At 64.3% G+C, this 56,306-nt stretch carries 56 protein-coding genes (1 of these 56 running past the window's edge); 28 read left to right on the top strand and 28 right to left on the bottom strand.

Translation table 11 applies throughout. The features are described from left to right. On the bottom strand, positions 1-15 hold the start of the coding sequence (locus tag KBB36_RS01995; protein WP_290976127.1) for a PaaI family thioesterase. It extends 459 nt beyond the left edge of the window; the window shows 15 of its 474 coding nt (coding positions 1-15); the start codon lies at positions 13-15; its stop codon lies off the left edge, out of view. 179 nt (positions 16-194) lie between these two features. Between KBB36_RS01995 and KBB36_RS01990 the strand changes: the two genes are divergently transcribed. Next, positions 195-668 carry a PAS domain-containing protein gene (locus tag KBB36_RS01990; RefSeq protein ID WP_290976124.1) on the top strand — a complete coding sequence of 158 codons (474 nt, stop codon included), beginning with the start codon at positions 195-197 and terminating at the stop codon, positions 666-668. A gap of 13 nt (positions 669-681) precedes the next feature. Here KBB36_RS01990 and KBB36_RS01985 read toward each other — a convergent pair whose 3' ends face one another. The 7 genes from KBB36_RS01985 to KBB36_RS01955 form a co-directional block, all read right to left on the bottom strand. Further along, positions 682-1,101, bottom strand: coding sequence for a type II toxin-antitoxin system VapC family toxin (locus KBB36_RS01985; RefSeq protein ID WP_290976122.1), 420 nt, complete (start codon positions 1,099-1,101; stop codon positions 682-684). 3 nt (positions 1,102-1,104) lie between these two features. Then, positions 1,105-1,341, bottom strand: a complete 237-nt coding sequence (locus KBB36_RS01980; RefSeq protein WP_290976119.1) for a type II toxin-antitoxin system Phd/YefM family antitoxin — start codon at positions 1,339-1,341, stop codon at positions 1,105-1,107. A gap of 66 nt (positions 1,342-1,407) precedes the next feature. Then, positions 1,408-2,526 carry a molybdenum ABC transporter ATP-binding protein gene (gene modC, locus KBB36_RS01975; protein ID WP_290976117.1) on the bottom strand — a complete coding sequence of 373 codons (1,119 nt, stop codon included), beginning with the start codon at positions 2,524-2,526 and terminating at the stop codon, positions 1,408-1,410. Further along, positions 2,523-3,236 (bottom strand): molybdate ABC transporter permease subunit, encoded by a 714-nt coding sequence (gene modB, locus KBB36_RS01970; RefSeq protein ID WP_290976581.1) that lies wholly within the window; start codon positions 3,234-3,236, stop codon positions 2,523-2,525. Before modB ends, modC begins: the two co-directional genes overlap by 4 nt. Continuing rightward, on the bottom strand, positions 3,232-4,014 hold the full coding sequence (gene modA / locus KBB36_RS01965; protein ID WP_290976115.1) for a molybdate ABC transporter substrate-binding protein: 783 nt from the start codon (positions 4,012-4,014) through the stop codon (positions 3,232-3,234). Before modA ends, modB begins: the two co-directional genes overlap by 5 nt. Before the next feature lie 71 nt (positions 4,015-4,085). After that, a complete protein-coding gene (locus KBB36_RS01960) occupies positions 4,086-4,463 on the bottom strand; it encodes a LysR family transcriptional regulator (protein WP_290976112.1) in 378 nt (125 codons plus the stop codon). Between the two features lie 9 nt (positions 4,464-4,472). Next, positions 4,473-5,396 carry a LysR family transcriptional regulator gene (locus KBB36_RS01955; RefSeq protein WP_290976109.1) on the bottom strand — a complete coding sequence of 308 codons (924 nt, stop codon included), beginning with the start codon at positions 5,394-5,396 and terminating at the stop codon, positions 4,473-4,475. 74 nt (positions 5,397-5,470) lie between these two features. On the opposite strand from KBB36_RS01955, the gene KBB36_RS01950 reads away from it, so the two are divergent. The 6 genes from KBB36_RS01950 (at position 5,471) to KBB36_RS01925 (ending at position 12,862) form a co-directional block, all read left to right on the top strand. Continuing rightward, entirely contained in the window at positions 5,471-6,082 is a 612-nt protein-coding gene (locus tag KBB36_RS01950; protein WP_290976106.1) for a GNAT family N-acetyltransferase, read from the top strand. A gap of 54 nt (positions 6,083-6,136) precedes the next feature. Further along, positions 6,137-7,861: a cation:proton antiporter gene (locus KBB36_RS01945; protein WP_290976104.1), complete on the top strand. Its 1,725-nt coding sequence runs from the start codon at positions 6,137-6,139 to the stop codon at positions 7,859-7,861. Positions 7,862-7,951: 90 nt separating this feature from the next. Beyond that, positions 7,952-10,105 (top strand): methylmalonyl-CoA mutase, encoded by a 2,154-nt coding sequence (scpA, locus tag KBB36_RS01940; protein ID WP_290976101.1) that lies wholly within the window; start codon positions 7,952-7,954, stop codon positions 10,103-10,105. 280 nt (positions 10,106-10,385) lie between these two features. Continuing rightward, positions 10,386-11,378, top strand: a complete 993-nt coding sequence (locus KBB36_RS01935; protein ID WP_290976098.1) for a glycerophosphodiester phosphodiesterase — start codon at positions 10,386-10,388, stop codon at positions 11,376-11,378. 96 nt (positions 11,379-11,474) lie between these two features. Next, positions 11,475-12,473, top strand: a complete 999-nt coding sequence (locus tag KBB36_RS01930) for a magnesium transporter CorA family protein (protein ID WP_290976095.1) — start codon at positions 11,475-11,477, stop codon at positions 12,471-12,473. Beyond that, positions 12,470-12,862 (top strand): DUF983 domain-containing protein, encoded by a 393-nt coding sequence (locus tag KBB36_RS01925; RefSeq protein WP_290976093.1) that lies wholly within the window; start codon positions 12,470-12,472, stop codon positions 12,860-12,862. Before KBB36_RS01930 ends, KBB36_RS01925 begins: the two co-directional genes overlap by 4 nt. Positions 12,863-12,874: 12 nt before the next feature. Here KBB36_RS01925 and KBB36_RS01920 read toward each other — a convergent pair whose 3' ends face one another. Beyond that, positions 12,875-14,782: a sigma 54-interacting transcriptional regulator gene (locus tag KBB36_RS01920; RefSeq protein WP_290976090.1), complete on the bottom strand. Its 1,908-nt coding sequence runs from the start codon at positions 14,780-14,782 to the stop codon at positions 12,875-12,877. Positions 14,783-15,011: 229 nt separating this feature from the next. Here KBB36_RS01920 and KBB36_RS01915 point away from each other — a divergent pair, with 229 nt between their 5' ends. From KBB36_RS01915 to KBB36_RS01875, 9 genes are all read left to right on the top strand, one after another. Further along, positions 15,012-16,409, top strand: a complete 1,398-nt coding sequence (locus KBB36_RS01915; RefSeq protein ID WP_290976087.1) for a CmpA/NrtA family ABC transporter substrate-binding protein — start codon at positions 15,012-15,014, stop codon at positions 16,407-16,409. Positions 16,410-16,411: 2 nt separating this feature from the next. Next, positions 16,412-17,251, top strand: a complete 840-nt coding sequence (gene ntrB, locus KBB36_RS01910; protein ID WP_290976084.1) for a nitrate ABC transporter permease — start codon at positions 16,412-16,414, stop codon at positions 17,249-17,251. 8 nt (positions 17,252-17,259) lie between these two features. Continuing rightward, positions 17,260-18,144 carry an ABC transporter ATP-binding protein gene (locus KBB36_RS01905; protein WP_290976081.1) on the top strand — a complete coding sequence of 295 codons (885 nt, stop codon included), beginning with the start codon at positions 17,260-17,262 and terminating at the stop codon, positions 18,142-18,144. Positions 18,145-18,170: 26 nt separating this feature from the next. Then, entirely contained in the window at positions 18,171-18,620 is a 450-nt protein-coding gene (cynS, locus tag KBB36_RS01900) for a cyanase (protein WP_290976078.1), read from the top strand. 51 nt (positions 18,621-18,671) lie between these two features. After that, positions 18,672-20,795, top strand: coding sequence for a methyl-accepting chemotaxis protein (locus tag KBB36_RS01895; protein ID WP_290976075.1), 2,124 nt, complete (start codon positions 18,672-18,674; stop codon positions 20,793-20,795). Between the two features lie 225 nt (positions 20,796-21,020). Continuing rightward, a complete protein-coding gene (locus KBB36_RS01890; RefSeq protein ID WP_290976071.1) occupies positions 21,021-24,464 on the top strand; it encodes a response regulator in 3,444 nt (1,147 codons plus the stop codon). A 5-nt stretch (positions 24,465-24,469) separates the two neighbouring features. After that, on the top strand, positions 24,470-25,573 hold the full coding sequence (locus KBB36_RS01885) for a two-component system response regulator (RefSeq protein ID WP_290976579.1): 1,104 nt from the start codon (positions 24,470-24,472) through the stop codon (positions 25,571-25,573). A 37-nt stretch (positions 25,574-25,610) separates the two neighbouring features. Continuing rightward, entirely contained in the window at positions 25,611-26,222 is a 612-nt protein-coding gene (locus KBB36_RS01880; RefSeq protein ID WP_290976069.1) for a pyridoxamine 5'-phosphate oxidase family protein, read from the top strand. Positions 26,223-26,253: 31 nt separating this feature from the next. Further along, entirely contained in the window at positions 26,254-27,249 is a 996-nt protein-coding gene (locus KBB36_RS01875) for a hypothetical protein (protein ID WP_290976066.1), read from the top strand. A gap of 24 nt (positions 27,250-27,273) precedes the next feature. Here KBB36_RS01875 and KBB36_RS01870 read toward each other — a convergent pair whose 3' ends face one another. From KBB36_RS01870 to KBB36_RS01860, 3 genes are read right to left on the bottom strand one after another with little or no spacing between them, the layout of a single operon-like run. After that, complete coding sequence (locus tag KBB36_RS01870; protein WP_290976064.1) at positions 27,274-27,708, bottom strand: hypothetical protein; 435 nt, start codon at positions 27,706-27,708, stop codon at positions 27,274-27,276. Continuing rightward, the gene (gene rlmN, locus KBB36_RS01865) at positions 27,708-28,925 is read right to left on the bottom strand and encodes a 23S rRNA (adenine(2503)-C(2))-methyltransferase RlmN (RefSeq protein ID WP_290976062.1); all 1,218 of its coding nucleotides are present in this window, start codon (positions 28,923-28,925) and stop codon (positions 27,708-27,710) included. Before rlmN ends, KBB36_RS01870 begins: the two co-directional genes overlap by 1 nt. Then, positions 28,922-29,539, bottom strand: a complete 618-nt coding sequence (locus tag KBB36_RS01860; RefSeq protein ID WP_290976061.1) for an invasion associated locus B family protein — start codon at positions 29,537-29,539, stop codon at positions 28,922-28,924. Before KBB36_RS01860 ends, rlmN begins: the two co-directional genes overlap by 4 nt. 108 nt (positions 29,540-29,647) lie before the next feature. Between KBB36_RS01860 and KBB36_RS01855 the strand changes: the two genes are divergently transcribed. Next, positions 29,648-30,193, top strand: coding sequence for a sigma-70 family RNA polymerase sigma factor (locus tag KBB36_RS01855; protein WP_290976059.1), 546 nt, complete (start codon positions 29,648-29,650; stop codon positions 30,191-30,193). On the opposite strand, the gene KBB36_RS01850 is transcribed toward KBB36_RS01855, so the two are convergent. From KBB36_RS01850 to KBB36_RS01835, 4 genes are all read right to left on the bottom strand, one after another. Then, complete coding sequence (locus tag KBB36_RS01850; protein WP_290976058.1) at positions 30,190-30,684, bottom strand: MarR family transcriptional regulator; 495 nt, start codon at positions 30,682-30,684, stop codon at positions 30,190-30,192. The two genes, KBB36_RS01855 and KBB36_RS01850, sit on opposite strands and share 4 nt — an antisense overlap. Before the next feature lie 2 nt (positions 30,685-30,686). Then, a complete protein-coding gene (locus KBB36_RS01845; RefSeq protein ID WP_290976056.1) occupies positions 30,687-31,988 on the bottom strand; it encodes a TRAP transporter large permease in 1,302 nt (433 codons plus the stop codon). Then, positions 31,988-32,476 (bottom strand): TRAP transporter small permease, encoded by a 489-nt coding sequence (locus tag KBB36_RS01840; RefSeq protein WP_290976055.1) that lies wholly within the window; start codon positions 32,474-32,476, stop codon positions 31,988-31,990. Before KBB36_RS01840 ends, KBB36_RS01845 begins: the two co-directional genes overlap by 1 nt. A 68-nt stretch (positions 32,477-32,544) precedes the next feature. Next, positions 32,545-33,582 carry a TRAP transporter substrate-binding protein gene (locus KBB36_RS01835; protein WP_290976053.1) on the bottom strand — a complete coding sequence of 346 codons (1,038 nt, stop codon included), beginning with the start codon at positions 33,580-33,582 and terminating at the stop codon, positions 32,545-32,547. A 167-nt stretch (positions 33,583-33,749) separates the two neighbouring features. Between KBB36_RS01835 and KBB36_RS01830 the strand changes: the two genes are divergently transcribed. Genes KBB36_RS01830 through KBB36_RS01820 form a run of 3 tightly spaced genes read left to right on the top strand, consistent with a single transcriptional unit; the run spans position 33,750 to position 37,829 of the window. Then, on the top strand, positions 33,750-35,882 hold the full coding sequence (locus KBB36_RS01830) for an indolepyruvate ferredoxin oxidoreductase subunit alpha (protein ID WP_290976051.1): 2,133 nt from the start codon (positions 33,750-33,752) through the stop codon (positions 35,880-35,882). Continuing rightward, positions 35,879-37,390 (top strand): indolepyruvate oxidoreductase subunit beta family protein, encoded by a 1,512-nt coding sequence (locus tag KBB36_RS01825; protein ID WP_290976050.1) that lies wholly within the window; start codon positions 35,879-35,881, stop codon positions 37,388-37,390. The genes KBB36_RS01830 and KBB36_RS01825 overlap by 4 nt, the downstream gene beginning before the upstream one ends. Then, positions 37,377-37,829, top strand: a complete 453-nt coding sequence (locus tag KBB36_RS01820) for an acyl-CoA thioesterase (RefSeq protein WP_290976048.1) — start codon at positions 37,377-37,379, stop codon at positions 37,827-37,829. The genes KBB36_RS01825 and KBB36_RS01820 overlap by 14 nt, the downstream gene beginning before the upstream one ends. A gap of 149 nt (positions 37,830-37,978) precedes the next feature. Here the strand turns inward: KBB36_RS01820 and KBB36_RS01815 are convergent, their stop codons facing one another. The 8 genes from KBB36_RS01815 to KBB36_RS01780 form a co-directional block, all read right to left on the bottom strand. Continuing rightward, positions 37,979-38,512, bottom strand: coding sequence for a 2,4'-dihydroxyacetophenone dioxygenase family protein (locus tag KBB36_RS01815; RefSeq protein ID WP_290976046.1), 534 nt, complete (start codon positions 38,510-38,512; stop codon positions 37,979-37,981). Positions 38,513-38,548: 36 nt separating this feature from the next. Then, entirely contained in the window at positions 38,549-39,310 is a 762-nt protein-coding gene (locus KBB36_RS01810) for an SDR family NAD(P)-dependent oxidoreductase (protein ID WP_290976044.1), read from the bottom strand. A gap of 8 nt (positions 39,311-39,318) precedes the next feature. Continuing rightward, positions 39,319-40,770 (bottom strand): aldehyde dehydrogenase, encoded by a 1,452-nt coding sequence (locus tag KBB36_RS01805; RefSeq protein WP_290976042.1) that lies wholly within the window; start codon positions 40,768-40,770, stop codon positions 39,319-39,321. 26 nt (positions 40,771-40,796) lie between these two features. Beyond that, positions 40,797-41,507: an ABC transporter ATP-binding protein gene (locus KBB36_RS01800; RefSeq protein ID WP_290976038.1), complete on the bottom strand. Its 711-nt coding sequence runs from the start codon at positions 41,505-41,507 to the stop codon at positions 40,797-40,799. Then, complete coding sequence (locus KBB36_RS01795; protein WP_290976036.1) at positions 41,500-42,228, bottom strand: ABC transporter ATP-binding protein; 729 nt, start codon at positions 42,226-42,228, stop codon at positions 41,500-41,502. Before KBB36_RS01795 ends, KBB36_RS01800 begins: the two co-directional genes overlap by 8 nt. Continuing rightward, positions 42,225-43,160: a branched-chain amino acid ABC transporter permease gene (locus KBB36_RS01790; protein ID WP_290976034.1), complete on the bottom strand. Its 936-nt coding sequence runs from the start codon at positions 43,158-43,160 to the stop codon at positions 42,225-42,227. Before KBB36_RS01790 ends, KBB36_RS01795 begins: the two co-directional genes overlap by 4 nt. After that, complete coding sequence (locus tag KBB36_RS01785) at positions 43,157-44,029, bottom strand: branched-chain amino acid ABC transporter permease (protein WP_290976032.1); 873 nt, start codon at positions 44,027-44,029, stop codon at positions 43,157-43,159. Before KBB36_RS01785 ends, KBB36_RS01790 begins: the two co-directional genes overlap by 4 nt. A gap of 63 nt (positions 44,030-44,092) precedes the next feature. Further along, positions 44,093-45,313 carry an amino acid ABC transporter substrate-binding protein gene (locus KBB36_RS01780; RefSeq protein ID WP_290976029.1) on the bottom strand — a complete coding sequence of 407 codons (1,221 nt, stop codon included), beginning with the start codon at positions 45,311-45,313 and terminating at the stop codon, positions 44,093-44,095. A gap of 237 nt (positions 45,314-45,550) precedes the next feature. On the opposite strand from KBB36_RS01780, the gene KBB36_RS01775 reads away from it, so the two are divergent. The 7 genes from KBB36_RS01775 (at position 45,551) to KBB36_RS01745 (ending at position 53,148) form a co-directional block, all read left to right on the top strand. Continuing rightward, complete coding sequence (locus KBB36_RS01775; RefSeq protein WP_290976026.1) at positions 45,551-46,555, top strand: helix-turn-helix domain-containing protein; 1,005 nt, start codon at positions 45,551-45,553, stop codon at positions 46,553-46,555. 30 nt (positions 46,556-46,585) lie between these two features. Then, the gene (locus KBB36_RS01770) at positions 46,586-47,206 is read left to right on the top strand and encodes a LysE family translocator (RefSeq protein WP_290976023.1); all 621 of its coding nucleotides are present in this window, start codon (positions 46,586-46,588) and stop codon (positions 47,204-47,206) included. Between the two features lie 2 nt (positions 47,207-47,208). Further along, positions 47,209-48,129: a hypothetical protein gene (locus KBB36_RS01765; RefSeq protein WP_290976020.1), complete on the top strand. Its 921-nt coding sequence runs from the start codon at positions 47,209-47,211 to the stop codon at positions 48,127-48,129. 133 nt (positions 48,130-48,262) lie between these two features. After that, a complete protein-coding gene (locus KBB36_RS01760; protein ID WP_290976017.1) occupies positions 48,263-49,429 on the top strand; it encodes an acetyl-CoA acetyltransferase in 1,167 nt (388 codons plus the stop codon). A 7-nt stretch (positions 49,430-49,436) separates the two neighbouring features. Next, positions 49,437-50,438, top strand: a complete 1,002-nt coding sequence (locus KBB36_RS01755) for an MDR family oxidoreductase (protein ID WP_290976014.1) — start codon at positions 49,437-49,439, stop codon at positions 50,436-50,438. Between the two features lie 279 nt (positions 50,439-50,717). After that, a complete protein-coding gene (locus tag KBB36_RS01750) occupies positions 50,718-52,523 on the top strand; it encodes a feruloyl-CoA synthase (protein WP_290976012.1) in 1,806 nt (601 codons plus the stop codon). Positions 52,524-52,632: 109 nt separating this feature from the next. After that, entirely contained in the window at positions 52,633-53,148 is a 516-nt protein-coding gene (locus tag KBB36_RS01745) for a hypothetical protein (RefSeq protein ID WP_290976010.1), read from the top strand. On the opposite strand, the gene KBB36_RS01740 is transcribed toward KBB36_RS01745, so the two are convergent. Genes KBB36_RS01740 through KBB36_RS01730 form a run of 3 tightly spaced genes read right to left on the bottom strand, consistent with a single transcriptional unit; the run spans position 53,145 to position 54,678 of the window. Then, positions 53,145-53,708, bottom strand: coding sequence for a DedA family protein (locus tag KBB36_RS01740; RefSeq protein ID WP_290976007.1), 564 nt, complete (start codon positions 53,706-53,708; stop codon positions 53,145-53,147). The genes KBB36_RS01745 and KBB36_RS01740 overlap by 4 nt on opposite strands. A 4-nt stretch (positions 53,709-53,712) precedes the next feature. Next, entirely contained in the window at positions 53,713-54,492 is a 780-nt protein-coding gene (gene cysQ, locus KBB36_RS01735; protein WP_366933161.1) for a 3'(2'),5'-bisphosphate nucleotidase CysQ, read from the bottom strand. Continuing rightward, entirely contained in the window at positions 54,493-54,678 is a 186-nt protein-coding gene (locus KBB36_RS01730) for a DUF3553 domain-containing protein (protein ID WP_290976003.1), read from the bottom strand. Between the two features lie 95 nt (positions 54,679-54,773). Here KBB36_RS01730 and KBB36_RS01725 point away from each other — a divergent pair, with 95 nt between their 5' ends. Then, on the top strand, positions 54,774-55,391 hold the full coding sequence (locus tag KBB36_RS01725; protein ID WP_290976001.1) for a histidine phosphotransferase family protein: 618 nt from the start codon (positions 54,774-54,776) through the stop codon (positions 55,389-55,391). Positions 55,392-55,400: 9 nt separating this feature from the next. Here the strand turns inward: KBB36_RS01725 and KBB36_RS01720 are convergent. Then, on the bottom strand, positions 55,401-56,306 hold a 906-nt coding region (locus KBB36_RS01720; RefSeq protein WP_290975999.1), incomplete at its 5' end, for a DMT family transporter.

The raw sequence follows: 56,306 nt of genomic DNA, 5'->3' as shown, positions 1-56,306 counted from the left end.
CGGCACGGCGGCCATTTACGCACTCCGGATACGGGCGACCGGCTAAGTGTACGGTTCCGGCGCTGGCTCGGAAAGCCTCGGGGGGTTGCAATCCCTGCGCGCGTAGTGCATTGAAAAAATACGGTTTTCTGGTGGTTTTTCCAAATCGGAAACCGCGCTAGAGTGGCGCCCTCGCCGCCATGGCAAGAATGCCCATGCCTGATGCCACTTTCCTGCTGCCCGAGGATGCACACCCGAAAATCCGGCTGCTGCATGCCTATTGGCGTGAATGCGCGCCGGCTGCCGGCCTGTTACCCGGGCGGCGCCAGATTGATCCGCTGCGGATTCCGAAATTGCTGGAGAATGTCTGGCTGATGGATGTGGTGGATCGGCCGCCGCGTTTTCGCATGCGCCTGGTGGGCGGCGCCATGCGGCGTATGGGCATCCTGGCGGCGCCGGGCGATTTTGTTGAAACTTTCATCGCCGCTGATGCGCCGCCCTTGTTGCAATTGCGCCATCTGGTGGCCGAACGGCAGCCGATCTGGTTTCGTGGCCAGGCTTATTTGCCGCATGAGACGCGGGTGTTTTCGTTGGAACGGCTTTTTTTGCCGCTGGCCGATGATGGTGTGATGGTGGATGTGGTGCTCGGCCTCACCGTGTTCTTCGACTGGCGCGGGCGAGAATTATAGGAGCGTGATGCCATCAATCCGCAATGCTGATGCCGAGGGCCTTGGCGGCGCGCAACAGGCCGCTATCGTAGCTTTTTAATGCCAGATGGCCGCGCTCCACCACGGCAAGATGCAGGGCGTCGCCGGCGCGCAGGCTAACGCCCGGTTGTCCGATCATCGCGGCAGCGCGCTCAAAGTCGATTACTTCCACCGGCAGCAACACGCAGCTATTGCCCAGCCAGTCGTTGAAGCCCGTCAGCGCCGCTGCCGCATGGCTCGGCCTGATCTCGCGCTGGCGCCGCTTGCGGGCCACGGCACTGGCAAATTCGGTCTGTACCCAGGCGCTGGCATAGAGGCTGCCGGCGGCTTTGGCGGCCAGCCAGTCGAGACAGGCTTCCGATTGTGCTTCATGCACAAAAGCCGGGGCGATGAAGCTGGTATCCAGGTAAAACACGGGTCAGCGTGATTTACGCCGCTCTGCCACGATATCCTGCACCATGGAGCGCTTCAATTTCGGCTGGCGCGCCAGAGCCGTGCGCAGCGCGGCGATATCCACCGGTGCGCGGTGCTCGGCCGGCAGCAATCGCACTGCCGGCTTGCCGTGGCGCGTAATCACCACCTCTTCGCCGCGCAGGCTGCGTTCGATCAGGTCGCTCAATTGGGCTTTTGCATCGGCCACGCCATAAACACCCATCACAGGCTCCAGAAATATGACCATAATTCTGACCATAATATCCGGATCGGCCATCCTGTACAGAGATTATAACGCTGGCGGCCCCAGCCCGGTGATGCCGCGGCGATCCATCGCCACGGTCTTGATTGCGGCATAAAGCTGCATGCCCGGCGCCAGGCGCAGCCGCTCGGCCGATAAGGCCGTGATGCGGGCGATGAGGACGGCGCCGGGGCTGTTCTGATCCGTGCCGCAATCCAGTTTCACATCCACCGCCGCGCCGTCGCGCCGGGCGATTTCGCTCACCCGGCCGCGCAACACATTCAAGGCACTGCTGCCTTCGGGCGGGGCCAGAAACAGCGTCACGTCGCGGGCGCGGATGCGGATATTCAGCCGGGCGCCGGGCGGCAGATCAAGCTGCGGCACCAGCAGCCGGCCGGCCGGGCTGTGTAATTCGCTCAAACCATGCGCAGCATCATGCGCCAGCAATTCAGCAGCCAGCACGGCACCGGCTTCGTAACGCCCGGTCAGCGGATAAAGATCCAGCCGCGCCGCCAGTTCGGCCACGCTCCCCACTGCTTCCACCCGGCCCTGCGAGAGCAGCACCACATGGGTGGCCAGCCGCGTCACTTCCGGCAAGGCGTGGCTCACATGCACAATCGGGATATGCAATTCATCGCGCAGCCGTTCCAGATAGGGCAGGATTTCCTCCTTGCGCGCCGCATCCAGCGAAGCCAGCGGTTCATCCAGCAACAGCAGGCTGGGGCGGGCCAGCAGGGCGCGGCCGATGGCAACACGCTGTTTCTCGCCGCCGGATAATGTGCCGGGCCGGCGCTGCAACAAATCCTCCAGCCCGAGCAACGCCACGGTATGCGCAAAGCCATCATTGCCGCCGCCATTCAGCCAGCGGCCATAGAGCAGGTTGCGCCGTACATCGAGATGCGGCAGCAGCCGCGCCTCCTGAAACACATAGCCGATGCGGCGTTTATGCGGCGGCAGGAAAATCCGTTTCTCGCTATCCACCAGCACACGGCCATCTACCACGATGCGGCCCTGCTGCGGTCGCAAAAGCCCGGCGATCAGATTCACCAGCGTGGTCTTGCCAGCGCCGGAACGGCCAAATAGCGCGGTAACGCCCGGGCCGCATTGAAATTGCGCTTCCAGGGTGAAATCGCCCTGCTGGTGGCGGATATCGACATCCAGGCTCATTGCCCGCTCACCAGTTTTGCGGCGCGGCGCGACAGGATTTCGCTGGTTATCAAGGCGGCAAAGGCCAGCAAAATCGAAATCACCACCAGCCTGATTGCCGCCGCATCGCCATCAGGCTGTTGCAGGAATACGTGAATCGCTACCGGCAGGGTCTGGGTCTCGCCCGGAATATTCGAGACAAAAGTGATCGTGGCGCCGAATTCGCCAACCGCGCGCGCATAGGACAAAACGATGCCGGCCAGCAGACCGGGCAGCATCAGCGGCAGGGTGACGGTGACAAAAACCACCACCGGGCTGGCGCCCAAGGTGCTGGCGGCCTGTTCCAGCTTGCGGTCAACCGAGAGCAAGGCCAGCCGGAAAGCCTGCACCATCAGCGGAAACCCCATCACGGCGCAGGCCAGGGCCGCGCCGGTCCAGCGGAAAGCAAACACGATGCCCAGATTTTCCGCCAGCCAGGCGCCCAGCGGTCCCCTGCGGCCAAAGAGCAGCAGGAGCAGATAGCCGGTCACCACCGGCGGCAGGATCAGCGGCAGATGGATCAGCGCGTCCAGCAGAGCCTTGCCGGCAAATTGTTTGCGCGCCAGCAGCCAGGCCGCCAGCAGGCCAAACGGAATGCTGGCCAGGGTGGCAAGGCCGGCCACCCGCAGGCTGAGCAGCAGCGCGGTGGTTTCTTCCGGCGTCAATGCCAGGTTGGCGAAGCTCACGTCAATTGATCTTGGCGTCGGCTGGCAGCAGCGCAAAGCCAAACTTGGTCAGGATCGCCGCCGCCGACGGTTCACGTAGCCGGGCCAGATAGGCCGCTGCCTGCGGATGTTTTGATGTGGCCACCACCGCAGCCGGATAGATGATCGGCGGATGGCTGTTTTCCGGAAAGTCGGCCAGCACACGCAGCTTCGCATCGTTGGCCGCATCGGTGCGGTAGACAATGCCGAGCGGCGCCTCGCCACGCGCCACCAGGGCCAGCGCGGCACGCACATTTTCGGCCTGGGCGATGCGGCCGGAAAGCTGCGGCCAGATATTCAATGCCTGCAACGCCGCCTTGCCGTATTTGCCGGCCGGCACGGCGTTCACGTCGCCCATCGCCAGCCGGCCATCCTTGCCCAATAATGCTGCCAGATCGGCGCCGGGCTGCAAATGGATGGTGGCCTTGCTGTCGACCGGGGCCACCAGCGACAGGCGATTGCCCAGCAGGTTGCTGCGGCTGCCCGGGCGCAGCAGGTTGCGCTGCTGCACATAATCCATCCAGTCCAGGTCGGCCGAGATGAAAATATCCGCCGGGGCGCCGGCTTCGATCTGCCGCGCCAGTGCCGAGGAAGCGGCATAGGCGACCTTGATCGCCAGACCTTGGGGCTGGCCGGCATGAATTTCATCCAGCGCGGTTTTCAGCGAGGCAGCGGCGAAGACCAGCAGATCCTGGGCGCGGGCGCTGGCGCCAAAGCCGGTGCAGAGCAGGAACAGGCAGCAAAACAGCTGAAGCGCGCGGCGCATGATGGCCTCCGTTATGTCTGTATGACCATAACGTAGCCTGGCGGCATTGCACAAGCGTTATAGTCATTCAGCTATTTCGGGGCTTTGCCGCGCCATTTGCGCAAGGCGGCGATATCGGCTGCACAGGCCGCTTCGCAGGCCGTTGCCATGCGGCGATAGCGCGCCAGCACGTCCGCGCCCAGTTTGGTCAGCTGCGCCCCGCCGCCGGCCTTGCCGCCGGTGGCGGCCAGCACCAAGGGTTCATGGAAATAGCCGTTCAGGGTTTCCACCAATAGCCAGGCGCGTTTGTAGCTCATGCCGAGGCGGCGGCCGGCAGCCGAGATCGAGCCGGTTTCGGCGATGCCTTGCAACAGGTCTGCCTTGCCCGGGCCGAGGAAAACCTCGGGCGCCAGCACCACGCGCAGGCGTAGGGCCGGTATTGTAGGCGGCGGAGAGTTTTTGCGCGTCATGGCCAAAATCTAAGCCAGCCGCCGCAATGCCGCCACTGTCTCACGCAGGCCACGCTGCAACGGCTTGTCGCGCCGCAGAACCAGCGCCAGGCGCCGGCTCAGGCGTGGCGCCAGCGAATGCTGGCTCAGATTGCCGTCCTTATCCGGCAACGCCATGCTGGGCAGGATGGTGAGGCCAAGGCCGGCGCCTACCAGTTGTTTGATCGCCTCCACGCTGCCCAGTTCCATCGCCGGGCGCGGCGCCAGGCCGGCGGCACCGAACCAGGCATCCACCAGGCCGCGGGTATTGGCGCCGCTTTCGTATAGCACCAGCGGCTGGCCGGCGAGCCATTGCGGCGTCACGGCCTTGGGCCAGGCAAGGGCGGCCTTGCCGCCCGCATCAGCCGGAACAAAGGGGCCAACGGCCACAAACTCATCGCTTAGCAAGGGCTCAACCACAAAGGCGCGGCCCAGCTTGGTCACCCCGGCCCGCCCGGGCGGCAACGTCACCAGCGCCAGGTCAAGCCGGTTTTCGGCCACGGCGCGCAGCATGTCGTCGGTATTGCCGGTATTCACCGTCAGCTCCAGGCCCGGGAAACGCTGGCGCAATTCACGCAACAAAGGCGGCAGCAGATAAATGCAGGCGGTGGCGCCCGAGCCGATCCGCACCCGGCCGATCACCTTGCTGGCATGCTGCGCCAGATCCGCCAGCGCGGCATCCACCACCGCCTCGATGCGGCCGGCATGCTGCAACAGGGTCTGGCCGGCCTGGGTCGGCATGGCGCGCTTGCCCACCCGCTCAATCAGCCGCACGCCGAGGCGGTTTTCCAGTTGCCGCAATTGCAGGCTGATCGCCGGCTGCGTCAGGTTGCGGCGCGCTGCCGCAGCCGAAAAACTGCCCAGGGCAACAATGTCGGCGAAGGCTTGCAGATGGTCCAGGTTGAGGCCGCGCATGGCAAAGAATTTCTCATGCTTTGCATAAGGAAGCAAAATTTTATTTATGAATTGAATCCAGCCATGCTGGCCCCATGTCAAACACCGCCCCCCGCCTTGAACCCGTGAACGATCACCGCAGCCCGCCTCTGAACAGCCCCCTCCTGAAAAGCCCGGTGCATCTGCGCCAGGCCAGCCCCGCCGACTTGCCGCTGGTGCAGGCAATCTATGCGCATCATGTGCAGCATGGCCTGGCCAGTTTTGAGGAGGAAGCGCCCGACCTGGCCGAGATGCAGCGCCGCCATGCCGCCGTGCTGGCGGCCGGTTTGCCCTATATCGTTGCCTGCACTGAGGCCGGCAGCGGCGCTGCCGTGCTGGGTTATGCCTATGCCACCAGCTACCGGCCGCGTTCGGCCTATCGCTTCACGGTGGAGAATTCGGTCTATGTCGCCCCCGGCCTGGCCGGCTGCGGCATCGGCAGCGCCTTGCTCAACGAGCTGATCCGGCTTTGCGAAGCCGGACCGTGGCGCCAGATGATAGCCATCATCGGCAACGGCCTGGGTAATACTGCCTCGCTGGCACTGCATCATCGCTGCGGCTTCCGCCTGGTCGGCAACCTGGAAGGTGTCGGCCTCAAGCAGGGCGGCTGGCGCGATACCCTGCTGATGCAGCGTAGTCTCGGCAGCGGCACCGACAGCCTGCCGTAAGTTGCCAGCCGCCTGCATCTTGCTCCGTGAGCGGCGCTTCGCCATGCTCGCGGCATGGAACATGCCGCCATTCTTTCCCATCTGCGCGAGCCGATTGTTTTCCTGGCCACCGCCGGGATCGTGGTGCCGCTATTTCATCGCTGGCGGGTCAGCCCGGTGCTGGGTTTCCTGTTCGCCGGCATCCTGATCGGGCCGCAGGGTTTTGGCCGGCTGGCGGAAACCTGGCCCTGGCTGCTGCATATCAGCATCACGGATCACGCCGCCGTGCAGGGCCTGGCCGAATTCGGCGTGATTTTCCTGCTCTTTGTCATCGGCCTGGAATTGTCGCTGGGCCGGCTCTGGGCGATGCGGCGGTTGGTCTTCGGCCTGGGCTTGGCGCAGGTGCTGCTCACTGCCGGGGCCATCGGCGCGGTTGCCTGGGGTTTCGGCAACCCGCCCGGCGTGGCGGTTTTGCTCGGCGCCTGCCTGGCCTTGTCCTCCACCGCCATCGGCATGCAATTGCTGGCCGAAAGCCGGCGTCAGGCCACGCCGCTGGGCCGCGCCGCCTTTGCCATCCTGCTGTTTCAGGATCTTGCTGTGGTGCCGATCCTGCTGCTGCTTGGTGTGCTGGGCGGCGGCGTGGCGCAGGGCGAATTGCCCTGGCTGATCCTGCTCACCCTGGCCAAGGCGGCCGGCACCTTGGCGCTGATTGCGCTGGCCGGGCGTTTCCTGCTGCGGCCGCTGTTCCATCGCGCCGGCGCCGCCAAGCTGCCGGAATTGTTCATGGCGATGATCCTGCTCACCGTGCTGGGCGCGGCGCTGATCACCGGCGCCGCCGGCCTGTCGATGGCGCTGGGTGCCTTCCTGGCCGGGCTGATGCTGGCCGAAACCGAATACCGCCATGCCATCGAGGACAGTATCGAGCCATTCAAGGGCCTGCTGCTCGGGCTGTTTTTCCTCTCGGTGGGCATGAGCATCGATCTGGCCGTGCTGGCCGACCAAGCCGCGCTGCTGCTGGCATCGGTGCTGGGCCTGTTTGTGCTCAAGGGGGCGCTGATTGGTCTGCTGGCGCTGCTATTCCGGCTTGGCCGGGCGGTGGCGGCGGAACTGGCTTTGCTGCTCGGCCAGGCCGGCGAATTCGCCTTTGTGGTGGTGGCGCTGGCACAGAGTTTTGGTCTGATGCCGCCGGATGTGGCGCAATTCATGCTGCTGGTCACCGGCCTGTCGATGATGGCGACACCGTTGCTGGCCGCCCTGGGGCGCCGCCTGGCGCGCCGGCTGGAAGGTGTTCAGGCCCGGCGCCAGGGCGCCGCGGGTCTGGCTGGCTTGACCGGTTCGGAAGGCCATATCATCCTCGCCGGCTATGGCCGGGTTGGGCAGAGCCTGGGGCATCTGCTGGATGCCGAGGGCTTGGCCTATATCGCGCTCGACATGAACCCGGATGTGGTGGCGCAGTTCCGCCAGGCCGGGCAGCCGGTATTTTTTGGCAATGCGGCGCGGCCGGAATTGCTGCACCGGATCGGCCTGCACCGCGCCCAGGCCCTGGTGGTGACACTGGACGACCCGGCGGCGGCCGAGCGGATCGTGGCGGCGGCGCGGCTGGCCTGCCCGGAATTGCCGATTCAGGCCCGCGCCCGCGATGCCGCCCATGCCGAACGGCTGGCCCGGCTCGGCGCCGCCGAAGTGGTGGTGGAGACAGTGGAGGCCAGCCTGCAACTGGGTGCCCGCCTGCTGCACCGCATCGGCCTGCCGGATGATGCGGTGGCGCATCGTATCAGCCGCGCCCGCGAGGGGCTGTAGTATATGCTAAATCTAACGCGCATTTGACAGCCGCCTAAAGCCGGTCATACTGCGGCGTTGCAGTGCAATATAAATCGGGTGGGGCCGATCATGACCGAGAAGACCGTGAACTTTCCTGAAGCCTGGAGCAAGCTGGCCGCCAAGGAGCTGGGCGACAAGCCGCTATCCGATCTGGTCTGGGACACGCCGGAAGGTATCAAGGTCAAGCCGCTCTACACGGCCGCCGATCTGGAGGGCCTGGAAATCGACACCCTGCCCGGCCTGGCGCCGTTCACCCGCGGCGTGCGCGCCACCATGTATGCCAACCGGCCCTGGACCATCCGGCAATATGCCGGCTTCTCCACCGCCGAGGAATCCAACGCCTTCTATCGCAAGAATCTCGCCGCCGGCCAGCAGGGTGTCAGTGTTGCCTTCGATCTCGCCACCCATCGCGGCTATGACAGCGACCATCCGCGCGTGGTTGGCGATGTCGGCAAGGCCGGCGTGGCGATCGATAGCGTGGAAGATACCAAGATCCTGTTTGACGGCATCCCGCTCGACAAGATGAGCGTGTCGATGACCATGAACGGCGCCGTGCTGCCGGTGCTGGCCTGCTATATCGTGGCCGCCGAGGAACAGGGCGTGCCGCCGGAAAAGCTCTCCGGCACGATCCAGAATGACATCCTCAAAGAATTCATGGTGCGCAACACCTATATCTACCCGCCGGCGCCGAGCATGCGCATCATTGCCGATATCATCGGCTATACGGCGAAGAATATGCCGAAATTCAACTCGATCTCGATTTCCGGCTACCATATGCAGGAAGCCGGCGCCACGGCCGTGCAGGAACTGGCCTTCACGCTGGCCGATGGCAAGGAATATGTGCGCACTGCCATTGCCAGCGGCATGAATGTGGATGAATTCGCCGGCCGGCTCAGCTTCTTCTTCGCCATCGGCATGAATTTCTTCATGGAAGTGGCCAAGCTGCGTGCCGCGCGCCTGCTCTGGCACCGCATCATGAAGGAATTCGAGCCGAAAAAGCCCGGCAGCCTGATGCTGCGCACGCATTGTCAAACCTCCGGCGTCTCGCTCACGGAACAGGATCCCTACAACAACGTGGTGCGCACGGCGGTGGAAGCCCTGGCGGCCGTTCTCGGGGGAACGCAGTCGCTGCATACCAATGCGCTGGATGAGGCCATCGCGCTGCCGACCGAATTCTCCGCCCGAATTGCGCGCAACACCCAGCTTATCATCCAGGAGGAAACCGGCGTCACCAACGTGGTCGATCCGCTGGCCGGTTCCTATTATGTCGAAGCCCTGACCCATAGCCTGGCTGAACATGCCTGGGCGCTGATTCAGGAAGTGGAAGAACTCGGCGGCATGACCAAGGCGGTGGAAAGCGGCATGCCCAAGCTGCGCATCGAGGAAGCTGCGGCGCGGCGCCAGGCGCGTATCGATCGCGGCCAGGATGTCATCGTCGGCGTCAACAAATATCGCCCGAGCAGCGACGAGAAGCCGGAAACCCTGGAAGTGGATAATACCCGCGTGCGCGAATCCCAGGTGGCGCGGCTCAACACCATCCGCAACACGCGCAACAAGGCGGCTGCCGAAGCCGCCATCCAGGAACTGGAAGCCGGCGCACGCGGCAATGCCAATCTGCTTGATCTCTGCGTCAAGGCGGCGCGGGCGCGGGTCACGGTGGGTGAAATGTCGGATGCCATGGAGCGGGTGTTCACCCGGCATCAGGCCGTGGTGCGCTCGATTGCCGGGGTTTATGGCGCCGCCTATGAGGGCGATGCCGGCTTTGTGCAGATCCAGAAAGACATCGCCGCTTTTGCCGCCGAGGAAGGCCGCCGGCCGCGTATGCTGGTGGTCAAGCTGGGCCAGGATGGCCATGATCGCGGCGCCAAGGTGATCGCCACCGCCTTTGCCGATCTTGGCTTCGATGTCGATGTCGGGCCGCTGTTCCAGACCCCGGAAGAAGCCGCCAAGGATGCCATCGACAACGACGTGCATGTGGTGGGCATTTCCAGCCAGGCCGCCGGCCACAAGACGCTTGTACCGCAATTGATCAAGGCTCTGCGTGACCAGGGTGCCGGTGATATCCTGGTGGTTACCGGCGGCGTGATCCCGCCGCAGGATTACGATTTCCTGCGCCAGGCCGGCGTGGCGGCCATCTTCGGCCCCGGCACCAATATCCCGGCCGCCGCCGCTGAAATCCTCGGCCTGATCCGCGCCCAGGCGCAGCATCAGGCGGCCGAATAAGGCCGGGTGTCCAGCCCCCCCCCCTCGTCGTCATCCCCGGGCTTGACCCGGGGATCTCTCTCCAGTTGGAAAAATGCTTGGAGAACAGGCGAAAATGGGATGCCCGGGTCAAGCCCGGGCATGACGAAAAGAGACTGAGCCGGGCATGACGAAAAGAGTGTGAGAGAGAGTGTGTGGTCCAGCCTGATCTGCATCCACGCGGATGTTACCTTTTCATGCACCTGGCTTGCGGCCGGGCCTAAGCCGGCGTTTAGTGAAGCCTCTGTAACGGGAGGATACCATGCGCCTCGTTTTGTTTGCCGTCACCGCCACGCTGCTGCTGGCCCAGCCGGTTCAGGCCTTTGATCTGCAAGGCCATCGCGGCGCGCGCGGTCTGGCGCCGGAAAACACCCTGCCGGCTTTCGCCAAGGCATTGTCGCTGGGTGTGACAACGCTGGAACTGGATATCAACCTGACGGCGGATAATGCCGTGCTGGTGGGCCATGATCCGGTTCTGCTGCCCACCGTGACCCGTAAACCCGATGGCAGTTTCCTGACCGAGCCCGGCCCGGCGATCCGCAGCCTGCCCCTGGCCGAGTTGCGGCGCTACGATGTTGGCCGGCTCAATCCGGAGCACCGTTACGGCAAGACCTATCCCGAACAGCAGCCGGTGGATGGCACGCCCATGCCGCTTCTGGCCGAGGTTTTTGCCCTGGCGGCGAAAGCCGGCAACCAGACCGTGCGGTTCAATATCGAAACCAAGCTCTCGCCGCTGAAGCCGCAGGATAGCGCCAGCCCGGAAGCGCTGGCCGAAGCGCTGGTGACGGAAATCCGCAAGGCCGGCCTGGCCGGGCGCAGCACGATTCAAAGCTTCGATTGGCGCAGCCTGCGCCATGCCGGCAAAATCGCGCCGGAAATCAGCCTGGCCATGCTGAGTATCGAAAGCCCGACTTTCGACACGCTGGAACGCGGCAAGCCCGGCCCCAGCCCATGGCTCGGCGGGCTGGACCTGGATGATTTCGGCGGTTCGGTGCCGCGCCTGGTGTTGGCGGCGGGCGGCCGCATCTGGTCGCCGTTCTGGCGCAATGTGACAGCGGAAAACCTGGCCGAAGCGCAGAAACTGGGTTTGCAGGTGATCCCATGGACGGTGAACGAGCCGGCCGAGATGGCGCGGCTGATTGATCTCGGCGTGGATGGCATCATCTCGGATTACCCGGATCGGCTGCGCCGCGTGCTGGCCGACAAGGGCAAGCCGCTGCCGGCGCCCAGCCCTGTAAATCCTGGGCGGCAGTAACAATTCGCCGCAGGGCAATTTTCAGGGTTCCCCTCGGCGCTTAACGGGTCTACAAGGCGGGCGGCTTCCTCCCCCTTCACATTCCGGATTCCGGCCATGATCACAGCCTACCTGCCGCAAGGCACGCTGCTGCAAAGGATCGAACTCGGCCCCGCCGATACTCTGGCGGAGGCCCTGCCCGAAGGTGTGGTCTGGCTTGACCTGATGGAGCCGACACCGGCCGAGGAAAAGGCTGTGGAAGCCCTGCTCGGCCTGGAAATGCCGACCCGCGAGGAGATGCAGGAGATTGAAATCTCCAGCCGGCTCTACCGCGAGGCCGATGTCAGCTACATGACCGCCAATGTGCTGTTCCATGCCGAAACGCCGCTGCCGCAAACCACGCCGATCACCTTCATCCGCTCGCATCGTGCGCTGGTGACATTGCGTTATGCCGATCCGCAGGCCTTCCGGTCTTTCATCGGCCGCGCCATGCGCACGCCGTCGCTCTGCGCCACGCCGGATGCCACGCTTTGCGGCCTGCTCGATGCCATCATCGACCGCGCCGCCGACGTGCTGGAATGGGCAGCGCGTGACCTCGATCAATTGTCGCGCTCGATCTTCGGCTATCGCGCCGATGGTGCGCGCGAGGAACCGGATGATGCCGATCTTGAGGAAGCGGTGCGTAATCTTGGCCGCATCGAGGATCTCAACAGCCGCATCCGCGACAGCCTGATGAATCTCAACCGCCTGGTGGCTTTTCTCAACCTGGCGCTGACCGAGCAGCGCGGCACCAAGGAAAGCCGGCAATGGCTCAAGACCCTGGCGCGCGACGTGCAGTCGCTTTCCGAGCAATCCGGCTTCCTGGCGCATAAGGGCAATTTCCTGCTCGATGCCACTTTAGGCCTGATCAACATCCAGCAGACCAAGATCATCAAGATTTTCTCGGTGGCGGCCACAGTATTCCTGCCGCCCACCCTGATTGCCAGTATCTACGGCATGAATTTCCACACCATGCCGGAACTGGACTGGACCTTCGGCTATCCGATGGCGATCCTGATCATGATCGGCTCTGCGGTGCTGCCCTATTGGTGGTTCAAGCGTAAGGGATGGTTATGAGCATGGCAGAGGGTTTGCAGGTGCCGCGCGATACCCAGCTTTCGCTATGGCGCGGCTGGCGCGGGCGCTGCCCGGAATGTGGCCAGGGCCGCATCTTCGGCGGCTTTCTCAAGGTGCAGGAAAGCTGCCCGCAATGCGGCCTGCGGCTGGATGGTCATCGCGCCGATGATGCGCCGCCCTATTTCACCATCCTGCTGGTGGGCCATATCATCGTGCCGCTGATGCTGCTGCTGGAACAGAAGGCGCAGCCGCCGGAATGGCTGCATATGGTGCTGTGGCTGCCGCTCACCCTGATCCTGTCACTCTGGCTGCTGCCCAAATTCAAGGGCGCGCTGATCGGCCTGCAATTTGCCCGCCGCATGCACGGCTTCGGCAGCGAGCCGCAATAGGGCTTGTGGCGCCTAGATTGATGCGCTGCGCCTGCCGGCTTTGATGCCTAGTGCCTTGAGGCGTGACGCCAGCGTGGTGGGTTTCACATCCAGCCGTTCGGCGGCGCCGCCAGGGCCGAATATCCGGCCGTTGCTGGCTTCCAGCGCGGCCAGGATATTGCGCCGGTCGCGGGCGCGGCGGTCGCTTTCGGTCAGTACTTCCCCGGTTGGCACCTGCTCAGCAATGGGTGCCGCCGCCGGACGCGCATCGGGCGGCGTGGTATCGGGCAGGTCCAGCCGCAGCCGGCCCTGGCGCGCCAGGATGGTGCCGCGCTCGATCACGTTTTCCAGTTCGCGCACATTGCCGGGCCAGTCGTAGCGCGTCAGGCGGCGCATGTCGCCTTCGGTCAGGCGCAGGTCGCTGGTTTTCAGCTTGCGGCTGGCGCCGCGCAGGAAATGCGTTGCCAGCAGCGCGATATCCTCGCGCCGTTCACGCAACGGCACGGATTCAATCGGCACCACATTAAGGCGGAAATAAAGGTCCTCGCGGAAACGGCCCAGGCGCACTTCCTGTTTCAGGTCGCGGTTGGTGGCGGCAATGACGCGCACATCCACTTGCCGCGTGCGCTCCTCGCCCACCCGCTCAAAATGCCCCTCTTGCAACACGCGCAGCAACTTGCCCTGCAATTCGAGCGGAATTTCGCCTACTTCATCCAGGAACAGGCTGCCGCCATCGGCCAGTTCAAACCGCCCGACACGATCCCGCAACGCGCCGGTGAAGGCGCCTTTGACATGGCCGAAAAACTCGCTCTCGAATAATTCGCGCGGGATGGCAGCGCAATTGACCCGGATCAGCGGCCGGTCGCAGCGTTTGCTGGCATCATGGATGGCGCGGGCAATCAACTCCTTGCCGGTGCCGCTTTCGCCAGTCACCAGGACGGTGGCATCGGTCGGCGCCACCAGGTCGATCTGGCGCAGGATATTCTGGATCGCCGCCGATTGGCCGATAATGCCGCGATGATTGCCCTCCAGGCGGATTTCCTCCTGCAGATAGGCATTCTCCAGTTCCAGCCGCTGGCGCAGGCTGTCAACCTCAGCCAGGGCGGCGCGCAGCTTTTCCTCGGCCTCGCGGCGATGGCCGATATCGCGGAACACGATCACCGCGCCCACCACCACGCCACGGTCGCGGATCGGCGTGGAGGTATATTCCACCCAGACCGGGCGGCCCGAGCGGTGCCAGAACACTTCGTTATCCACCTGATGCACCGCGCCGTCACGGAAGGCGGCATAGATCGGGCAGGCCTCATGCGGGTAATGCGCGCCGTCATGCCGCGTATGGTGCACGATGGTGTGCATGTCCTTGCCCACCAGCTCCTCGGCCGGCCAGCCCAGCATGCGCTCGGCGGCGGGATTGACAAAGGTGGTCTTGCCCTCGGCATTCACGCCATAGATGCCTTCGCCGGCAGCGCGCAGGATCAGCTGGTTCTCACGCTCCATATCGCGGAAAAAACGCTCAACGCGCTGCCATTCGTTCAGGCCGCTGCGTACATAGCCTGCCGCTGCTTCATCCACCTGGCGGCGCCGGCGCGCTTCCAGGTCGCCGAGCGTGAGCAGCAGGCGCGGCGGCTGATCCTGATCGACCAGCACGGCGCCGGCATATTCCATCTTCAGCTCACGCCCGGCGGCATGGCGCGGCCGCAGCTCGCTGCTCCAATACTGGCCCTTGGTCAGCACCGCCTCGCTGAACACCATCAGGGCGGGTATCTGCCCGGGATGCAATGCAGCCATGGAGATGCCGCGCAAAGCGGCACGATCATAGCCCAGCAGGCGGCAGGCAGCCGGATTGGCATCCAGCACCGTGCCGCCATAGGGATCGGCCACCAGCATCGCATCCGGGTTCTGTTCAAAGGCCGCGCCATAGCCCGCGCCGGATTCACTCATGCTGATCGCCCAATTATGATAATTCGTAGTATGGACTACGGATTATCATAATATACGAATATTCGTAATCGCTTCCAAGCATAATCGGCGCTAAGTGATTGGCGGAATCCCGGCTTTCCCGCTCTAGGTGGTAAACATGGCATGAAGCTTGCTGCTGTGTGTGCAGTTGTTTCGGGCAAACAATGTTTTGCCCGGAATTTAGGCAACACGAGAGACGGAGGCCACCGCCATGTCGCTGTTCCAAGATCCCTTCGACGCCAATACCCGGCTGGATGCCTGCCCCTGCGGCCAGCATCACAGCCTGTCGGCGCATAACGCCGATGTGGCGGAATGGCAGCGGCAGACCCAGCTTCGCCTGACCACCGCCGCCGATGAGGAAAAGCGCCTGACCAGCGCCGTGGACCAGGCGGTGATCCGCGCCCTGATCCCGAATGACGTGACCCGTCGCCGCGTGCTGCATGCCGTGGGTGCCGGCACGCTGCTTTCGGCGGTGGAGCAGTTCTTCCCGCTCGCCACCGCGCGCGAGGTGTTCGCCCAGGACAAGGCGCCGCTGGAAAAGAAGGACCTCAAGGTTGGCTTCATCGCCATCACCTGCGCCACGCCGATCATCATGGCGCATCCGATGGGTTTCTATTCCAAGCATGGCCTGAATGTGGAAGTGGTGAAAACTGCCGGCTGGGCGGTGATCCGCGACAAGACCATCAACAAGGAATACGACGCCGCGCATATGCTGTCGCCGATGCCGCTGGCGATCACCACCGGCAGCGGCTCAAACCCGATCCCCTACACCATGCCGGCGGTGGAGAATATCAACGGCCAGGCCATCACCCTGGCGATGAAGCACAAGGACAAGCGCGACCCGAAGCAGTGGAAGGGCTTCAAGCTCGCGGTGCCGTTCGATTATTCGATGCACAATTACCTGCTGCGCTATTACCTGGCCGAACATGGCATCGACCCGGATACCGATGTGCAGATCCGCTCGGTGCCGCCGCCAGAGATGGTGGCCAATCTGCGCGCCGACAATATCGACGGCTTCCTGGCGCCGGATCCGGTGAACCAGCGTGCGGTCTATGACGGCGTCGGCTTCATCCATCTGCTGACCAAGGAAATCTGGGACGGCCATCCCTGCTGCGCCTTTGCCGCCAGCCAGGAATTTGTCACCAGCCAGCCCAACACCTATCGCGCCCTGCTGCGCGCCATCATCGAAGCCACCGCCTATGCCACCAAGGCGGAGAACCGCAAACAGATCGCCGAGGCGATTGCGCCGGCGGCCTATCTCAACCAGCCGGTGACGGTGGTTGAACAGGTGCTGACCGGCACATTCGCCGATGGCCTGGGCAATGTGAAGAAGGTGCCGGATCGCATCGATTTTGCGCCTTTCCCATGGCAGAGCTTTGGCATCTGGATTCTGACCCAGATGAAGCGCTGGGGCCAGCTCAAGGGTGATGTGGATTACCAGAAGGTGGCCGAGCAGGTTTTCCTCGCCACCGACACGGCCAAGCTGATGCAGGATGTTGGTCTCACGGCGCCCTCCAGCCCGTACAAGACCTTCTCGGTGATGGGCAAGGCTTTCGACCCTTCGAAGCCGGCTGAATACATCAACTCGTTCAAGATCAAGCGAGCCTGACCATGAAGGTATCCTTTCGCCTGCGTGCCGCCGCAGTATCGGTTGCCCTGCTCATTGCGCTGCTTGCCGCCTGGCAGATCGGCACCATGGGCACCGGCGCCACGCAGGCGATGGATCCTGAATATGCCAAGCTTATGGGTCTCACGGCCACGCAGGGCAAATCGGCCATGCCGGGGCCGTGGGATGTCGCCAAGGTGCTGGGCGCGCATCTTGCTGACCCGTTTTATATCAAAGGCCCCAATGACCAGGGCATCGGCATCCAGCTGGTCTATTCGATCGGCCGCGTTGCGCTCGGTTTTGGCCTGGCAGTGATCGTGGCGGTGCCGCTGGGTTTCCTGATCGGCCTGTCGCCGCTCTTCCGCCAGGCGCTTGATCCGTTCATTCAGGTGATGCGGCCGGTCTCGCCGCTGGCCTGGATGCCGCTGGCGCTCTACACGATCAAGGATAGCGGCATCTCGTCGATCTTCGTCATCTTCATCTGCTCGGTCTGGCCGATGCTGACCAACACCGCCTTCGCCGTGGCGAATGTGCGGAAAGAATGGCTCAACGTGGCGCTCACTTTGGAAGTTGGCACTTTCCGCCGCATCTTCCGCGTCATCCTGCCGGCAGCGGCGCCCACCATCCTCACCGGCATGCGCATCTCGATCTCGATTGCCTGGCTGGTGATCGTCGCAGCCGAGATGCTCGTGGGCGGTACCGGCATCGGTTATTTCGTCTGGAACGAGTGGAACAATCTTTCCATCGCCAACGTGATCAACGCCATCCTGTTCATCGGCGTGGTCGGCATGCTGCTTGATCAACTGCTCGGCATTGCCGTGCGCCTTGTCACTTATCCCGAGTAAGGCCCGCCATGACCCAGCCTTTCATCCAAGTGCAAGACCTGGCGCGCCGCTTCGCCAATCCGGCGGGCGGCAGCACCACGGTGTTTGAACATGCCTGGCTCAATATCGAACAGGGTGAGTTTGTCTGCATCATCGGCCATTCCGGCTGCGGCAAGACCACGGTGCTCAATATCCTGGCTGGCCTCGACAAGCCATCCGAGGGCGCCATCCTGCTGGAAGGCAAGGAAGTGGATGGCCCCAGCCTGGATCGCGCCGTGGTGTTCCAGAGCCATGCGCTGATGCCGTGGATGAGTGTTGAGCAGAATGTCGGCTTCGCGGTGGCCTCGCGCTGGCCGAAATGGAGCAAGGAAAAGGTGCGCGAACAGGCGCGCAAATTCATCGCCATGGTTGGCCTGGCCGGCGCCGAGGCGAAAAAGCCGTCACAGCTTTCCGGCGGCATGAAGCAGCGTGTCGGCATTGCCCGCGCGCTCTCGATTGAGCCGAAGATGCTGCTGATGGACGAGCCCTTCTCGGCTCTCGATGCCCTGACCCGTGGCACCTTGCAGGACGAGGTTTTGCGCATCCGGGCCGCCACCGGGCTTACCGTGTTCATGATCACGCATGATGTGGATGAGGCGATCCTGCTCGCCGACCGCATTGTGCTGATGACCAACGGGCCACAGGCGCGGATTGCCGAAGTGCTGGTCAACACGCTGCCGAAGGATCGCCAGCGTGAAACCCTGCACCAGCAGCCGGAATATTACCCGATCCGCAACCACCTGCTGGATTTCCTGGTGCGGCGTTCCAAGAACTTCGTGCCGCCAGCAGATTACGATCCGCGCAAGCCGCCGCATGTCTATGCCAGTGCGACGACGCCGGCGCGTGAAGCCGGCCTGCATGATGCAGCCGATTGATTAGGTAAGGACCAAGGAGAAAAAAAGTGCAGCGCAGCGAAGTGACCGAGAAGATCCTGGATGCCAAGCGCCTCAAGGGCTGGACCTGGAAAGACATCACCAAGAAGATCGATCCCAAGGAATCGACCATCTACCTCACCTGCGGCCTGCTCGGCCAGATGAAGCTGCTGCCGGAGCAGGCCAAGAAGGCGGCCAAGCTGTTTGGCCTCAGCAAGCTGGAAGAGACTTTGCTGACCGAAGTGCCGTATCGCGGCTCGCTGCCGCCGGGGCCGCCGACCGATCCGACGATCTATCGCTTCTACGAGCTGGTGCAGGTTTACGGCACTACCTGGAAGGAATTGATCCACGAGGAATTCGGCGACGGCATCATGTCGGCGATTGATTTCAACATGACGATGGAACGCCTGCCCGATCCCAAGGGTGATCGCGTCAAGATCGTGATGACCGGCAAGTTCCTCGATTACAAGCGTTACTAAGAAAAACAAAAAAAGCCAGCCAAGCCCCCCCGGAATGGAGTGTCCTGCTGATTGCCCGACCCAATAGAACTGCTTGATTTCATCGCCTATGCCGCCAAGCGCCTGGCCCAGCGCCAGCGTCTGGCGGCCCAGGCCCAGGAAGCCCGTGCCGCCATCGGCTATGCCATCGCGGTCAGCGACGTGCTGCATTGCCTGCAAGGCGAACGTGGCTCAAGCGCACTTTACATCGGCAGCAAGGGGCAGCAATTCAAGCCGGAATTGGCCAAGGCGCGGCAGGCACTGAATGAACGGATAGCGGCCCGGCAGGTGGCGCTTGAAGCCTGCCGGGCCTTTGCTTTGCTGAAGCCGCTGGTGGCGGCAGCCGATGCCGCCACGGCCGGGCTGGATCGCGCCCGCGCTGCCCGGCCGGCGATCGATGCGCTGCAATTCAATGCGCCACAATCGTTCCAGAACTGGACCCAGGCGGTACGCAGCGAACTCGAAACCCTGTTGCAGATCGGCCTGGCGCTGGAGCATCCGCGCCTGATCCGCATGCTGGATGCCTTCATTGCGCTGCTGGAAGGTTTGGAGAAATCCGCTCAGGAACGCGCCACCGGCTCGGCTGCGCTGGCGGCGGGACGGTTCGAACTGCCGGTCTATCAGCGCTACATGGCGCTGGCCTATATGCAGGAAGCCGATTTCGCCGCCTTCGCCGCCCGCGCTACGCCGGAACAGGCAGCGATGCTGCAACAGGCGCGCCAGGATGTGGCCTGGACCGATCTGCTGGCTTTGCGCAGCAAAGTGTATGAAGGTTTTGCGCTCGGCCATGTCGGCGGTGTGGCGGCGCCGCATTGGTTCGATCAAGCCACAAGGCGCATTGCCGTGGTCAATCAGGTGCGTGACCGCGTGGCGGCCGATCTGCGCGCTCTGGCCGGTGTGGAGATGGATGCCGCCGAACGCCGCCTGGTGCAGCTTTTTGCCCGCGGCATGCGTTTCGGCCTCGCCATTGTTGGCGGCGGCAATGGTGCGCTGGCGGAATTGCGTGGCCGCCATGCCGCTGCGCAGGAAGGCGCCGCGCAGCGTCTGCTGGAAGCGCGCCGGGCCCAGGCGCGTCAGGAAGCCGAGGCCCAGGCCCGCGCCGCAGCCCAGGCGCGCGAGAAAGTGGCGGCCGGCGAGGTGGCGGATTTTGTCGCCCGCGTGGTGGCCGGCGACCTTTCCAGCCGGGTGGCGCCCGATGGCAAGGAAGGTTTTTTCCTGCAATTGAGCCAGCAGCTCAATCACCTCACCAGCATGTTGCAGAACATGACCAGCGAGTTGGCCAGTGTCACCGAAGCTTTGGGCCATGGTGATCTGAGCCTGGAAGTGCAGGGTGATTATGGCGGCATCTTTGGCGAATTGAAGCAGAGCGCCAATCGCATGGCCGCCTTGCTGCGCGATTTCTCCGGCCGGCTAGCGCAGAGCGCGGAAACGGTGCAGGGCGCGTCTGAGGAAATCTCCCAGGGCAGCCTGGACCTGGCGCAGCGCAGCGAAAGCCAGGCTGCTGCGCTGGAAGAAACCGCCGCCACCATGCAGCAGATTGCCCAGACCGTGCGGCAGAATGCCGGGAATGCCATCGAGGCCGATGCGATGGCGCGCCAGGCGCGTGACAAGGCGGGGGCCGGCGGCGCGCTGGCGCAGGATTTGATCCAGTCGATGCGCCAGGTTGAGGAATCCGCCGACAAGATCGGCGAGATTGTCAGCCTGATGAACGAGATTGCGTTTCAGACCAATCTGCTGGCGCTGAATGCTTCTGTGGAAGCGGCGCGGGCTGGTGAAGCCGGCAAGGGCTTTGCCGTGGTGGCGCAGGAAGTGCGCAGCCTGGCCGGACGTTCGGCGGCGGCCTCGAAGCAGATCCGCCAGCTTGTTGATGCCTCGGGCGGCCATATCCGCAATGGCGTCGGCATGGCCAACCGCGCCGGCAGCGCGCTCACCGAAGTCAGCGGCGCGATCCAGACCGTCAGTGCGCTGATTGCTGAAATCGCTACCGCCAGTCGCGAACAGGCCGCCGGCATCGAGCAGGTCAGCAAGGCGGCCAGCGACATGGATGCGATGACCCAGCGCAATGCCGCCCTGGTGGAAGAAACCAGCGCCGCCGCCCAGGCCCTGACCAGCCAGGCCGCCGAACTTTCCGGCTTGGTGCGCTTTTTCAAGAAATAGCTGTGATCCAGCCGCCCATTGGCTTCGTATCATATGTAGCCGTGATCCCCTCTCACAGCCACGGCAGCGCCGCACCTCACCGGGAAGGCGTCGGGCGATGGCTCCCCCCAGCCATCGCCCGTTTCATTTTGTCGCATTCCCGCAAGCCGTGTATCCGTCGCCATTGTTGCGACTCGATATTAATCAGTTGCCCAACTTTGCGGCTGGCGGTACATCATTCCCAGCATGCTGCAACTGGATAGTTACTTCCGCCCGATCCGGGACTTCAGCGCCGACTCGCTGCCATTACTCGGTTCCTATGAACCGGAACTGGTGGCGTTGTCGGTGTTCATTGCCGTGCTCGCCGCTTTCATTGCCTTGTCGCTGTCGAACCGCGTGGCGGCGGCGCGCACACCCGGCGCGCGTTTTGCCTGGATTGCCGGCGGCGGTGTCAGCATGGGCGGCGGCATCTGGTCGATGCATTTCATCGGCATGCTGGCTTTTGGCCTGCCTTGCGCCATTGCCTATGATCCCTGGGTAACACTGCTCTCCATGCTGCCCGGCGTGCTGGCCAGTGCGGTGGCGCTGGTAGTGATCGCCGATCCGCGCGGCTTCTCCTGGCTGCGGCTGCTGCTTGGCGCCGTGTTGATGGGCGGCGGCATCGGCGCCATGCATTACACCGGCATGGCGGCGATGCGGCTGGATGCGCTGCTGCGTTATGATATTCCGCTGGTGGCGCTGTCGGTCGGCGTGGCCGTGCTGTTGGCCTTCATTGCGCTGGGAGTGCGTTTCCTGCTGCAATTGCAGCCTTTGCTCGCCACCTATTCCACGCCGCTGGCCGCCGCGATCATGGGCTGCGCCGTGCCGGGCATGCATTACACGGCGATGGCGGCGGCGCGGTTTTATCCCACAGCGGCCCCCACCCAGATCACGGCGGCGCTGGAACCCACCACGATGGCGCTGCTGATTGCGGCTTTCACCTTCTGTGTTGCCGCCATTGCTTTGGCGGCCGGTTTTGCCGGCCGGCAGTTTGAAACCGCGATCAGGCTGGCGGCGGAAATTGAGCGGCGTGGCGGGCTGGAGCGTGAATTGCGCGCCGACCGCACCCGGCTGCAAGCGATTTTTGATGGCGCCAATGACGGGATCGTCACCGCCAATGCCCAGGGCCAGGTGCAGCATTGGAGCCGTGGCGCGGAACGCATTTTTGGCTATAGCGCCGAGGAAGCGCGCGAGCTGAATGTCGCAACCTTGCTGCCCGGCCTGGCGTCGAGCGACTTCGGCAAACAATTGCGCCGCCGGGCACGCGGCGAACTGGCGCAGCTTACCGCCACCGAATACGAGACCGAAGCGTTATGCAAGGATGGTGCGCTGGTGCCGGTGGAATTGTCGGTCAGCGAAGCCAGCATAGACGGCGAATTGCTGCTCACCGGCATCCTGCGCGATATTACCGAGCGGCGCCGGGCGCAGCAGGAACTGGAGACGGCACGTCAGGGCGCCGAAGCGGCCAACCAGGCCAAATCCATGTTCCTGGCCAATATGAGCCATGAAATCCGCACGCCGCTCAATGCCGTGATCGGCATGGCGCATCTGCTGCTCAAGACCGAATTGGGGCCGCGCCAGCGCGATTATGTGCGCAAGATCCAGCAATCCGGCCGGCATCTGCTCGGCATCGTCAACGACGTGCTGGATTTCTCCAAGATCGAGGCCGATCAGCTGGTGCTGGAGCGGGTCGAGTTTGATCTTGAAGGTGTGCTGGTGGGCGTGTCCGACGTGGTGGCGGAACGCGCCAATGCCAAGGGCCTGGAACTGATCTTTGATCTGCCGTCCGATCTGCCCACCGATCTGGTGGGCGATCCGCTGCGGCTTGGCCAGGTGCTGATCAATTATGCCACCAATGCGGTGAAGTTCACCGAAGCCGGCGAAGTGGTGATCCAGGTGCGCCAGGAAGTGGTGGATGGCGACAGTGTGCGGCTGCGCTTTACCGTGCGGGATACCGGCATCGGCATCGCCGAGGATGAATTGCCGCGCCTGTTCCAGTCTTTCCAGCAGGCCGATGCCTCCACCACGCGGCGCTATGGCGGCACAGGGCTGGGCCTGGCGATTTCGCGTCGCCTGGCCGAGATGATGGGCGGCAGCGCCGGGGTCAGCAGCCAGCTTGGCCAGGGCAGCGAATTCTGGTTCACCGCCTGGCTCGGCAAGGGCCGCAACCAGCCCGGCCAGCGCCATGCCGAGCCGGCGCTGAATGGCCGCACCGCTTTGCTGGTGGATGACAATGCCAGCGCGCGGGCCACCATCGCCGACATGCTGGAAGCGATGCAGTTCCGCGTGGTGCAGGCGGCCAGCGGTGCCGAGGCATTGCGCCTGGCCGAAACCGAAAGCTACGACATCGCTTTTGTTGACTGGCGCATGCCGGAAATGGATGGCCTGGAAACCGTGCGCCGGCTGCGCGCCACGCGGCCGCAAGCGGCGGGTGTGGCGCATGTGCTGGTCACCGCCTATGGCCGCGAGGATGTGTTGCGCCAGGCCGAGGCGGCCGGGCTGGATGATATCCTGGTCAAGCCGGTGAACGGCTCGCTGTTGTTTGATTGTGCCGTGCGCATGTTGTTGGGCAGCGCTCCGCAACATGATGCCGCGCCATTCAGTGAATTGTCGCCGGATCAATCCGGCCTGCTGCGTGGCCGCCGCGTGCTGCTGGTGGAGGATAACGAACTCAATCGCGATGTGGCCTGCGATCTGCTGCGCGCCGTGGGCATCCAGGTGGCAGCGGCGCATGATGGCCGCGAGGCGCTGCACCGGCTGGACCATGAACAATATGATCTGGTGCTGATGGACATGCAGATGCCGGTGATGGATGGCCTGGCCGCCACCCGCGCCATCCGCGCCCAGAGCCAGTTCGCGGCATTGCCGATCATCGCCATGACCGCCAATGCCATGGCGCAGGACCGCGCTGCCTGCCTGGCTGCCGGCATGAATGATCATCTGGCCAAGCCGATTAATCCTGATCTGCTGTATGACACGCTGGCGCGCTGGCTGGCACCGGCGGCGAGCCTGGCCATGCCGCAGAGCACGCCGATCACCGTGCCGGCAATCTTCGCGCCGCTGGCCCTGTTGCTGGATGTGCCGGCCGGGCTGCGCCGGGTGCTGAACCAGCAGGATCGGTATCTCGCCATGTTGGGCAAATATGCCGCCGGCCAGCGCCAGGTGATCCAGCGTGTGCAGGCGGCGCTGGCTGTGGAGGATTGCACTGCTGCTGAGCGCGAGGCGCATACCGCGCGCGGCCTGGCCGGCAATATTGGCGCCGAAGCCGTGGCCGCCGCCGCCGCCCGGCTGGAAGCGGCAATCAAGCAGGGCTGCCCAGGCGCCGCCCTGGCCGATGAACTGGAACAGCTTGATGCCGCCTTGCAGCATGTGCTGGATGCCATCGATGCGTTGCTGGTGCGGATGCTGCCGGCAGAGACCGCACAAGCCGCACAGGCTGCGCCGCTGGAAAATGCCGCGTTGCAGCGCTTGCAGACCCTGCTGGCCGATGACGATCCGGCGGCGCGGGATTTCTTCGATGACCATGCTGCCGCGCTCGGCGCCCGCTTTGGTGCCTCGGCCCAGGCCGGGCTGGCGGCCGCTCTGGGGGATTATGACCTGCCGGCAGCGGCACAATTGCTTGCCCAGGCGGTGGCGGCAGAGACGACGTGATGAGCATGAATGATGATATTCCGGCGCCGGTGCGCCCCACTGTGCTGGCGGTGGATGACACGCCCGATAACCTTGCCCTGCTGCACGGCCTGCTGAAAGACCGCTATCGCGTCAAGGTGGCGAATAGCGGCGCCGCCGCCTTGCGCATCGCCACGGCCGTGCCGGCGCCGGATCTTATCCTGCTCGATGTGATGATGCCGGAGATGGATGGCTACGAAGTCTGCCGCCGGCTCAAGGCCGATCCGGCGACGCGCGATATCCCGGTGGTGTTCCTCACCGCCAAGGTGGATGTTGAGGATGAACGCTTCGGCCTTGATCTGGGCGCAGTGGATTACATCGCCAAGCCGATCAGCCCGCCGATTGTGCTGGCCCGCGTGCGCAACCATCTGCGGCTCAAGGATGCGGCGGATTTCCTCAAGGACAAGAACAGCTATCTGGAAAGTGAAGTGCAGCGCCGCACCCGCAGCCTGCGCGCCATCCAGGATGCGGTGATCATGGCGCTGGCCTCGCTGGCCGAGACGCGCGACAACGAAACCGGCAACCATATCCGCCGCACGCAGAATTATGTCCGCCGGCTGGCCGAAGCCTTGCGCGATCTGCCGGCTTTTGCCGCCCAGCTGGATGCCGAAACCATCAGTCTGCTGTACAAATCCGCTCCCTTGCATGATATCGGCAAGGTCGGCATTCCTGATGCCATCCTGCTCAAGCCGGGTAGGCTGACGGCGGATGAATTCGGCATCATGAAGCGCCATGCGCAATTGGGCCGCGATGCGATCGAGGCGGCATTGCAGGATCTGGAGGAAGGTGATCGCGCCTTCCTGCGCCATGCCTGCGATATCGCCGCCACGCATCATGAGAAATGGGATGGCAGCGGCTATCCGGCCGGCCTGGCCGGCGAGGCGATCCCGCTTTCCGGCCGCCTGATGGCGCTGGCCGATGTGTATGACGCCTTGATCAGCAAGCGTATCTACAAGCCGGCTTTCCCGCATGAGGAAGCCGTGCGGCTGATCCAGGAAGGCCGTGGCAGCCATTTTGATCCGCGCATCGTGGATGCCTTCCTGGCGATCCAGGCGGATTTCCACGCCATCGCCCAGCAATTCGCGGATTGAGGCTTCATTTTGGCGCCACCCGCCCTATCCTGGCGCCATGAACGATCCGCTGGATATTGCCTATACCGAGGCCGTGAAACAGGCGCAGCTGGCGCGCGGCAGCCGCCGGGCAGCGGCGGGCCGCATCGGTGCCGGCTGGTTTGATACCGCCAATGCCGATCTCGCTGCCTTCCTGGCCGAGCGCGATCATTTTTTCCTCGGCAGCGCCAGTGCTGCCGGTCAGCCTTATATCCAGCATCGCGGCGGCCCGCCGGGCTTCCTCAAAGTGCTGGATGAAAAGACACTCGGTTTCGCCGATTTCCGCGGTAACCGGCAATATATCAGCTTGGGCAATCTGAGCGAAAATCCGCAGGCCTTCATCTTTGTGGTGGATTACGCCCTGCAACGCCGCATCAAGTTGTGGGGTCGCGCCGAGGTGGTGGAAGGCGATGCCGTGCTGCTGCAAAAGCTGGCCGATCCGGACTATCAGGCGCGGCCGGAACGCGCCATCCTGTTCCATCTTGATCTCTGGGCGATCAATTGCCCGCAGCATATCACGCAGCGGGTTTCCGCCGCCGATATCGCCCCGGTGCTGGCGCGCTACGAAAACCGCATTGCGGAACTGGAAGCCGAGTTGAAACTCCTTAAAGCGGCCCAACCGGCGCCGTAATGCCGCCTGAATCGGCGGCGATACAGGCAGCATGCCCCGCTTGCCCCGCCTCATCCTGCTGCTGCTCGCCTTCTGCCTGGCGCCGAATACACCGGTCAGCGATGTGGCCGGTGCGCAACCTGCCTTGGCGCCAGCCGACTGGCAGCGCCTGGAATGGGACCGGCCCTATGGCGATTACCGCCTGGTGCTGACCAGCAAACTCGGCCTGCCGCCGGCCGAGGTGGCGGCGCAGGAACGTGCCGGGCGCCAGCCCGCCATCATCGAGCAGGTGTTTGAACTGCGCCGCGATGGCGCAACCCTGCTCACCATCAAGGATCACTGGCTCGATCCGGCACTCACCGGCCATGAAGGCCGGCTGCCGCCCTTGGGCAGCGACATCGCCGGCACCGGCCGGCCGCAATTCGCCCTCGTCGGCTGGTCGGGTGGGGCGCGCTGCTGCTACACGTTGCACCTGATCGAATTGGGGCCTATGCCGCGCCAGCTCGCCACAATCCCGGGCGGTGACGGCCTGCCGCGTTTCCAGCAGCGTGATGCCGAGGCCGGTCTGGAGATTGTGCTGGAAGATGACGCCTATGTGTTCTGGCGCGCCGCCTATTCGCAATCGGCCATGCCGCGTGTGGTGCTGAAATTTGATCCCGCTGCCGGGCAATACCGGCTGGCGCCGCAGCTGATGCGCCGCGCTGTGCCCAATCCGGCGCGGCTGGAAGCCGAGGCGCGGCAATTGCGCCTGGCGGAAATCTGGACCAGCGGCGAGGGCAGTTTTCTCGGCGGGCCGCCGCGTGGTGTGCCGCCCCGGCTGTTCCGCACCACGCTCGATCTGATCTATGGCGGGCAGTATGAACTGGCCTTGCGGTTTCTCGATGCTGCCTGGAATGACACGCATGCGGAAAGCAAGGCCGAGTTCCGCCGCGACCTGCTGGAATGCCGGCTGCGCGCCAGCCAATGGTGGCCGGATATCGCCGCGCTCAATGGCCTCAAGCCAGAGCCGCGCCCCAGCACCGGCTGCCGTGACCCGGACGGGTTTTAGCGCACCACGCCTAGCGCACCACGCCTAGCGCACCACGTTGGGCAGCACGTCGAGCACCAGGCCGTCGCCACGCAGCAGCACCACATCCTGGGCGATCACCAGCCGTTCGATGCCGCCGGGCAGAGCCGGCAGGTCGCGCAGCAGCGCGCTGGGCAGCAGCTCGCGCACGAAGTTCATCGGCAGCATAGCGCCTTTGGCCGGGCGCTGGCTCAGGCCGGCAGGCAGGTCGCGCGGCATGTTCTTGCGGCTGGCCTTGGCGCGGTGCTGGTCGTCGCGCAGGCGCTGGTAATAGCGCGGAATGATCCATTGATCCGGCCCGGCAAAGCCCGCCACCTGGTTGGCATCGGCGGCATAGGCGGCCGGCCCGGTGCCGATGAACTCGCCGGCCTGGCCACGTGTATCGGCGCCGGCCAGGCCGGGCAGCAGCATAAACACCAGCAAGGCCGCCGCGCCGCGCATCAGCCGGCCTCGGCCTGCACCACCGCCGGCATTGGGGCGGCGGCGGCTTCCTTGGCCTGCTGCTCGCGCAGGATATCGGCCTTGGAGCGTTTCACGCTGTCGGATTTCAACTGGCCGCAGGCGGCCATGATGTCGCGGCCACGTGGCGTGCGCACCGGCGAGGAATAACCGGCATTAAACACAATCTCGCTGAACTGGCTGATCGTGTTGTTGCTGCTGCATTCATAGGGCGCGCCGGGCCAGGGGTTGAACGGGATCAGGTTCACCTTGGCCGGAATGCCCTTCAGCAGCCGCACCAATTCGCGCGCATCGGCCGAGCTGTCGTTGATGCCTTTCAGCATCACATATTCAAAAGTGATGCGGCGCGCATTGCTCAGGCCGGGATAATCGGCGCAGGCCTGCAACAAGTCCTTGATCGGGTATTTCTTGTTGATCGGCACCAGCACATCGCGGATATCGTCGCGCACCGCATGCAGTGAAATCGCCAGGTTGACATCCAGCTCGGCGCCGCAGCGGCCGATCATCGGCACCACGCCGGCAGTGCTCAGCGTGATGCGGCGCTTGGAGATCGAGATACCCTCGTTATCCATCACGATGCGCAGCGCCTTGGCCACATTGTCGAAATTATACAGCGGCTCGCCCATGCCCATCATCACGATGTTGGACAGCATGCGGCCATCCTTGGGCGAGGGCCATTCCTCCAGGCAGTCGCGCGCCAGCATCACCTGGCCAACAATCTCGGCCGGGCTGAGATTACGCACCAGCTTCATCGTGCCGGTATGGCAGAAGCGGCAGGTGAGTGTGCAGCCGACCTGGCTGGAAACACACAGCGCGCCGCGATCCTCTTCCGGGATATGCACTGCCTCGGCTTCCTCGCCATCGGCAAAGCGCAGCAGCCACTTGCGTGTGCCGTCGGTGCTTTTGAGGTCACGGCTGGCGCCCGGGCGGCCAACCTGGAAACGCTGCGCCAGGCGCTCGCGCAAATCCTTGGCCAGCGTGGTCATGGTGCTGAAATCGCGCGCGCCGCGATAATAGATCCAATGCCAGAGCTGATTGGCGCGCATCTTGGCGGCCTTCTCGGCCTCGCCGGCCTCGACCAGCGCGGCGGCGATCTCGGCCCGGGTCAGGCCGAGCAATTCCACCGGCGCGTTGCCGGCCAGAGGCGCGGTGGCGGCGGCCGGGCGGGCCTGGATGTCGGGCACAAGGGCGGCGCTCATGAACCGGCTCCCGCCAGCGGACAGGCTTTGTCGATGGCTTTCAGGGCATCGCCAAAGCCGTTCAGGTCATAGGTATCGGTGGTGCTGGTGCCGCGCGCCGATTGGCCCTGCACCACCAACTGGCGGCCCTTTTTCAGCGCATCCACCAGTTTGGCATCGGTGCTGGCATCCGGCGCCCAGGCCGCCTCGCCATGGGTGAACATGGCCAGGTTATCCTTGCCGATGCTGACCTTGGCCGGGCTTTCCGGCTTCAGCGGATAGCCGAACACGATACTGACCTCGTTGCGGGTTTTGCTGGCCGGCTTATGCGTTACCAGCAGGTAGATTTCGCCGCGTTTGGCAGTGGCCGGTTCCTGCTTCTGCGGCAGGCCATGCAGATAGCAGGTGCGGCCATCCTTGCCGTCAAGCTGATAGGCCTGCCAGCCATGAAAACTGCCGATACGCTTGGTTTCCGGCCGTTTCGCCTTGCCTGGCTCGGCCTGCGGCGCAGCAGCGCTTTTGCCTGGCTGGCTCTGGCCTTGATTCTGTGCCTGGGCCGGTGCTGCCATGGCAGCAAAGCCGCAGGCCGACGCCAGGGCCAGCGCCAGAACCGAAATGGAGAGACGGGTGATCATTGCGGGGAACATAGCGATGCGGCGGCGGGTTTTCCACCCCCTTTCGCAACACGCTCTAAGCCATTGGCCCGCCTTGCATAGTGGCGCGGCATCAAGCACCATGCGGGCATGGACCGGGAGCATCAGGCCGAACTTCTGCACCGTGTGGCGCAAGCAGCCGACCGCGCCGCCTTTGCCGAATTGTTTGCGCATTTTGCGCCACGGGTGAAAGGCTACATGCTGCGCCAGGGCGCGCCCGAGGATGTGGCCGAGGAACTGGCGCAGGAAAGTCTGGTCACATTGTGGCGCAAGGCGGCCAGTTTTGATCCGGCCCAGGCTTCGGTGGCAACCTGGATTTTCACCATTGCGCGCAACAAGCGCATCGACCGGCTGCGGCGCGAGCGGCGGCCGGAATTTGACCCGGAAGACCCCGCCCTGCTGCCCGACCCGCCGCCTGAGCCGGGCGCTGCCATGGATCAGGCCCAGGCCGAAACCCGGCTGCGCGCCGCGTTGGCCGAATTGCCGCCGGAACAGCGCCGGCTGCTTGATCTGGCCTTCTTCGGGGATATCTCACATCGCGATATCGCCGAGCGCGAAAAACTGCCGCTCGGCACCGTGAAGGGCCGTATCCGCCTGGCCCTGGCCAAGCTGCGCGGCCGGCTAGAACAGGATTAGCCCCGTTCTTTCAAACCCTGGGTGATGCGTTTGAGCAGGGTGATGAACTGCCTGCGCTCGGCCGGGCTGAGCAGGGCGGCCACATTGGCTTCATGCCGTTCCACGCCTTCGGTCAGCCGGGTCAGCAGGGCATGGCCTTTGGCGCTGAGCGACAGGGCATAGGAGCGTTTGTCGCTGGCCGCCTTGCGCCGCAGCACTAGGCCCTTGCGCACCAGTTGATCCAGCGCCGGGGTCAGAGTGGATTTGTCCAGGCCCACCGCCTGGCTCAGCGCGCTCTGGGTGATGCCGGGATTATGCGCCAGCAGGGTGAGCAGGCTGAAGCGCCCGGGCGAGACCGCATCCGGCCCGGCCTCGCGGGCAAAGTCGGCGTAATCGGCCAATTGCGCCATACGCAGGTGATAGCCGTAATAATCCGGCAGGCGGCCAAAATCCAGGCCGTGGCCGCTGGCTGCGGGCTTCGGTTTGGCGGCTGATTTGCGTGGTGCTGCCATGGTCAGTTCATATGCCCCGGCAGATACAACGCCAGGGCCGGAAACAGCACCAGCAAAGCCAGCCGCACAAGATCCATCAGCACAAACGGCATCACGCCCATATAAATCCGCCCCAGGCTGACATCGCGGGCGATTGAATTAATCACAAAAACATTGATCCCCACCGGTGGCAGCACCATGCCCAGCGACGTCACCATCACGATGATGACCCCGAACCAGATCGGATCGAAGCCGAGTTGCTGCATCACCGGATAGATGATCGGCACGGTCACCAGGATGATCGCCAGTTCGTCCATCAGCGCGCCGAGCACCAGATACATGATCAGGATCAGCACCAGCACGCCATAAGGCCCAACCGGCAGGCCGGTGAGGAATTCACTTACCTTCTGCGGTGTCTGCGTGATCACCAGGAAATAGCCGAACAGGAAGGCGCCTACCACGATGGTGAAGATTGACCCGCCGGTACGCACCGCTTCCACCAGGCTGGCCTTGATCTCGGTCCAGCCGAGCCGGCCGCGTGCGATGCCGATCAGCAGCGCACCACAGGCGCCGCAGCCGGCAGCCTCGGTGGCGGTGAAGATGCCGCCATACATGCCGCCGACAATGCCGATGAATAACAGCCCGGTGGCCCAGATATCGCGCAGGGCGGCCAGGCGTTCGCGCCAGGCGGTGCGCGGGCCGCGTGGCAGCCAATCGGGCCGCCACCAGCCGACGAGCTGGATCGTCAGCAGGTAAAACGCCACACCCAGCAGGCCCGGGATGATGCCGGCGATGAACAGCTTGCCGATATCCTGCTCGGTCAGGATGCCGTATAGCGCAAAGATCACCGAGGGCGGGATCATGATGCCCAGCGTGCCGCCGGCGGCGATCACGCCGGTGGAGAAGCCGGGATGATAGCCGGCACGGCGCATTTCCGGCAAAGCCACATTGGTCATGGTGGCGGCGGTGGCCACCGACGAGCCGTTGATGGCGGCAAAGCCGGCGCAGGCCGCCACCGTGGCCATGGCCTGGCCGCCGCGGCGATGGCCGAACCAGGCTTCGCCGGCGCGGAACAACTCGCGGCTCATGCCGGCGGCGGAAGCGAAGCAGCCCATCAGGATGAACATCGGGATCACCGCCAGATCGTAATCGGTGGCGACCCGGATCGGCGATTGCGCCAGCAGGTTCAGCGCCGGCTTGGTGGTAGCCAACAGGCCGAAACCGCCCACGCCGACAATGCCCATCGCCACACCCACCGGCACGCGCAGCAGCATCAGCACAAACAGCAGCACAAAGCCGACAACGGCCACAATATCCTGATCCACTAGAAAACCTCGTCGCTGCGGGTATCCACCCGCTTGCCGGCCAGCAGCCGCGCCAGGCGCAGCAACAGCAGCATTGCCGCCAGCAGCACGCCCAATGCCGCCAGGGCATGAAACGGCCAGACCGGCAGGCGCAGGTCAAATGTCTGCTCATGGCTGTAAAGCGTGCTCAGCACCTTGTCCTTCACCATCCAGGCGAAGAGTGCCATGAAGGCCAGAGTGATGGCGGTGGCAAAAATATCGATCAGGCGGCGGCCCCAGCGTGGCGCCATTTCCCAGAAACCATCCACCTGGATATGGCGGTTATGAAAACCGGCCAGGGCGATGCCCCAGAACATCGCGGTGCCAAGCAGCAGGCGCGAGAAATCAAACGAATCCGGCAGGCCGAAGCTGAACAGCCAGCGCAGCAGCACGGTAATGAAGGTAAGCAGGGCAACCAAGCCAAGCAGCAGGCCGGCAATCAGCTCGACCCTGTCGATGAAGCGATTCATCCTGGCTCCCCCGCCAAGCAATATAACAATGGCGGGGCGCCCGGCCCCGCCATCGCAAAATCAAAACCTCAGAAAGCCGCGCTGTCACGCTTCTTCAATTCGGCCTTCAGATCGGCCAGCGCTTTCTCGCCATCCACGCCAACCTTCTTCACGTCATCATACCAGATCTTGGTCATCTCGTCGCCAATCTTGCGCCAGGCTGCCATGTCGGCGTCGCTTGGCTTGACGAATTCATGATCCGGCATGGCGCGCAGCTTGGTGCGGCCGGCCGATTCCACATCGGCCCATGGCCCGGCCAGCGCCAAAGCAGCGTCGGTGTTGCAATTGGCATCCACCGCCTTCTTCTGGTTGTCAGACAGCTTGGCATAGCTGGCCTTGTTCATCACCAGCACAAAGTTGCTGACATAGAGCGGCGCATCCATATGCAGTTTCGCCACCTTGTCGATGCCGAACACAAACAGGCTGTCCCACGGGAAGGTGATGGCATCGGCGGTGCCACGCTCCAGCGATTCACGCGCTTCCGGCGCCGCCACCTGCACATTCACGCCGCCGGCCATGGTCACCAGGCGGGCCATGGTGGCATTGCCCGGGCGAATCTTCTTGCCCTTCAGGTCGTCGGGCTTGCTGATGCGAACCTTGCCGTGAAACGTCGCCGCGTCATGCGCCCAGGTCAGGCAGAGTTTCACATCGCTCATTTCCTTCTGGCCATAAGGGCGATACCAGGAGTCGAGTGCGGCCGAACCCTGTTTGGCATTGGCGAGCAGGAAGGGCAGTTCGCTGCCGGCAATCACCGGAAAGCGGCCCGGCGTGTAGCCCGGATTGACATAGGTGAGATCGGCCACGCCGTCACGCGCCATGTCGTAATGATCCTTGGCAGCGCCAAGCTGCTGCGCCGGGAAAATCTGCGTTTTCACCGTGCCGCCGGAGGCTTTCTCCACTGCCGCGCCCCAGGCGGTGAAACCGGCCTGCAACGGGTGCTGCGCCGGCAGCCAATGGCCGAGCCGCAAGGTCACCGGCTTGTCCTGCGCCTGGGCAGGCAGCAGGGCGGCCGGTGCGGCAACGGCAAACAACGCGGCAGATAAAAAGAGACTGGCCTTGATCGACATAAGCTGGTTTCCTCCGGTTTGCGGCCCGCTCGCCCCGTTGCCGGGATAGCGGCGGCGCCGTCATTGTTGGTGCGCCAGATTAGGCCGGAAATTAGTTTGAGATCAAACTGTTTCTTGACCGGCAGCGGGCTTCCATGCCACCTTGCCCAGCAAGGGAGAAAACACGCATGGAACGCTCATTCGCCAAGGAAATTCAGGCTTTGCGCCTGGGGCAGGGCGAGGTTTTTCACGGCGAGGGCATCCTCGCCGTCACCAAGGCATTGCTGCAATCCGGCGTTTCCTATGTTGGCGGCTATCAGGGCGCGCCGGTATCACATCTGATCGATGTATTAGTGCAGGCGCAGGATATCCTGGATGAACTCGGCATCCATCTTGAAACCTGCACCAATGAAGCCTCGGCAGCGGCGTTGCTCGGCGCCTCGATCAATTATCCGGCGCGTGGCGCCGTCACCTGGAAATCCATCGTCGGCACCAATGTGGCTTCCGATGCGTTGTCGAATCTTGCCTCGCCGGGTGTGATCGGCGGCGCGCTGATTGTGATCGGCGAAGATTATGGCGAAGGCGCCAGTGTGATCCAGGAACGCAGCCATGCCTATGCGCTGAAATCGTCGATGTGGCTGCTTGATCCGCGGCCCGAACTGGCCAGCATTGTGCGCTGTGTTGAAAAAGGCTTTGAACTGTCGGAAGCCAGCAACACGCCGGTGATGCTGGAATTGCGCATTCGCGCCTGCCATGTCACCGGCAGTTTCGCCGCTGCCGATAATCTGCCGGCCAATGTGTCGCGCAATGCCCGGGTCGGGCCGGCAGCATTTAATTACGAGCACCTGGCGCATCCGCCCGCCACGTTTCGCCAGGAAAAACTGAAATTTGAACAACGCCTGCCGGCGGCGCAGCGCTTCATCCTGGAGCATGGCCTGAATGAAGTGATGCCGGGAGAGCTAGCTGATTGCGGCATCATCGTGCAGGGCGGCATCTATAACGCGCTGCTGCGTGCCTTGGGCAATCTTGGCCTGGCCGATGCTTTCGGCAAATCGCGGCTGCCGTTGCTGGTGCTGAATGTCACGCATCCACTGGCGCCAAGCCAGATCACCGATTTCTGCGCCGACAAAAGCCATCTGCTGGTGGTTGAGGAAGGTGGCCCGGATTATCTCGAACAGGCGATCGGCAGCATCCTTCGCCGCGCCGATCTGAACTTGCGCCTGGCCGGCAAGGATGTGTTGCCGATGGCCGGTGAATATACCATCGAGGTGCTGACCCGTGGCCTGCTGGCCTGGCTGCCCAAGGCGCAGCCGGCGCTTGATCTGGCAGCGCCCAGCGAAGCCTTTGCCCGCGTCCAGGCGCAGCGCGCCCATGCCGCCGAATTGATCGGCCCGGACTTGCCGCTGCGGCCGCCGACTTTCTGCACCGGCTGCCCGGAACGCCCGGTTTTCACCGCAATCAAGCTGGTGGAGCGGGAAACCGGGCCGGTGCATGTGGCGGCCGATATCGGCTGCCATGCGCTGGCCACCTTTGCGCCTTTCTCGGTCGGCAATTCGATCCTCGGCTATGGCATGAGCCTGGCTTCGGCCGCCGGCGTCGGACCGATCTCGCGCCGCCGCCCGGTGGCGATCATGGGCGATGGCGGCTTCTGGCATAATGGCCTGATCACCGGCGTCGCCTCATCGCTGTTCAATCGCGGCGATGGTGTGCTGATCGTGCTGCAAAACGGCTATACCTCGGCCACCGGCGTGCAATACCTGCCGTCCTCGCTCGGCAACCGCCATGATGCCAGCCAGGGCGGCGGCGCCGATATCGAAACCACATTGAAGGCGCTGGGTGTAAAATGGGTGCGCCGGCTGCGCTCCTATGGCCTGGCCGGCATGACCGGCGCGCTGAAAGAGGCGCTCAGCACGGCGCAGCAGGGCCTCAAGGTGATTATCGCCGAGGGCGAATGCCAGTTGGCGCGCCAGCGCCGCATCAAGGGCGAGGAAGCCAAGGCCCTGGCTGCCGGCGAGCGGGTGTTGCGCACCCGCTTCGGTATCGATGATGCGGTCTGCACCGGCGATCATTCCTGCATCCGGCTATCGGGCTGCCCGTCGCTCACCATCAAGCCCAATCCCGATCCGTTGCGCAGCGATCCGGTGGCGCATGTCAATCAGGGCTGTGTTGGCTGCGGCCATTGCGGCGAAGTGGCGCATGCCGCTGTGCTCTGCCCGTCCTTTTACAAAACCGAGATCGTGCATAACCCAAACTGGTGGGACAAACTGAGCCATCGCCTGCATGGCGCTGTAATCACCTGGCTCGGCGGGGCGCGGGTATGAGCCAGCTTAAACCGATCACGCTGTTGGTTGCGGCTTTGGGCGGCGAAGGCGGCGGTGTGCTGACCGACTGGATCAGCGGCGCAGCCCAGCGCGCCGGCCATCCGGTGCAGGCCACCTCCATCCCGGGCGTGGCGCAGCGCACCGGCGCGACGACTTATTATATCGAAATCTGGCCGGAAGTTTCTGCGGCCCGCCCGGTGATGTGCCTCAATCCCGGTTTGGGCCAGGTTGATGTGATGATCGCCAGCGAATTTGTTGAAGCCGGCCGCGCCATGCTGCACGGCTATGTCACGCCGGATCGCACATTGCTGATCGCTTCCACGCATCGCATCTTCGCCGTGGCGGAAAAAAGCGGCATGGGCGATGGCCGCTACGATACTTCGCGGCTGTTCCGCGCCGCCCGCGAATGCGCCCGTGCCGCCATCCTGTTTGACATGGACGCGGCCGCGAAAGAGTCCGGTTCGATCCTCAATGCCGTGCTGCTTGGCGCCCTGGCCGGCAGCGGCGCGCTGCCGCTGGCGCCGGAATTATTTGAGGCCGGCATCCGTGATGAAGGCAAGGCGGTGGAGAGCAACCTGGCCGGCTTCCGCTTTGGCCTGGCGCATGCCCGCGGCGAGATCGCGGCGGCCCAGGCCCGGGCTGCGCAAGCCACAGACAAGGCCGTGTTGCCGCTGGCCGATCTGGCGCAGCGCGTGGATGCCCTGCCCGAGGCGGCGCAGGTTTTTGCTGCTGAAGGCGTGAAGCGCCTGATCGATTACCAGGATGCCGCCTATGCCGCGCTCTATCTGGATCGCCTGCAAAGCCTGGCGCCGCTGGATGGTGATGGCCGGCTGCGGCGCGAGGTGGCGCGGCATCTGGCGGTGCGCATGAGCAGCGAGGATGTGATCCGCGTGGCGCAGCTCAAGCTCAAGCCGGAACGCTTCAAGGCGATTGAGCGCGAAACCCGCATCCAGGCTGGACAGCCTTATCGGGTGGCGGATTTCCTCAAGCCCGGCATCGAGGAACTGGCTGGTTTGCTGCCATCGCGTCTGGCGGTGCCGCTGCTGCGTTTGAGCGAACGGCGCGGCTGGCTTGGCAAATGGCATCTCGCCATGACCCTGCCGAGCAATCGGCTGGGCGGTTATCTGCGCTTCCGTCTGCTGGCCGGGTTGAAGCCCTGGCGCCGCCGCAGCCATCGTTTTGCCGAGGAGCAGGCGCGGATTGAAGACTGGCTCGACCTGATCCGGCGCGGCGCGGCACTGGATCCGCTTTTGGGCCTGGAAATCGCTGAATGCGCCCGGCTGATCAAGGGTTATGGCGATACCTTCCAGCGCGGCGTGCAGAATTACCAACGTATCCGGCAATACCTGATCCTGCCGGCCCTGGCCGGTGCCATGGCGCCGGGCCTGGCTGCCGAAGCCTTGATGCAGGCGCGCATCGCAGCGCTGAAAGACCCTGAAGGCGAAACCCTGGGCCGCACCCTGGCCGCCATTGCCGACAAGCTGGAGCCGCGCCATGCCGCCGAGTGAAACCGTTGCACTGAAGCCGCATGTTTCAGTGGTGCCGCTGGAAGTGCAATGGGGCGATTGCGACCCGGCCGATATCGTATTCTATCCGAATTACCTGGCCTGGTTCGATAGCGGCACCTGGCGCCTGCTCGCCGATGCCGGCTATGACCTGGCCGCCTTGCGCCGCATCGGCTCGATTGGTTTTCCCATCGTCAATGTGGAAGCCAAATTCCTTGCCCCGGCAGCGGCGCAGGATCGCATCGCGGTGCATAGCCAGATCGCCGCCTGGGGCAATGCCTCATTCCAGGTGCTGCATCGGATCCGGCGCCAGGACGGCACTCTGCTGGTGGAAGGCCGCGAAAAGCGCGTGCTGGCCCAGGCCGATCCGGCCCAGCCCGGCAAGCTCAAGGGCCTGCCGGTGCCAGCCGACATGATCCAGCGCCTGGGTTGTGGCGAGTAAGCGGCGGGGTGTACCTGCCCCCATAATCGTCATGCCCGCGAAAGCGGGCATCCCATTTTTTCCAAATATGTCTGAATTCCTGGGAAAATGGGATGCCCGGGTCAAGCCCGGGCATGACGACGGTGGGAGTGATGAAAGGGCGTCGCGCCTCAGCGATACAGCGATGTGATGTAATCGGCGCCGAGGCCGATCTTCTCGTAATGCGCCTTGCACAATCCGATATAGTCATGCACGTCGAAATGCCCGGCGGAATTGCCGTTTTCATCGAGCCAGATCAGCGGCCCGGTGACGATGAAAAACACTTTCATCGGCTGTTCATGCTCATAGGCCACCAGGGTATGGCCCTCGCCCGGCGTCTCATACACAAAGTCGCCCGCCGTGGCGGTCCAGTCATGCTCCAGATAGCCCCATTTGCCGGAGATGGTATAGGCAAACACCTCATGCGGATGGTAATGCCGGTTCACCAGCCCGGCCGCCTTGGCCATCAGGATGTCGCACCACTTGTTCTGTGCCGGCGAAATCCACAAGGGCCGCGACGATACGGTTTCGGTGAACGGCACATAAAGTTTTTCGTCATCGCTCGGCGCATTGCGGATATAGGCTTCCGGCAGCGCATCCGGCTTGAAAACTGGGCTGATCGGCTTGAGGTCGCGCCAGAATTCGGCTTTCGGGGCTTCGGGCATGGGGCTTGCTCCTGGTTGCTTGGCTGGTGGAAGGGTTCAGATATGCATGCCGCCATCGGCCATCAGCACGCTGCCGGTGGTGAAGCTGCTGGCGTCACTGGCCAGGAACAGCACGGCTTCGGCGATTTCCTCCGGCAAACCATGGCGGCCCAACGGAATGATGCCATCCAGGAAGGCGCCGGCTTCCTGGCCGATGGCCTGGCTCAAGCCGGCCTCCACATGGCGCTGAAAGCCATTGTCGATCGGCCCCGGCGCCAGCACATTGACGCGGATGCGGCGCGGTGCAGCTTCCTTGGCCACGGTGCGCATCAGGCCGATCAGGCCATGTTTGGAGGCGGCATAGGCGCAGATGCCGGGATCGCTGGTCACGCCCACCACGCTGGCAGTCATCACGATGCTGCCGCCATCGCGCAGGCGCGGCAGGCCGTATTTGCAGGCCAGGAAGGCGGCGCGCAGGTTAACCGCCAGCACGCGGTCCCACACGTCCTCGGGGTATTCCGTCACCGGGCGGATCACGCCGCTGATGCCGGCATTGCAGAACAGCACGTCGATGCCGCCCCAGCGTTCGCTGGCGGCTTCCAGATAAGCCTGGCAATCGCCGCTATCGGCCACATCGGCGGCACAAACCGCCACCTGCCCGGGCGCCGCAAGCGCGCGTTCGGCGGCATCCAGTTTTTCCGCATCACGATCCACCAGCAGCAGGCTGGCGCCCTCGGCCAGCAGGCGGCGTGCCGCTGCCAGCCCCAGGCTGCCGGCGGCGCCGGTGATCACGCAGCTCTTGCCCGCAAGTTTGCCCATTGCCGGCTTCAGATCGGATAATGGCCGGGCTGGGTTTCCAGCGTGATCCAGCGCAGTTCGGTGAATTGCTCAATGCCGGCCTTGCCGCCGAAGCGGCCATAGCCGGAAGCCTTCACGCCGCCAAACGGCATCTGGGCTTCATCATGCACAGTCGGGCCGTTGATATGGCAGATGCCGCTTTCAATGCGCCGTGCCACGCCCAGCGCGCGCGGGATATTGCGGCTGAACACGGCGGCGGAAAGGCCGTATTCGGTGTCGTTGGCCGTTGCCACCGCCGCCTCGTCGCCATTCACCCGCACCACACAGGCCACCGGGCCGAAACTTTCCTCATGATAGATGCGCATGGCCGGCGTCACATGATCCAGCACGGTGGCGGCCATCACAGCGCCATCGCGTGTGCCGCCGGCCACCAGTTTGGCGCCCTGGCGCACCGCTTCATCCACCAGGGTAAGGATGCGGTCGACGGCTTCCGGGTTGACCAATCCGCCCAAAGCCACGTTACCCTGGCGCGGATCGCCGGCCGGCATGGATGTGGCCTTGGCGGCAAAACGTCGCACAAAATCATCGCCCACGGCGTTATCCACCACAATACGCTCGGTCGACATGCAGATCTGGCCCTGATTCATGAAGGCGCCGAAGGCGGCCGCCTTCACCGCTTCATCCAGATCGGCATCGTCCAGCACCAGCAAAGGCGCCTTGCCGCCCAGTTCCAGCAGCACCGGCTTAAGCTGGCGTGCCGCCAGTTCAGCCACCACGCGGCCAACCCGGGTCGAGCCGGTGAAATTCACCCGCCGCACCGCCTTATGCGCAATCAGTGCCGCCACCACCTCGGGCGCATCGGCCGGCGCATTACTCACCACGTTGATCACGCCGGGCGGCAGGCCGGCTTCCTGGATGGCCGTGGCGATCAGGCGATGGGTGGCAGGGCAGAGTTCGGAGGCTTTCAGTACCACGCTGTTGCCGCAGGCCAGCGGCATCGCCACGGCGCGGGTGCCCAGGATCACCGGGGCATTCCATGGCGCGATGCCCAGCACCACACCCACCGGCTCGCGCGTCGCCATGGCCAGGCAGCCCGGCTTGTCAGACGGGATCACCTCGCCGCCGATCTGCGTTGTCATCGACGCCGCCTCGCGCAGCATGCCTGATGCCAGATGCACATTGAAGCCGGCCCAGGCGGCGGTGGCGCCGATTTCGGCCTGCATGGTGGCGCGGAAATCCGCCGCCCGCGCCGCCAGCGCATCGGCGGCTTTCAGCAACAGGGCGCGGCGCGCATTCGGCCCCAGCGCCGCCCAGGCCGGATAGGCGGCGGCGGCGGCATCGGCGGCGGCATTGGCATCGGCCACGCTGGCGGCAGCGGCGCGGGTTGCCACCTGGCCACTCAGCGGGTCGATGCGGTCAAAACTCTTGCCGGCAGCCGCCGGCCGATCCGCGCCGCCGATCAGCAACTGGGTCTCGAACATGGTTTGCTCTCCTTATTGAAATGAGATCAGTGTGCGCCGAGATAGGCGCGCTGCACCGCCGGATCGTCGCGCAAGGCGGCGGCGCTGCCGGCGCCGACAATGCGGCCCTGCTCGATCAGATAGCCGCGATCAGCAATCGCCAGGCTGCGTTTGGCATTCTGTTCCACCAGCAAAACGCCGATACCGCTGCTGCGGATACGGCCCAGCGCGTCAAACAGCTCGCCGCAGATCAGCGGCGACAGGCCGAGCGAGGGCTCATCCAGCAGCAATATGTCGGGCGCCGACATCAGCGCGCGGCCAATCGCCACCATCTGCTGCTCGCCGCCGCTCATGGTGCGCGCCGCCTGCGCCAGCCTTTCGCCCAGGCGCGGAAACAGCGCCAGCACGCGGGCCAGGTTCTGCGCTTCCTGGGCGCGGGCGCGGCGCGGATAGGCGCCCAGCAGCAGGTTTTCGCGCACGCTCAAATCACCGAAGATGCCGCGCCCCTCGGGCACCAGGGCCAGCCCGGCCTCCACCACGGCATGGGCCGGCAAGGCGCCGATATCCTGTCCAGCCAGATGGATCGTGGCGTCGCGGCCACGCGGCAGCAGGCCGGCCACGGCTTTCAGCAACGAAGTCTTGCCGGCGCCATTGGCGCCCAGGATCACCACGATCTCGGCTTTGGCGACGCTGAGCGCCAGATTATCCACGGCGCGGTGGCGGCCATAGGCGATGCTGAGCCGGGCCACCTCAAGCATTGTCGTCTCCCAGATAGGCGCGCACCACTTCCGGGTCGCTCAACACCTCGGCCGGGCCGCCCAGCGCAATGCGCCGCCCGGCATTCATCACCACGCAGCGGTCGCACAGGCTGCGGATCGCATCCATCACATGCTCCACCATCAGGATGGCGATGCCGTCATGCCGCAGGCCGGCCACCAGATTGATCGCCTCGCGCAATTCGGTCGGATTAAGCCCGGCCAGCCATTCATCCAGCAGCAGCAGGCGTGGCCGCAAAGCCAGGGCGCGCGCCAGTTCCAGGCGTTTCTGGTCGATATAGGTCAGTTCGCCGGGCAAGGCCGCACCACGCCCGCCCAGGCCAACCCGGGTCAGTAACTGCTCAACTTCCGTGGCCGCTTCGCGGCCCCAGCGCCGCTCGGCACCGAAGGCGATGCCGGCCAGCACATTGTCGCGGCAATCCAGCGAGGCCAGTGGGCGCACCAGCTGAAACGTGCGTGCCAGGCCGGCGCGGGCGATGCGATGCGCCGGTAGATTGTGAATCGCGCGGCCCTCGAACAACACCGTGCCGGCATCCGGCGCCAGCGCGCCGGACAGCAGGTTCATCACCGTGGTCTTGCCCGAGCCATTCGGCCCCAGCAGGCCCATGATCTCGCCCGGCTGCACGTCGAAGGCCACGTCATCCACCGCCACCAGGCCGCCGAAACGCCGGGTCAGGCCGGCCACGCTGAGCAGGGCTTTCATGGCCGGTCACCCTGCTTGTTCAGCCGCTGACGCAGGCTTTCCAGCAAGCCCACCACGCCCTGCGGGATGGCATAAACAATCAGCATGAAGGCCAGGCCGATCAGGATGCTGAAATGGTTCGGGAAACGCGCCAGCAGATATTCAAACAGCAATGTCAGCGGGATGACGCCGAAAAGCGGGCCATACAGCCGGTGCACGCCGCCCAGCAACGCCATGATCAGCACCTGGAAAGACAGCACCGGATTGAAGGCGATGGCCGGGTCGATATAGGTCCAGCGCGGCGCCATCACGGCGCCGGCCAGGGTCATGAAACTGGCCGAAAAGGCAAACAGCAGCACCTTGGCCCAGGTGGTGTCGATGCCGACATGGCGCGCCACGGTCTCGTCATCGCCGATCACGCGCAGGGCCAGGCCCAGGCGTGAGCGCCGGATCAGGAAGCCGGCCAGGAAAACCAGCGCCGCCAGGGCCAGCAATTGCCAGTAAATCTGCTCGGTGGTGATATCCACAAACACATAACGCCCGAGCGTGCGGGTCTTGTTGACCTCGAACCAGGTGACAAGCTGGCGGATCAGTTCAGCCAGGCCGAAGGTGAAGATGACAAAATAGACGCCGCTGAGCCTGAGGGTGGCGAGGCCCACCAGCAGCGCAACGCAAAGCCCGATGCCGAGCGCGATCAGCAGAACCAGGCTCCAGGGCAACAGCTCGCCCAGCACCGCCACGCTATAGGCGCCGATGCCGAAGAAGGCCACGGTGGCCAGAGAGACATAGCGCGTCGGGCCGGAAAACAGTGCCCAGGCAGTGGCCAGCACGGTGTAATTCAGGATGCCGATGGCCAGCGACAGGCCATAACCATCCAGCCAGCGCGGTAGCAAAACCAGCAGACCGAGGCCAACAACGGCGGCAATAACGGCAAGCACAAGCCTGGTATTCATCGCTTGGCGCCCCCGAACAGGCCCTGCGGTCGCACCAGCAGGATCAGCAGGAACAGCGTATAGGTGGCGGCCAGGGTGAGGCCGGGATCAACCAGGGTGGCCACAAAGGTTTCGGTCAGGCCCAGGATCAGCCCGGCCACCAGGCAGCCCATCAGGTTGCCGACGCCGCCCATGATCACCACGATCAGCGCCTTCATGGTGAACACCACGCCGATATTGGCATTGAAGGTGAGGAACATCGAAGTCAGCACACCGCCCGAGGCAACCAGCGCGCCACCGAGCGCAAAGGCCGCTGCCGCCATGGCGCGCACATCAATCGCCACCAATTGCGCCGCCACCGGGTCCACCGCCACGGCGCGCAACGCAGTGCCGGTGCGGGTGCGGGTCAGGCCGAGCCACAGGCCAAGGCCGATCAGCAGGGCGAAGCCCAGCGCCAGCAGCCGGTTGGCGGCGATGGTGGCGCCAAATACCTGCACCGGCACGGCCAGGAAGGAATAGCTGAAATAGGCACCGCCAAAGAGCGCCAGCATGATGCCTTGCAGCACAAACAGCAGGCCGAAGGTGGCCAGGATGCTATCCACTTCCAGCGCGTCGCGGCTTTTGGCGCGCCGCACCAGCGGGGTGAGCAGGAAACGATAGATCAGCCAGTTCAGCAAAGCCGCCGCCGGCACCACCAGCAGCAGACCCAGCAGCGGATTGATCTGGCTGCCGGTATAGAGCCAAAGGGCAGCAAAAGAGGCGGCCACCAGGCTTTCGCCATAGGAAAGATTCATGATGCGGGCCACGCCATATTGCAGCGTCAGGCCCATGGCCACCAGCGCATACATGCCGCCGAGCGTTATGCCGGTGATGAGCGCATCAAAGAGCATTACTGAACTACCTTCATGTCGGGAAAAGCGGCCGCCGCAATGTTGAGCGGCGGCCGGTATACGTCACTGCTGCCAGGCGGCTTTCGGCGTCTTGACCGCGCCGATGCCCGGGCGCTGCGGCGCCACGCCGGTGAAGAAGCCGCCCTGCCACTGGCCGATATAGGCGAAGGCATCCTTGGGCATGTTGTCCACCAGCTTGATCTTGCCGATCACGGTGTCGAATGTGCCGCTCTGCAACTCCTTGATGATCGCCGCGCGGTCGAGCTTGCCGACACGCTCAATCGCCTGCTCCAGCATCTGCAAGGAGGAATAACCGACCTGGCTGCCCCAGTAATCCGGGTCGCGGTTATGCATCGCCAGATGCTTCTTGCGGTATTCCGCTGTGGCGGCATTGTTCGGGTCCCAGCCGCCAAGCGACAGGATACCCTCCGCATTGGCGCCGAAACGCTGCGGATAGAGCGGGAAGCCCACACCCACGCCCATGAACATCACCTTGGCGGTGTAATTGGCGATCTTGGCCTGATCGGTCAGCGCCATGGTATCCGGCGGATAGCTGAAAGCCACAAAGGTATCAGCGCCGGAACGCTGCGCCTCGCTCACCAGCGGCGCCATATCCTGGGTGCCGATCGGATAGCTCTTGTCGTAGACCAGCTTGAGGCCAGCCTTCTCAAAGCCTTCGCGTGCCGCCTTCGACAGGTCGATGCCAAAACCATCGGCAATCGAGACCATGGCGACATTGCCGTTGATCTTGCCTTCGGCCTTGGTCTTGACCAGCAATTCTACCAGTGCATCAACATATTGTTTGCTGGTACCGAGGAACCAGAAGCTGTTCGGCCAGCGCTTGACCAGCTCCGGCGCGCGGTCGGTCACCGCCGAAAAGGCCAGTTGCGGATAGCCGTATTTGTTGAAGACCGGGCCAACCGCCAGGTTGAGGCCGGTGCCCCAGGGCGGAAACAGCAGATCCACCTTGTCCTGGGTGATCAGGCGTTCCACGGCGCGCACGGCTTCTTCCGAATTCGAGCGGTCGTCATATTCGATCACCTCGATGGGCAGGCGCTTGCCGCCCACCATCAGGCCGCCCTTGTCATTCACTTCCTTCACCCAAAGCTGATAATTCGGGATCTGGGTGATATTGGCGCCGCCGGCATTGGGGCCGGTCTTGGAAATCGCATAGCCGATTTTGACTTTGTCCTGCGCCGTTGCCGCCGGCGCGGCCAGGCCCAGGCTCAAGCCCAGGGCGCCCGCCAGCGCCAGGCCGCTAAGGCCCTTCACGATGGATCGCATTATAGTTTCCTCCTTGAAGCGCCGCCGGTCGGTTATCGTGCCGGTGGTTCTGCTGCCGGCCAGATTAGGCTTGGGCAGCACAGGCTTCTTGCCTCAGAGTGAACTGAAAAAGCTTCGTATGCCTACGATTCTGCGTTGTTGCGTCGCAGCAAGAAATTAGGGTCCGGACCCTAATCCGTTGGATATCAAACTATTCTTCGGCCCCGCCGCCTGCTAGAATGCGGCCAGGGAGAAACAATGGCGATCCGTGCGCATAGCATAGCCTTCGAGGCCGAGACCGGGGTGAGCGACCGGCTGGAGCGCTGGGGCGATTTTGTGCGTGAACATATCGGCTGGCTTGAAGCGGATACGTTCGGGGATCCAAAATTTGACGGCCAGCTTGATCTGGGCGAACACCGCAATCTGAAAATCTGCCGCATCGCCGCCAGCCGGCATCGTGTGGTGCGCACGCCGCGGCTGATCCGGCGTGATGATCGCGGCTATGTCAAGATCGTCGCCCAGCTTGAAGGCGCGGCGCGGTTTGAACAGGGCGGCCGCCAGGTGGTGATCACGCCCGGCGAATGGGGCATCTACGACACCACGCAAACCTATGTCGTATCGAATTCAGACCGCATCGTGCAGGCGGCGATCCTGCTGCCGCGCGACCAGCTCACCCGGCTCGGCCTGGAAGTGGATCGCCTGGCCGTGCGGCGCTTCAACCGCAGCAGCCCGGCCGGGCAACTGGTTTATGACCTGCTGCTGCAAGCCCATGCCGCCCTGCGCGGCGAAACCAGGACTGTCCCGGCCGATGCAGCGCCCGCCGATGCAGCATTGCGGCCGCTGACGGATGATTTTGGCGCGCTGCTGGCCGATCAGGTGGCGCGCTCGGCGCATGAACTGGAACGCGGCATCGATGATGGCCATCGCCTGCGCCAGCGCATCCTGGCTTTTGTCGGCCAGCAATTGCGCGATCCGGCATTGTCGATCGAGGCCATCGCCGCCGCCTTCGGCTATTCCAAACGCTATCTGCACAAGCTGTTCGAGGGCGAGCCGGCCACGTTGAGCGAACTGATCTGGCGCCAGCGGCTGGAGCGGGTGCGCAGCGATCTTGGCAATCCGGCGCAGCGCCACCGCACCATCACCGATATCGCCTTTGACTGGGGTTTCAACAGCTCGTCGCATTTCAGCCGGCTGTTCCATGCCCGCTTCGGCGTTTCGCCACGCAAATTCCGGGCGCTGGCCCAGGAGGGCGGGCTGCTTTAGTCTGGGGGCGATTCGAGCAGGAGCCGCCCAATGAGCCTTGAACTCTGGTTTGCCTTCGTCGCCGCGTCCAGCGTGATGCTGCTGATCCCCGGCCCCACCGTGCTGCTGGTGGTGTCTTATGCTTTGGGCCAGGGCTGGCGCGCCGCCCTGCCGATGGCGGCCGGCGTGGCCTTGGGCGATTTCACCGCCATGACGCTCAGCCTGCTCGGCCTTGGCGCGCTGCTCGCCACATCGGCCACCGTGTTCACTATCCTGAAATGGATCGGCGCCGCCTATCTGGTTTATCTCGGCATCAAGCTGTGGCGTGCCGGCGATGCGCTCAATGCCGAGCCGCGCCGCGATGCGGTGTCGAAGGCGCGGATGCTCGGCCATGCCTGGCTGGTCACCGCGCTCAATCCCAAAAGCATCACGTTTTTTGTTGCTTTCCTGCCGCAATTCCTCGATCCAGCGGCGGATTTCCTGACCCAGATGGTGATCCTGGAAGCCACTTTCCTTGTGCTGTGCTCAGCCAATGCGGCAGGGTATGCCCTGGTTGCCGGCAAGGCGCGCCAGGCGGTTGGTTCGCCGCGTGTGGTGCGCGCCTTCAACCGCACCGGCGGTGCGCTGCTGGTCGGTGCCGGGGTGGCCACCGCCACAATTCGTAGTCAGTGATCATGCGGCGGCGCGGCTTCCTGGCCCTGCTTGCGGCTTCCGCTGCCGCCCCGGTGCTGCTCCGGGCCGGCGCGGCAGATGCGCAGAATGCCGCCGAATTGCGCGGCACCTGGCCGGTCTGGGATAGCGGCCGCAGCGGCCGCAACGATCCGCAGCCTTATCCCACCGGGGTGGATCTCGGCTTTGTGCCCGGCCTGCCGCTCACCCTGGCGCGGCCGGCCAGCCTACAGCGGGCGGAATTGCCGCCGGCGCGCCAGATCGGCTGGCCCAGCTTGGTGGCCACGGTTGAAAATCCCGGAAAACCGCTCACTATCCGGCTGTTGGGTGTGGCGGCCAAGGCGCGGCCGGGTGAGCCGATTGCCGCCGGCCAGCCGCTCGGCCTGGTGGCCGATGCGGCGCCGATATGGCCCGGCATCGCCAATCATGTGACGCTGGAAGTTTATATCGATGGCAAGCGGATCGATCCGCGCCCCTGGCTGGCCCGCTTGCTGCCGCAAGGCGTGCCGATGTCGCCCAGCCCGCCGACCCAGGCGGCGGTGCTATGGCCACAATGGGCCTTGCGCGCCGAGGCGTTGCGGCTGGCCAAGCTGGGCGATAACCGCACCGCCTTGGCGCGTTTGCGCGCGGCCTTGCGCCTGCCGGCCTGGAAAGCCAGTAATCTCGATCTGGCCGAGGATGCCAGCTTTGCCGCCCGCGCCGCCCAGGATCGTCGCGCCGAAGCGGCAGCCCTGCAACATGCGCTCGGCCTGCTGCGGGCGGAAATCCCCTATGCCCAGGGCATGCTGCCGGCACCTTTGCTCGGCCCGGTTTCGGCGGCGCGCAGCCCGGCCAGCCTCTACGCCCTGGAAGGCCGCCTGGAACAGCGCCGGGCCGCCATCGGGCCGCTGCCGCCTTTGGCAGCCGATGCGGCTGAAGAGGATTGAGTTTGCAAAACTGCGAAAAATTCTAACACCTGTTAGAACATCACCCGGCATCTGTTGACTTCCACCCGCCAGACGCTCACTTTCCGCTACAATTCAATCAAGCACGCCAACCCTATCCCCGGAGGAAGAAGCCATGACCGCCTGCATCGTAGGCTGGAGCCACAGCAAGTTCGGCAAGCTGGATGACAAGACCCAGGAAGACCTGATCGTTGAAGTGGCGACCCAGGCCATCATCGATGCCGGGATCGAGCCGAAGGATGTGGATGCGATCTATCTCGGCACCTTCAATGGCGGCCTGGTGGAGCAGGATTTCCCGGCCTCGCTGGTGTTGCAGGCCGATCCGGGCCTGCGTTTCAAGCCGGCCACAAGGCTGGAAAATGCTTGTGCCACTGGCACGGCGGCGGTGTTCCAGGGCTTGCAGGCGATTGCGGCGCGCAAGGCGCGCTTTGTGCTCTGCGTCGGCGTGGAGAAGATGACCTCGGCGCCCAACGATGTGGTGGGCAACATCCTGCTCAAGGCCAGCTACCGCAAGGAGGAGAATTTCGCCCAGGGCGGTTTCGCCGGCGTGTTTGACAGCATCCAGAGCAAGTATTTCCAGAAATACGGTGACCAGTCGGATGCCACCGCGATGATCGCGGCCAAGAATCACAAGAACGGCTCGGTCAATCCGCTGGCGCATATGCAGCGCGATTTCGGCTTTGATTTCTGCCGCAATGTTTCCGACAAGAATCCCATCGTGGTCGGCGGCCTGAAGCGCACCGATTGCTCGATGGTGTCGGATGGCGCCGCCGCCCTGGTGCTCACCGATGTGCAGACCGCGCTCGGCATGAAGAAGGCCATCGCCTTCCGCGCCGCCAAGCATGTGCAGGATTTCCTGCCGATGTCGAAGCGCGACGTGATCGCCTTTGAAGGCCCGGCCAAGGCCTGGGCTGATGCGCTTGATGAAGCCGGCCTTGATGTGTGGGATCTGTCCTTTGCCGAAAGCCATGATTGCTTCACCATTGCCGAACTGATCGAATACGAAGCCATGGGCCTGACTGCGCCGGGCCAGGGCGCCAAGGCGATCCTGGAAGGCTGGACCCAGAAGGATGGCAAGCTGCCGATCAATCCTTCGGGCGGCCTCAAGGCCAAGGGCCATCCGATCGGCGCCACCGGCGTGTCGATGCATGTCATGGCGGCGATGCAGTTGAATGGCTCGGCCGGCGCCTTGCAGGTCAAGGATGCCAAGATCGGCGGCGTCTTCAACATGGGTGGCGTCGCGGTGGCGAATTACGTCTCGATCCTCGAACCGATCCGCTGAGGCTCCAATGACTGACAGCTTCCGCGCGGTTCTGATCGAGGATGTGGATGGCAAGCCCAAGGCCGGCTTCAAGCAATTGACGCTGGCCGATCTGCCGCAGCATGACGTGCTGGTGGAGATCGCCTATTCCACGGTGAACTATAAGGACGGCCTGGCCCTGACTGGCGGCCGTATTGCGCGCAAGCTGCCGATGGTGGCCGGCATCGATCTGGCCGGCACCGTCGTGGAATCGGCCGATCCGGAATGGAAGCCGGGCGACCGCGTGCTGGTCAACGGCTATGGCCTGTCGGAAACGCAATGGGGCGGCTATAGCCGCTATCAGCGCGTCAAGGGCGAATGGCTGGTCAGCGTGCCGGATCATTTCAGCCTGGCGCAAGCCATGGCGGTAGGCACGGCGGGCTACACCGCCATGCTCTGCGTCATGGCGCTGGAAGATGCCGGCCTGGTCAAGGATGAACGCGCCGATGCTTTGCCGGTGCTGGTCACCGGCGCTGCCGGCGGTGTCGGCTCAGTGGCGGTGGCGTTGCTGGCGGCGCGTGGCTTCAAGGTGGTGGCCGCCACCGGCCGGCCCGAAACCCATGAATATCTGCGTGGCCTGGGCGCCAGCGATTTTATTGATCGCGCCGAGCTTGCCGCCAAGGCGCCGGCTTTGGCCAAGGAACGCTGGGCGGCAGTGATCGACAGCGTGGGCGGCCAGACCCTGGCCAGCGCCATCAGCCAGACCCAGTATGGCGGCTGGGTGGCGGCCTGCGGCATGGCCGGTGGCAATGATGTGCCGGCCAGCGTGTTTCCTTTCATCCTGCGCAATGTCAGCCTGCTCGGCATTGATAGCGTGATGGCGCCGTCGCATCGCCGCCGCCGCGCCTGGTGGCAGCTCGGCACCGGCCTGCCGCTGGATAAACTCGATGCCATGACCGAGACGCAGCCGCTCTCGGCCATTTTCGACCTGGCGCCGCAGATTCTCGCCGGCAAGATCAGGGGCCGCACAGTGATTGACGTGAACGCCTGAGGGCGGCGGCAACCGCTCCGTCGTCATGCCCGCGAATGCGGGTATGGGCCTCTCAAAGCCTGCCAACCCCTCAATCGTCATGCCCGGGCGAAGACCCGAGCATCCAATTTTGCCTGTTTCTTCAATGGTTTTTCAATTGGCAAGAGATGCCCGGGTCAAGCCCGGGCATGACGATTGAGGTGTGTTGGGCAGCAGCAGCCCTGCCGCATCTTTTTCCTTTTGCCTCGATTGTAATGCTAGCGTACAATTCCCGGAAACAGGTTCTGGGAGGAACACGCGATGGGCAGCAAACCGCCCTTCCTGCCGCTTGCGCTGGCGACACCGCGCATATTGCGCAGCGAACGTGCCGATGGCGGCTTTGTGCTCGAAAGCGCCGAGCCGTTGGGCGATTATCCGGCGCATCTGGGCCTCGATCTTGAGCGCCAGGCGCGGCAACAGCCGGATACCAGCTTTCTCGCCGAACGCGGCAAGGATGGCGCCTGGCGCCGCCTGAGCTATGCCCAAGCCTGGGACAATGCCCGCCGCATCGCCGCCAGCCTGATCCGGCGCGGCATGGGCCAGCATACGCCGGTTTTGCTGCTATCCGGCAACAGCATCGATCATGCGCAGTTTCTGCTCGGCGCCTATCTGGCCGGGGTGCCGGCAGCACCGGTCAGTGTTGCCTATTCGCTGATGAGCCAGGATCACGCCAAGCTGCGGCATATCTTTGATCTGGTGCGGCCCACCATGATTTTTGTCGAAACCGCTGCCCCCTTTGCCAAGGCGTTGCAGGGGCTTGATCTGGCCGGTGTTGAAGTGGTGAGCGGCGACGCTGCGCCGGATGGCATACCGGCCACCGCCTTTGCCGACCTGCTGGCACAGCCGCCCGATGCAGCAGCCGCACAGCGCTTCGCCGCGATCGAGCCGCATTGGGTGGCGAAATACCTGTTCACCTCCGGCTCCACCGGGCTGCCCAAAGGCGTGGTCAACACACATCGCATGCTGTCGTCGAACCAGCAATCCATCGCGCAGATCTGGCCCTTCCTGGCCGAGACCAAGCCGGTATTGCTCGACTGGCTGCCGTGGAACCACACCTTTGGCGGCAATCACAATTTTAATCTGGTGCTGCGCCAGGGCGGCACGTTGTTCATTGATAATGGCAAACCGGCGCCGGGCCTGATCGAGCAGACCGTGGCCAATCTGGCCGAGGTGTCGCCGACGCTGTATTTCAACGTGCCGGCCGGCTATGCCATGCTGCTGCCCTATCTGGAGCGCGACGAAGCACTCTGCCGCCGCTTCTTCGCCGAGCTGAAACTGATTTTCTATGCTGGCGCCGCTTTGCCGCCCGATCTGTGGGCGCGGTTGGAAGCGCTCAGCGTGCGCACGCTCGGCCGCCGCGTGGTGATGACCTCAAGCTGGGGCTCCACCGAAACCGCGCCATTGGCCACCGCTGCACATTTCCTGATTGAACGCGCCGGCGTGATCGGCGTGCCTATCCCCGGCACCCGGATCAAGTTTGTGCCCTCGGGCGGCAAGCTGGAAATGCGCGTCGCCGGGCCGAATGTCACGCCGGGATATCTTGGCGATCCGCAGCAGAATGCCGCCGCCTTTGATGATGAAGGGTATTACCGCATCGGCGATGCCGGCAAACTGGCCGATGCCGCCGCGCCGGAAGCCGGCATTGTGTTTGATGGCCGCACGGCGGAGGATTTTAAACTCACCACCAGCACCTGGGTGCATGTCGGCGGCTTGCGCGTGGCCGCCCTGGCTGCCTGCACGCCGCTGTTGCAGGATGCTGTGGTGACCGGGCATGACCGCGCCTTTGTCGGCCTGCTGGCCTGGCCTACGCCGGCCGCCAAGGCGATGCCGCGCGCCGATTTGCAGCAGGCCATCGCGGCAAAGCTCGTCGCCTATAATGCGACGCAGAATGGCTCGTCGATGATTGTGCGGCGAGTGTTGCTGCTGGATGAACCGGCCTCAATCGACGCCAACGAGATTACCGACAAGGGCTATATCAACCAGCGCGCGGTTCTGGAGTGCCGCCAGGCCTTGGTGGAGCAGCTTTATGCTGAAAAGCCGCACGCAGACGTGATCGTTGTTTCATGACCATCCTGTGACCGTCGTCACCTCGGACTCCTGTGTTTCGGGCTGAGCTATTCCCATCTGGACACAAAGGCGTAAAACCCGCGCCCGCTTCAGTACAGGAATACTCGCCATGATTCGTCGTTGCCTTGCCCTGCTGGTTGCCGGTGCGGTTTTTGCCGCCGGTGCCGCCTTTGCCACCAAATTCAGCCAATCTGCCGGTGATGCGGCCGAAAGCCTGGCACTGCATGCCGAGGCCGTGGCGGTGGAAGATCGCGCCTATCCGGCCATCAGCCCGGTGCTCGATAATGCGGACCAGCTTGGCCTGAGCGAATTCCAGCGCCAGCAATTGCGCGCCCTGGCCAATCGCGTGCAGGGCGAAAGCAACGCCCTGCGGCGTGAGATCGCCCAGCTTGAAAAGCGCCTGGATCGCGGCTTTGCCGAACAGACCATCGATCCGCTGCGCATTGACGGCCTCACCGCCCGCATTGGCCAGCTTGAAGGCCGCCTGCGCGCTGCCGAATTGCTGGCCCGGCTTGATGCCAAGGCCATCCTGCTGCCCGAGCAGCTGGCGCTGTTTGCCCAGCTTGGCCATGCCGGCAGCGTGGCGGAAGTTGAGCCGGTTGAGCGGCCGATCGAGGAATTCTAAAAAAACCGTTTTGAAATCCAGCGCAGGCCGAACCAGGCCAGCAAAACCAGGGCGATGCCAGCCAGGATTTTAAGCTGCATCGCCTTGAGATCGCCCAGCATGGTTTCCATCGCGGCACCAAAATAATAGCCGGTGCTGCCGAAAATCCCGGCCCAGAGTGCGGCGGCGCAGAGATTGAGCAGCACAAAACGCCGCGTCGGGATTGCGCTCAGGCCAATTGCTATCGGCGCCACATTGCGGATGCCGTAAACAAAGCGGAAGCCGAGCACAAAGATGGTGGGATAACGTTCCAGCCAACGTGTCGCCGGTGCGATGCGGGCGGCCAGGCCGGGCCGGGTTTCGAGAAAGCGCCTGCCATGATACCGCGCCAGGGCGAACCAGAGCTGGTCGCCGGCTGCCGAGCCAAGGAAGGCGCTAAGGATCGCCAGATCAAGCCGCAGCAGGCCCTGATGCGCGGCGAAGCCGGCCAGGATCAGGATCGTCTCGCCTTCCAGGAAGGTGCCGATCAGGATCGCGGCATAGCCGAATTGGGCAATCAGGTCGGCGGGGGCCAGGCTCATCGGTTCAGTCCCGGCCACGCGCCAGATAGCCCGGATTGCGGAAATCCGGCTTGCCGTAGAGCAGCGGCCGGCCCTGCCAGTCGCGCACACTGCCGCCGGCGGCTTCCAGCACGGCCTGCCCGGCAGCGGTATCCCATTCGCTGATACGGGCAAAACGCGGGTAGAGATCGGCTGCGCCCTCGGCAATGCGGCAGAATTTCAGCGACGAGCCGGCTTCCAGGCGGCGCCGCACCTTCTGGCCGGCCAGCCACTCGGCCAGTTCCGGATCGGGATGGCTGCGGCTCAGCAGCACATCGGCGCCCTCGGCCGGCATGGCGCGGGCCTGGATCGGCTCGCCGTTCTGATCAGTGGCATCGCGGAAGCGCCGCGCGCCGCCTGGCGTGCCCAGATAGGCGCGGCCATCCACCGGGGTCAGCACCACGCCCAGCCGTGGCCGGCCTTGCTCGATCAGGGCAATATTCACGGTGAATTCGCCGTTGCGCTTGATGAATTCGCGTGTGCCGTCCAGCGGATCAACCAGCCAGAACGGGCCGTTGCCGATGGCCGGAATCTCGCCGCGCGCGGCGCATTCCTCGGCCACCACCGGCACGCCCGGGCAGAGCTGCGCCAGCCCGGCCAGAATCACCGCCTCGGCGGCCTCGTCGGCATCGGTCACCGGGCTGTGGTCATCCTTGGCGCGGCTTTCAAACGGCGTGGCGTAAACCTGCATGATCGCATCCGCCGCCTGCTGCGCCAGCGCGCGCAAGCCTGCCGCCAGCGCCGGATTCTCACTCAAGCCCATCATTCAATCCTTCGGCTGGCGCAGCCGCTGCAATGCCACTTCATTGATATTCACCAGCCGCTTGCCGGCATGTTCAAAATTCACCGTCACGCGCGGCCCTACGGCGGATTGCACCTGGCCGATGCCCCAATCCGGTGCCTGTGGATTCTCCACCCAATCGCCGGGTGCAAAAGGCGATGGTGCCAGCATGGCGGCGCTCCTGATTGCGAAAGCCCGGGTGATTGCGAAAGCCTGGACGGCACTTTAAACAGAATCAGCCCGCAACTCCACGATCCGGATTCTGCATGACCGCCCAGCGCGATATCGACCTTGTGGCCTTGATCTGCTCCAAACTGTGCCACGATCTCGCCGGCAGTGTTGGCGCGGTGTCCAATGGCGCCGAATTGCTGGCCGAGGAAACCGATGCGACGATGCGCGAGGAAGCAATACGGCTGATCGCCCAGAGCGCCAATGATGCTGCCCGCCGACTGGCATTTTTCCGCCTGGCGCTGGGTGCCTCGGGCGGCCTGGACGAGCCGATGGCCAGCGCCGATCTGGCCCGCGTGGCGGGGGACTATTTCCAGGGTGGCCGGGTGCGGCTGCTGCCGCTGGTCGGCCTGCCGGCCAGCCTGCCCAAGCCGCTGGCCAAGGCCTTGCTGCTCGGCCTCAGCGTGATGGCGATGGCGTTGCCGCGCGGCGGCGCCCTGCGGCTGGATGTGCAGCAGGGTGAATGGCGGGTGCGCGCCGAAGGCACCCCCAGCAAATTGCCCGATGATGTGGCCGGCAGCCTGCTCAGCGATGCGGCGGTGGAAGAACCCGGCGGCGCCCTGGCGCGTCATGCCGCCGATCTGGCTGCCAGCGCCGGCTATCGCCTGGGGCTGGAAGCCGGGCCGGAAGGCGCCGCGCTCCGGTTTAGCAAATAGGGCGTTTGCTTAGCGGCTCGGCTTGAGCACCGCGCCGAGCGCCAGGGTGATCAGGCCCAAGGCGCCGAATTCCGGCCAGCCCGGCTGCTCGCCCAGCATCAGCATGGATGAAAACACCCCCACCACCGGGATCATCAGGGTGGACAGGCCACTGACCTGGGCCGGCAGCACCTGGACCAGCCGGTTCCACACCCAGTAGCAGAACACGAAGCAGATCACGGCGTTATACAGCGCCGCGCCCCAGGCCAGGGCGGAATAGCTGTGCCAGCGGTCGGTTTCGAAGATCGGCGCCAGCAGCATGATCGGCAGCCCGCCCAGCACCATCTGCCAGCCGACAAATGGCACGCTGGGCATCGGGATGGCATACAGCTTGGTCAGCATGGTGCCGAAAGCCCAGGAAATTGCCGCGCCCAGCACCAAGGCCACACCCAGTGGCGCCGCCAGCATCGCCTGCCATTCGCCGCCCAGCAAAACCGCCAGGCCGCAAAGCCCGATCAGCAGGCCGGCCAGTTTCCAGCCATTCAGCCGTTCGTGCAGGAAATAGGCTGAAAGCGGCACCAGCCAGAGCGGCATGGTGAAGGCGATGATCGTGGTGCGCCCGGCCGGCAGCATACCCAGGCCATACAGCACCAGCACATTCCAGCCGGTGATATTGCACAACGAAATCAGCAGCATCTGGCGGAAACGCCCGGCCGGGATGCCCAGCGGCATGCGCATGGCGATGGCGATGGCGAACAGGCCGATGGCGCCGCCGCCCAGGCAGAAGGTGCGGAAGGTGAAAACCGGAATTTCGTTCAGCGCCAGCTTCATGATCGGCCAGTTCAGGCCCCAGAACAGCGTCAGCAGCGCCAGCAGGATAGCGACGAGGTGGATAACGTGGCGCGCAGCGGGGCTGCTTTGGCGGCAGAATTGGTC

It is taken from the genome of Ferrovibrio sp., from assembly GCF_017994015.1.
Taxonomy (GTDB): Bacteria; Pseudomonadota; Alphaproteobacteria; order Ferrovibrionales; family Ferrovibrionaceae; genus Ferrovibrio.
Note: the sequence above shows the minus strand (reverse complement) of the source record. Positions and strands in the feature narration are given on the sequence as shown.

Coding starts and splice junctions, on each gene's coding strand:
- KBB36_RS01990 (WP_290976124.1), top strand. CDS start 195: ATGCCTGATGCCACTTTCCTGCTGCCCGAGGATGCACACCCGAAAATC.
- KBB36_RS01980 (WP_290976119.1), bottom strand. CDS start 1,341: ATGGGTGTTTATGGCGTGGCCGATGCAAAAGCCCAATTGAGCGACCTG.
- modC (WP_290976117.1), bottom strand. CDS start 2,526: ATGAGCCTGGATGTCGATATCCGCCACCAGCAGGGCGATTTCACCCTG.
- modA (WP_290976115.1), bottom strand. CDS start 4,014: ATGCGCCGCGCGCTTCAGCTGTTTTGCTGCCTGTTCCTGCTCTGCACC.
- KBB36_RS01960 (WP_290976112.1), bottom strand. CDS start 4,463: ATGACGCGCAAAAACTCTCCGCCGCCTACAATACCGGCCCTACGCCTG.
- KBB36_RS01955 (WP_290976109.1), bottom strand. CDS start 5,396: ATGCGCGGCCTCAACCTGGACCATCTGCAAGCCTTCGCCGACATTGTT.
- KBB36_RS01950 (WP_290976106.1), top strand. CDS start 5,471: ATGTCAAACACCGCCCCCCGCCTTGAACCCGTGAACGATCACCGCAGC.
- KBB36_RS01945 (WP_290976104.1), top strand. CDS start 6,137: ATGGAACATGCCGCCATTCTTTCCCATCTGCGCGAGCCGATTGTTTTC.
- scpA (WP_290976101.1), top strand. CDS start 7,952: ATGACCGAGAAGACCGTGAACTTTCCTGAAGCCTGGAGCAAGCTGGCC.
- KBB36_RS01935 (WP_290976098.1), top strand. CDS start 10,386: ATGCGCCTCGTTTTGTTTGCCGTCACCGCCACGCTGCTGCTGGCCCAG.
- KBB36_RS01930 (WP_290976095.1), top strand. CDS start 11,475: ATGATCACAGCCTACCTGCCGCAAGGCACGCTGCTGCAAAGGATCGAA.
- KBB36_RS01925 (WP_290976093.1), top strand. CDS start 12,470: ATGAGCATGGCAGAGGGTTTGCAGGTGCCGCGCGATACCCAGCTTTCG.
- KBB36_RS01920 (WP_290976090.1), bottom strand. CDS start 14,782: ATGAGTGAATCCGGCGCGGGCTATGGCGCGGCCTTTGAACAGAACCCG.
- KBB36_RS01915 (WP_290976087.1), top strand. CDS start 15,012: ATGTCGCTGTTCCAAGATCCCTTCGACGCCAATACCCGGCTGGATGCC.
- ntrB (WP_290976084.1), top strand. CDS start 16,412: ATGAAGGTATCCTTTCGCCTGCGTGCCGCCGCAGTATCGGTTGCCCTG.
- KBB36_RS01905 (WP_290976081.1), top strand. CDS start 17,260: ATGACCCAGCCTTTCATCCAAGTGCAAGACCTGGCGCGCCGCTTCGCC.
- KBB36_RS01890 (WP_290976071.1), top strand. CDS start 21,021: ATGCTGCAACTGGATAGTTACTTCCGCCCGATCCGGGACTTCAGCGCC.
- KBB36_RS01885 (WP_290976579.1), top strand. CDS start 24,470: ATGAATGATGATATTCCGGCGCCGGTGCGCCCCACTGTGCTGGCGGTG.
- KBB36_RS01880 (WP_290976069.1), top strand. CDS start 25,611: ATGAACGATCCGCTGGATATTGCCTATACCGAGGCCGTGAAACAGGCG.
- KBB36_RS01875 (WP_290976066.1), top strand. CDS start 26,254: ATGCCCCGCTTGCCCCGCCTCATCCTGCTGCTGCTCGCCTTCTGCCTG.
- KBB36_RS01870 (WP_290976064.1), bottom strand. CDS start 27,708: ATGCGCGGCGCGGCGGCCTTGCTGGTGTTTATGCTGCTGCCCGGCCTG.
- rlmN (WP_290976062.1), bottom strand. CDS start 28,925: ATGAGCGCCGCCCTTGTGCCCGACATCCAGGCCCGCCCGGCCGCCGCC.
- KBB36_RS01860 (WP_290976061.1), bottom strand. CDS start 29,539: ATGATCACCCGTCTCTCCATTTCGGTTCTGGCGCTGGCCCTGGCGTCG.
- KBB36_RS01855 (WP_290976059.1), top strand. CDS start 29,648: ATGGACCGGGAGCATCAGGCCGAACTTCTGCACCGTGTGGCGCAAGCA.
- KBB36_RS01850 (WP_290976058.1), bottom strand. CDS start 30,684: ATGGCAGCACCACGCAAATCAGCCGCCAAACCGAAGCCCGCAGCCAGC.
- KBB36_RS01840 (WP_290976055.1), bottom strand. CDS start 32,476: ATGAATCGCTTCATCGACAGGGTCGAGCTGATTGCCGGCCTGCTGCTT.
- KBB36_RS01835 (WP_290976053.1), bottom strand. CDS start 33,582: ATGTCGATCAAGGCCAGTCTCTTTTTATCTGCCGCGTTGTTTGCCGTT.
- KBB36_RS01830 (WP_290976051.1), top strand. CDS start 33,750: ATGGAACGCTCATTCGCCAAGGAAATTCAGGCTTTGCGCCTGGGGCAG.
- KBB36_RS01825 (WP_290976050.1), top strand. CDS start 35,879: ATGAGCCAGCTTAAACCGATCACGCTGTTGGTTGCGGCTTTGGGCGGC.
- KBB36_RS01820 (WP_290976048.1), top strand. CDS start 37,377: ATGCCGCCGAGTGAAACCGTTGCACTGAAGCCGCATGTTTCAGTGGTG.
- KBB36_RS01815 (WP_290976046.1), bottom strand. CDS start 38,512: ATGCCCGAAGCCCCGAAAGCCGAATTCTGGCGCGACCTCAAGCCGATC.
- KBB36_RS01810 (WP_290976044.1), bottom strand. CDS start 39,310: ATGGGCAAACTTGCGGGCAAGAGCTGCGTGATCACCGGCGCCGCCGGC.
- KBB36_RS01805 (WP_290976042.1), bottom strand. CDS start 40,770: ATGTTCGAGACCCAGTTGCTGATCGGCGGCGCGGATCGGCCGGCGGCT.
- KBB36_RS01800 (WP_290976038.1), bottom strand. CDS start 41,507: ATGCTTGAGGTGGCCCGGCTCAGCATCGCCTATGGCCGCCACCGCGCC.
- KBB36_RS01795 (WP_290976036.1), bottom strand. CDS start 42,228: ATGAAAGCCCTGCTCAGCGTGGCCGGCCTGACCCGGCGTTTCGGCGGC.
- KBB36_RS01790 (WP_290976034.1), bottom strand. CDS start 43,160: ATGAATACCAGGCTTGTGCTTGCCGTTATTGCCGCCGTTGTTGGCCTC.
- KBB36_RS01785 (WP_290976032.1), bottom strand. CDS start 44,029: ATGCTCTTTGATGCGCTCATCACCGGCATAACGCTCGGCGGCATGTAT.
- KBB36_RS01780 (WP_290976029.1), bottom strand. CDS start 45,313: ATGCGATCCATCGTGAAGGGCCTTAGCGGCCTGGCGCTGGCGGGCGCC.
- KBB36_RS01775 (WP_290976026.1), top strand. CDS start 45,551: ATGGCGATCCGTGCGCATAGCATAGCCTTCGAGGCCGAGACCGGGGTG.
- KBB36_RS01770 (WP_290976023.1), top strand. CDS start 46,586: ATGAGCCTTGAACTCTGGTTTGCCTTCGTCGCCGCGTCCAGCGTGATG.
- KBB36_RS01765 (WP_290976020.1), top strand. CDS start 47,209: ATGCGGCGGCGCGGCTTCCTGGCCCTGCTTGCGGCTTCCGCTGCCGCC.
- KBB36_RS01760 (WP_290976017.1), top strand. CDS start 48,263: ATGACCGCCTGCATCGTAGGCTGGAGCCACAGCAAGTTCGGCAAGCTG.
- KBB36_RS01755 (WP_290976014.1), top strand. CDS start 49,437: ATGACTGACAGCTTCCGCGCGGTTCTGATCGAGGATGTGGATGGCAAG.
- KBB36_RS01750 (WP_290976012.1), top strand. CDS start 50,718: ATGGGCAGCAAACCGCCCTTCCTGCCGCTTGCGCTGGCGACACCGCGC.
- KBB36_RS01745 (WP_290976010.1), top strand. CDS start 52,633: ATGATTCGTCGTTGCCTTGCCCTGCTGGTTGCCGGTGCGGTTTTTGCC.
- KBB36_RS01740 (WP_290976007.1), bottom strand. CDS start 53,708: ATGAGCCTGGCCCCCGCCGACCTGATTGCCCAATTCGGCTATGCCGCG.
- cysQ (WP_366933161.1), bottom strand. CDS start 54,492: ATGATGGGCTTGAGTGAGAATCCGGCGCTGGCGGCAGGCTTGCGCGCG.
- KBB36_RS01730 (WP_290976003.1), bottom strand. CDS start 54,678: ATGCTGGCACCATCGCCTTTTGCACCCGGCGATTGGGTGGAGAATCCA.
- KBB36_RS01725 (WP_290976001.1), top strand. CDS start 54,774: ATGACCGCCCAGCGCGATATCGACCTTGTGGCCTTGATCTGCTCCAAA.